Source organism: Pectobacterium aroidearum (genome assembly GCF_041228105.1).
Lineage (GTDB): Bacteria > Pseudomonadota > Gammaproteobacteria > Enterobacterales > Enterobacteriaceae > Pectobacterium > Pectobacterium aroidearum.
Genome location: NZ_CP166097.1, coordinates 2,594,461 through 2,650,712, shown reverse-complemented (window position 1 = coordinate 2,650,712; position 56,252 = coordinate 2,594,461). Strand labels below are relative to the sequence as shown.

Below are 56,252 nucleotides of genomic sequence, written 5' to 3'. Positions count from 1 at the left end.
ACCTTTTTTTCCCGATATGTGCTCATCATATTTTGAATAAAACTTCAGGCTCCAGCGACGAGAGTTCTTACCCAGATAAACAGTGCCACCTTTTCCACAGGCTCGGCCATGACGAGTTTTCGCCTTAAACTCTGCGGCATAAAGCCATGCTCTGACATTTTCTAATGTCGATAAAGAATACATATAGTTAATATCAATGCGGGAAATTTTATACTGTCCAGCTATTACCATGCGATAAGAAGGAAGATCATGAGGGATAGATAATAAGGCCAATATTCTTGCGTAAGCTGTTAATACAAGTCCCTGTAAGTCATCAGAACCGATAACAGAATGCCCTTGTAAAAACTTAGACGGATTGCCATCAATGTAGAGATGTGTTGCATGGCCTTCACCATCAGATCCTATAGATCTTACTTTCATCGTTGACTCATGGGAGCCGCGAACCGTCAACCGCTTTACTGTTTCCCACTCAATAGCGCCATCGGCATCAACGCTAACGACACTCCCAGACGGCAATGGTCGGTGTGTACAGGGTAAAACTCCAGTAAACCAGTCAATCATCAGGATTCACACTCATCAAAATACGTGTCAATAGTCACTTTTGAGCACATCTAATGACCATAATGTAATATGCTCAGATCTGACAGTCAATTCATTTGCACTGTTTACATTGTCAGAAATGAGCACCAAAACGACCTACTGAAAAACCACTGTTAAGATGGAGTAAAACTGATGGGCAACACTGAGCACGAAGTTATGGCGGATAAGCAGAGAGCAGAGCGGATCAAAAAAGCGATCCTGGAACATTCGACTTATGAAGAGCTAGCCGAAAAATCAGGGATTAGCGTGAGTACCTTGGTCAGAATAGCGTCTGGTAAAACTGAACCGAAATTCAGCGATATCATTCAGATAGCCAGAATCACAGGGGCAGATCTGAATACTCTGGCTCATGGTGATGCGCTTGCCGTTAAAGAGGATGCTACGGAAAGGAAATTAATGACTTCTGCTGATGGCTATACAGATAAAGAGACCACAAACGCCCACAACTTCATTGTCTGGAACATCAGAACGCTGGAAAAACAAGATATTCTGGCTCTCGCCAGACAAGTTTCTGCCTTAAGTTCATATACTTACAGCACAAAAATGTTTATAAAAAAGGAACTATCAGAAGAGGAATAACAAAGGCATAGTCTCAGGAATGAGACAAACGTGCAGTATTACCTACACTGCACGTTTTAGATTGTGCGAATTTTGAGCAAGAAATATGAACAAAAAAGCGATAGACAAAGAGCTTGATAAGTTGACGACCTATCATGATCAAGGTGGGGGCTTTGGTGATCCTGATGCACAGAAAGAATATGAATTAAAAATTGAGTTGTTAAAGCATCAGCAGAAACTGGTAGAAAGCAAAAAAAGTAACTACATTGCAATTGCAAGCTTGATAATTGCCATCATTAGTTTGATTATCTCATTGTTTCACAAGTAAAAGTTTATGGAAAGCATAGTAAAGATCGGGTATCGCAGAAACCTGAACCGATGCGAGTAATTTTAGCCGCTAAAATTTTGAATACGATGATTAAGGATAAATCATGAATAAAACCGTGTATGTCCCAAGTTATTTCCAACCTATCTACAAAGAAGTAACCGTCAAAGTCCCCACCGGAAACACAAAACGATTTCTTGGCATCATTGATATTGACGAGAAAATACGCCAAAAGAAGGTTGTTCAGGATGGTTGGTCAGATTGTCAGATTGACGGTGAAAAACTGAATGAAGATATAAACGATGCTATTAACAAACTCAATCAAGATAATTATGAAGTGATTTCTATATCACCGGTTACCTCAGGTACATGGGCCTATAAATATCAACAAAATGATATTAACAATGGCAACGGTAAAGGTAGTTATGGCTATGGTTATGGATACTCTTATACTGAAGGTGTAGTTATTTTAGCCAAAAAAAGCAAAGCTGGAGAGATGAAAAATGGAAAATAACGGATATGAAACAATGAGTTGTGAAGGGTTAGTGAATAGAGCATTAAATTTAATAAAGAATGATAATGGTTACAAAATAAATGGGAGGTGGTTAGCTAATCAAACTCATCTAAATGGTCAGGATTCCGCCCAAATACAACCGGCCATAAAAGCAAACTTAATTACAGCATTAAATGTTTTTAATATAAGCACTAATGAAAATGAACTACATAATGAGATAAATAGGTTGGTAGAGGCAAAAACACAAGGCGAAGTTCGACAAATATTAAGTGAAGTGATTCCCAAACTATCAGATAAATAATTTGGTTCGCATAATAGCGTTATGGTAAAGAGGCCGCTGCGGGGTTGATTTTCGCAGCGGCCTTTTCAACATAACGCGTATCACATTATGCGAACCAAAGGTGGCGCTCGCTGGAACTGGCCGTTCCACTGAGCAAATCCCCACATCCGGCAAAACGCTTTTTGCCTATACTGCGCTGAACGACACGATGAGTTTAAACCATGACGATGGCAATTCTACAAACTGAACAGGAATATCTGGCAGCACTCTCAGAAGTTGAGCCGCTGTTCGACCTCGACCTGCCTGTAGGTTCGGCTGAAGAAAACCGATTTCTATCGCTATGCACAGCTATTCATGAATACGAAAAACTACATTTTCCTGAGTGCTACAAAAACCAGCTCAGCTAATCTGCCGCGCCGCAATCAGTACACAGAATAAGCTCAGGAACTATTGCGGCTTGGCCAACGGCGGTCAGCAACAAAAGCAAGTTTTGTTACTGTCCGTCGTTACGATTAAAAAACAGAAAGCTATGTTGGTAAATCTGTACCTGCTTGCATAAAATTCAATAAAAACAGTAACTAAAAACCTCAAACAACGTTATGACAGTGTACTGACGGGGCTCCGCACCCATCAGCACACTATCATAACGCCCGAATAACATGCGCAGTCAGCAACACGTACATGATGCGCTGATTATTGCTGTCAGAGTGACTTTGGAATAACCAGCCGATGATGGGGATCTGGCTGATAAATGGCACTGAGCGTTCTCCCTCTGTCTGCGCAGTATCAATTAACCCGCCTAGCAAAAGAGTCTGGCCATCCTTAATCTGAACGGTAGTCTGTATCTGGCGTTGGTTCGTAACGATATCGGAAGCCTGTTCATCATTATTGATTGAGTCAGCTCGGGTGTCGATCGTTAGAACTAACTGACTGTTACCCATGACAACAGGTGTAACCTTTAATGAAATCCCAACGTCATGGCGTTCGATTGTCTGGAAAGGATTGTTGACCCCAGCTGCTTCCCCCGTTACGCGTCCTGTGATGAAAGGTACATTTTTACCAACGGAAATATACCCTGTCTGGCCTGACTGCGTAAGAATGCGCGGAGTTGATATCACTTTTGAATTAGCATTGCTTTGAACCGCGCGAAGCGATAATGCCAGCACATTTCCGTCAAATATACCGAAAGAGCCGCCTGCTGTAGAAAGTGCGTTACCCAGCACAGAAGTATTAAAGCCCCCCGCTACCTTATGTCCTGATGCAGATCCCGCAGCAAAAGATAAATCGACACCATCAGAAAGGCTGGTTTCAAACATCAATGACTGAATAAGCACCTGGTCACGGGCAACATCCACTGACTGAATAAATTCAGCCAACATCGGTAAGATTGATTCCGGTGCAGAAACGATGAGTGCATTATTTCCGGGATAATCAACAACATTACCGCCGCCGTTAGACTGCAAAAAAATCTTAATCAGCTCCTGAACATCGGAAGATCGGACCTGATGCAGTTTGAAGTTACGAATAGCCAGTTCAACCGTTTCTGGCATGGGTGTTGACTGATATGCATCATAACTAACTGATTCATAGCCACTATCCTCAGCGATTTGAGATGGAAGCTTAGACGGCAATGACACAATAGCGGGATCGCCGGCGATCATAATAAAGCCGTTGGCATTTAAGACGGATTTAAAAAAATTGTCGACATTATCCTGATTAACATCTGCATTGAATACGGTGACATTCCCTCTGACGTCAGGATTAATAATAACCGCCCTCCCCGTTTTTTCTGAATACCATTGAACAAAGGATCTAATCGGAGAATTATTAAGGCTAACAGGTTCAGCATACACATGAACAGAGAAAATAAGAATAAGTAAAGTGAGTAATCTACACATAGATATCATTCCTGACAGGTTATTGTCTGAACGTAATTATTTCTCTTAACGATAATTCGACATGGATTTTTTATTTCTATCACATGCCCTTTCTTTATCAGGTCGAAACTATGATATAAGTTTCCTTTTTCATCTCGAAATGTAACTGATGCATCAAGACCAAACTGAGAAAATGAGAAAACAGATAACCTAGGTAAAGCCTCATCTTTTTCTGTAGATAACGATGGGGTTGTTTTGACAGTGACTGACTCACCTGCATTTTTATACTGTTGATAATACATCCCAGAGGCAATACCGAGAGCAAGAAATGAAGCCATCATAAAAATACGATTTCCACGTCTAAACCAGATTTTAGTGATTCTCATGTAATAACTCATTCCTTTATTAACTGAAAACTGCCCATGTGTGATATAGGGTGGAAGATAACAGAATGCCCCATTTGGATAACCATCTGAGAAAGCTTGTTTTGTATTATATGCAGCATAAAGACTGGCACCTGTATAAACCCACTTATCTACAGTTATAGAATTAATATTATCTCCGTATTTTACAATACCAAAATGGACCTTTGGAAAGCTAAATCTGGAATTGGCAATAATGGATAATAACGTCCCCAAAAAGGGTATAGCTAACTTATCTGTCCGTCGACAATAAACCACATGTTCAGCCAATGCCAATCTGGCTTGCTTATCCATGATGCTAATATCCTGAATAAGAAAAATGATATCCCACCCAAATTTACGGGCGTGTAAAAACCAGTTAATAACATCCTGACGCTCTTTATCTGCCCAAGAGCGGCTATTAAACCATGTGCCGCATTCATCAAGAACCAACAGGCCATTATCTGACTCATCGTAAGATGTATTTCCATAACCTAATGATTGCAAGTCAAAAATGTTCGGTTTGTCAGGTATTCTTATTACTCTCGTTCTCTTTGCATTACGACCAACATCAGGCATGTTATGCAACTTTAAGTCTAAATTAGTGGCAACGAGACATCCTTGAACCAGTTTTTCTTGAATTTTTGACACGCTGACAAGTGTTTTTCCTGAACCTAGTTTTCCTGTAACAACATAAACAGCCATTCATATAACCTTATTAGCAATAGATATAAAGCGTTCTTTAAGGTCAAAAACAAAAATAGATATCCTTGTTATCATTAAAGTATTAACACATTTCTGAAAATGATCGGGGAGTATTGATGATATTAAATTTGAAAAATCAGGAGGCATCACCCCACCAATAACTGAGGAAAGGTGTTCTGTCAGTAGACCAACGGTTGCTGAAATCATAGCAACGAAAACGAAAGCAATAATTCCCCCTCTGGTTACAAGACGAGAAAAAAACTTGGCTATATAGCCTAAAGCCAGAGGGACAAATCCAATAAGAATACGGAATAAAACAGGAAGACCGAGAAGAACTGGCATTAGTTACTCTCCTTTCCGAAGTAAAGAGGTAAATGATATAAACACATACCAGAAAGTTAATGCATAAAACACCCAAGATAATGTTTGTTTAATAACCATCAGTTTATTACAGTCAATTTTTATCTGATATATCTCACCAGAAAACATAATAAAATCAGAGCACCCATTCCCATTAGGCAGCGTTGGAAGTAATGCACCCTGACTTAAAAAAGTCTCCCAAGTGGATCCATATGAATTTTTATCAACTCCATAAAGAGAATCAGCCAAATCTGTCGCGTGATCTAACTCAGAGTACTCTGTACCATATTGAGCTGCACGATTAGGATCAGCATAACGTGCCGCACCACGTACTAAATTATCCAGTGAAGCGCCGATTGACGTTACATAAGTCTGAGACTGTTTATCAGAATCAGCGGTGAATTTTGTAATGTCACCCTTTTCTGTCAATTGTGAAGCAATGGCGTCGGATTGCAGAACATTGTTTTCTTTCAGAGATTCACTAACCGCTGATTTAACGTCACTTTTAGTTAAAGTCGAACCAGAAGGCTCTGATGGTTCGTCAGTGGATGAGTTATCACTTATAACGGATGATGAGGGATAAGAATCATTAGTTAATTGCCCTGTAGATATCCAGCTTGCTGTACATGTTGAACCATCCGAACGACAAACGACGACCCCTCCTGCCTCATACTGACAATTATTATAGTTAATATAACGGTTATCTTTATCGGAGTAGACATTATTAAAAACACCATCAATAGCTGGCCGAGACAGACATTCTTTTTGCTGTGATGATGTTGCATTAATATCTTCATCTGTCACCGTGTAAGTAATGTTTATTTTTATATTAGCGGTGTCAGCGATTGGTTTTGATGACGGTATACCGGTAACTGCAATAGTTCCACAACGAGAAAAAACATAGGATGAATCAACTTTTTTCCCAAAAGACGATTGCAAATTTGCTATAAAATATTCTTTCTGTGCCAACGCATTATCTTGTGCCAACTGGCAAAGGCTTTGCTGGTCTTCAGGTGATGCCACATATTTCCCATTACTGTTTTTTGTTTCATATGCTGTTGTGGCTTCACCTCTAAATACCTGCGTATCTGCTGCATAACTAAAAACTGGCACAAGAAATAAAGTAAAGATCGTTTTCTTCATATAACGCCCTATAAAAAAGGGCGCACAGCGCCCCTAATAAAAGTGATAATACGTTATCAAACGGCTTTGGAAGAAAACTTCTTAAAGAGTCGAATCGCAAGACCTGCGCCAACAACAGCAACCACAACAGGCCATACTTTAGCAATAAGATCATTTGCCTGAGTCAGCAAAGAGTCCATCGCCTGCCCTGCATAATCTGTTGAGCTGTCAGCAGCAAAAGAACTTGCGGAGAAAAAAATTGCAAAAGATGCGGTGGTAATTTTTGATTTAATAGCTGTAATTAATTTCATGAAAGCACCATTTTTACGTTAAATTAAACGATCGGTTATCGACTTAAAAGAACCTATCGCATAGAAAAGGGCAAAGCCCATTACATATGCTCCGAAAAAATAAGCAATATACATTATCGGAGAACTCCTGCTGTTATTGCGCCCAGACCAAAAGAAATAACAATGCCAGACGCGATAAGAATCTGAATGATATCCCCCATGAAATAAATTTATTTAGATTGATCTTGATAAGGGACAAGTACTATTTTTCCTACCCTTAATTTCTGAAAATCTCCGACATAAATACTGGACTCGTGAAGAGAGTAGATCCCAGCAGGATATGGCGGCTGTCCATTCTCAAGATTTATCTTGAACATCTGAGGGTAATCGCCACCGAGAAAAATATATGCCGATTGCTCAGAAATAGTATAAGGTTTACCTGTTGACTTAGAAACACCACTGCGTGTATCGGCAACTGCTTGTGAGGGCTTTATTTCAATTTTAATCATTTATAATCTCTCCATTACCTTATCGCCAGTTACTGGCATGTGAAATACGGTTGTAATCAAAAATCAATCCTTTTTCATGAACCCATGCAGGAATTTGAGCTGATTTGGCTTCCAATGTTCTGACGAGCGGTACGACATTATTCGAGTCTGGCGATTCACAATAAAAATTTATATCTATTCCAAATGAAAGTAACTCTTTGCGATGACGATAGAAAGTTGGCTTAGGGAGCATTTCCCTCATATTAGCCCCCTGCTTCCATAACAAATAAGTAGATTGAATTTTTCTTGGTAATCGAGTTATTTTCTCATCATTTAAAATTGTGTTCTGATTCATTTCTATCCTCCCTATATAGTCAGAGAATAATTTATGGGGAGTCTCAATATCCCACTTAGCACCAATTGTAAGATTTAAATCAATTAACTCAGTTGTTCTGACTGTTAATTCAATACGTAGTTTATCTTTAGACCAGTCGAGTAATCCCACCTGTACAAATTCATCTGCAATTTGATGACCTTTTTTTCCCGATATGTGCTCATCATATTTTGAATAAAACTTCAGGCTCCAGCGACGAGAGTTCTTACCCAGATAAACAGTGCCACCTTTTCCACAGGCTCGGCCATGACGAGTTTTCGCCTTAAACTCTGCGGCATAAAGCCATGCTCTGACATTTTCTAATGTCGATAAAGAATACATATAGTTAATATCAATGCGGGAAATTTTATACTGTCCAGCTATTACCATGCGATAAGAAGGAAGATCATGAGGGATAGATAATAAGGCCAATATTCTTGCGTAAGCTGTTAATACAAGTCCCTGTAAGTCATCAGAACCGATAACAGAATGCCCTTGTAAAAACTTAGACGGATTGCCATCAATGTAGAGATGTGTTGCATGGCCTTCACCATCAGATCCTATAGATCTTACTTTCATCGTTGACTCATGGGAGCCGCGAACCGTCAACCGCTTTACTGTTTCCCACTCAATAGCGCCATCGGCATCAACGCTAACGACACTCCCAGACGGCAATGGTCGGTGTGTACAGGGTAAAACTCCAGTAAACCAGTCAATCATCAGGATTCACACTCATCAAAATACGTGTCAATAGTCACTTTTGAGCACATCTAATGACCATAATGTAATATGCTCAGATCTGACAGTCAATTCATTTGCACTGTTTACATTGTCAGAAATGAGCACCAAAACGACCTACTGAAAAACCACTGTTAAGATGGAGTAAAACTGATGGGCAACACTGAGCACGAAGTTATGGCGGATAAGCAGAGAGCAGAGCGGATCAAAAAAGCGATCCTGGAACATTCGACTTATGAAGAGCTAGCCGAAAAATCAGGGATTAGCGTGAGTACCTTGGTCAGAATAGCGTCTGGTAAAACTGAACCGAAATTCAGCGATATCATTCAGATAGCCAGAATCACAGGGGCAGATCTGAATACTCTGGCTCATGGTGATGCGCTTGCCGTTAAAGAGGATGCTACGGAAAGGAAATTAATGACTTCTGCTGATGGCTATACAGATAAAGAGACCACAAACGCCCACAACTTCATTGTCTGGAACATCAGAACGCTGGAAAAACAAGATATTCTGGCTCTCGCCAGACAAGTTTCTGCCTTAAGTTCATATACTTACAGCACAAAAATGTTTATAAAAAAGGAACTATCAGAAGAGGAATAACAAAGGCATAGTCTCAGGAATGAGACAAACGTGCAGTATTACCTACACTGCACGTTTTAGATTGTGCGAATTTTGAGCAAGAAATATGAACAAAAAAGCGATAGACAAAGAGCTTGATAAGTTGACGACCTATCATGATCAAGGTGGGGGCTTTGGTGATCCTGATGCACAGAAAGAATATGAATTAAAAATTGAGTTGTTAAAGCATCAGCAGAAACTGGTAGAAAGCAAAAAAAGTAACTACATTGCAATTGCAAGCTTGATAATTGCCATCATTAGTTTGATTATCTCATTGTTTCACAAGTAAAAGTTTATGGAAAGCATAGTAAAGATCGGGTATCGCAGAAACCTGAACCGATGCGAGTAATTTTAGCCGCTAAAATTTTGAATACGATGATTAAGGATAAATCATGAATAAAACCGTGTATGTCCCAAGTTATTTCCAACCTATCTACAAAGAAGTAACCGTCAAAGTCCCCACCGGAAACACAAAACGATTTCTTGGCATCATTGATATTGACGAGAAAATACGCCAAAAGAAGGTTGTTCAGGATGGTTGGTCAGATTGTCAGATTGACGGTGAAAAACTGAATGAAGATATAAACGATGCTATTAACAAACTCAATCAAGATAATTATGAAGTGATTTCTATATCACCGGTTACCTCAGGTACATGGGCCTATAAATATCAACAAAATGATATTAACAATGGCAACGGTAAAGGTAGTTATGGCTATGGTTATGGATACTCTTATACTGAAGGTGTAGTTATTTTAGCCAAAAAAAGCAAAGCTGGAGAGATGAAAAATGGAAAATAACGGATATGAAACAATGAGTTGTGAAGGGTTAGTGAATAGAGCATTAAATTTAATAAAGAATGATAATGGTTACAAAATAAATGGGAGGTGGTTAGCTAATCAAACTCATCTAAATGGTCAGGATTCCGCCCAAATACAACCGGCCATAAAAGCAAACTTAATTACAGCATTAAATGTTTTTAATATAAGCACTAATGAAAATGAACTACATAATGAGATAAATAGGTTGGTAGAGGCAAAAACACAAGGCGAAGTTCGACAAATATTAAGTGAAGTGATTCCCAAACTATCAGATAAATAATTTGGTTCGCATAATAGCGTTATGGTAAAGAGGCCGCTGCGGGGTTGATTTTCGCAGCGGCCTTTTCAACATAACGCGTATCACATTATGCGAACCTATAGATGTACTCGCAGGAACTGGCCGTTCCGTTGAGCAAATCCTCACATCCGTAAAATGCTTCATGTCCATCTATCGTCAGCCATTGGACCCTGAACTTGCTGTTGGTGTTCCCTGATGAAACCGCATTTGCCAGTCATCGGGATTTTGGCTGTCAGCATTTCTAACCCACAGCGATGTCCGCCATGTTTTACTGACGATGTTATTCTCGTCTGCCTTATAACTCAGGTATGTCAGCAGCACACTTTTTTCATCCACCACTGACAGCTCGAAGTTATCAGCCTGAATCGGCTGTTCAGCAGTTTCAGAAATCAGCGCATCGATAACCTGTTGTTTGTCGAACTGCATGCCAGAACGGCCGATTTCAAAAAAATCGTGATGCAGCAGTTTATCAATGACGACTCTCTGGCTGCGAGTTACCGGGCAATGAAGTTGCTTTTCATAATGCACAATCAGCGCCTGTAACTTTTGCATCTCTGAAATCATGAGTTCTGGGTTCATTCATTGTTTACACTACGGAAAGAAAAACCAGGCGGTTTTAATAAGGCTTTCCTCTACCTCAAAAACGGCAATGCTTTCTATTGGCGCCTCTGAAAGCCCATAAATGAGCTCATGATCGAATACTTTATTACCCAATACTGTACGAGATACCAGTTCAGCCCTCAGTTCCGGGTTATTGAATCGGTTATTCACGTAAAACGCTCTCAGCGCCTCTTTTCCTACCATCGACGGTGTTTCAGACGGCATGCGGTACGCTTTAAAATCTGGCGAAAAACAGGCCACGAATGCATCTATATCATGTTCGTTGTATGCTTTAAATTGCGCTGCTACAGGCAACTCTGGTGACATTAATTTCTCTCCGCTATACGTTTATATTCATCGGCTACTGTGTCTGAATAATCAGGCGATTTATCTGGGACTCTGCGTGTTTTCCTCTACAATGTATTTCACCGGTCGCTTATTAGGTTCATTCCCATGCAAAGACTGACTCAGAAAGACATGACAGAAAGTGAACAACGCCAACTTAAAACGTTACTCGATCAGGCAAGAAAAAAACAAGACCGTCCGCTGACCAACTCTGAAAGTAATCACATTAAAGATGATTACATCGATAAACTCATGAAGGAACGTGAAGCCGTGGCAAAGCAAGCGCGAGCCGAGAAGAAGAAAAATAAATTCAAGCCAGACGCCTCCACAACCTATGAATGGTCTGCTAATACGAATTTACGAGGCCGCCGCTAACGTATCGGCTCCAGTGATTGAAAAAGATGCCTAACGGCCGCCGCTCGCACGCTCTGGCTCAACGCCTCCAACGATGCAGAGCGGATATTCCAGCGGTGCCAGTACAGGCGGATATCAACCGGATCGCCAACCTGAAACGGTACTAATTCGCCTTTTTCCGTATGTGATGATGCCATATGTTCCGGAATCATCCCCCACCCTAGCCCTCTGAAAATGGCGCCAACAAAGGCTGCGGTTGAAGGGACAAATTGCTGTGGCGGCTCGATCACTTCTGGGACCAGTGATTCGATGAATAAGGACTGTAGTCTGTCCTTATTGTTAAATATCAGGAGCGGCGCGTTCTGCAGGCTGTCCGCATTAATGCCGTCAGCAAAGTACGTATCGTGAAATGTCTGTGAGCAATAGGCGCGATAACGCATCGTTCCTAAATACTCTACGCCACAGCCTTGAATCGGTTCCGGGCTGGCGCTAACCGCTGCCATGACCCGACCTTCACGTAGTAAAGTCGCTGAGTGATCCTGATCCTCGACAAGAATATCGAGCAATATATCGGACTGATGACAGGCATTTTCCATCGCATCCAGAAACCATCCATCGATTGAATCCGCGTTCACCGCCACTGAAATACGCTGTCTGGCCGGCATTTCAAGCGTGCTGAAAAGTTCGCTCTCCAACATATCGATCTGTTCCGCATGCCGAAGGAGCGCTTGCCCTGTTGGCGTCGCCCGGCAGGGATTGCCCCTTACGATCAATACCTGACCAAGCTGATCCTCCAATTGCTTGATTCGCTGGCTAATGGCCGACTGCGTGACATGAAGTTTACGGGCCGCAATATCAAAACTGCCGCTGCGGACAATCTCCATGAACGCTCTCAGGCAAGGATAATTCAGATGCATGGTTATTTTTTCTTAACAATATCAGGATGATTTAATCTGCCTTAATTAAGGCGGCGATACAACTTTCACAACGGTGCGGATACAACAGTCGATATTGGAGGAATGTGGGCAAGCATGGCAGGCGTGTCGAATAGATTAACCCGGCGACCTTGTGGTCACCGGGTGATAACGTGTCTTTGTTACTTTAAGAGCGCATGGGGTAACGCGTGCTGCTGCTCCAAACGGAAATGCTCGATCGTTTGCGCCAACAGCATGGACTGATCTTCCAGTGAGCTGGCCGCAGCAGACATCTGCTGTACCAGCGCGGAGTTTTGTTGCGTAACACCATCCATTTCATTGACAGCAATCGTAACCTGGCTAATGCCTTTCGCCTGTTCATCCGATGCTGTGACAATTTCACCGATGATACTTTGTACCGAACTGACGGCGTGAGTCATATCCTGCATGGTTTTACCGGCATCATTCACCAGCTTAACGCCACTTTCAACGCGCTGGCTGGATTCCTCAATCAGCGCGGCAATCTCTTTCACCGCGCTGGCGCTGCGCTGTGCCAGGTTGCGAACTTCCGATGCGACCACTGCGAACCCTCTTCCCTGCTCGCCCGCGCGCGCCGCTTCTACCGCCGCGTTAAGCGCCAGAATATTGGTCTGGAAAGCGATGCTGTTAATCATGGTGGTAATATCGCCAATCTTCTTCGCACTCTCATCAATCTGCGCCATCGTCTGGACAACCTGACCGACCAACGATTCACCGCGCTGAGCTATCTTCGTAGCGTTCTCGGTGAGCGTCGTAGCCTGATGGGCATTATTGGCGTTGTGTTTCACCGTGGCTGTGATCTCTTCCATACTTGCCGCGGTTTGCTCCAATGCGGCAGCCTGCTGCTCCGTACGTGATGCAAGGTTGAGGTTGCCGCTGGCAATTTCCCCCGCCCCCTGTCGCACGGAATCGCTGGCTTCTTTAATTTGTCCGACCACCTGACGCAGCTGTGCCTGCATGGTGTGCAGTGCGAAAAACAAGCTGCTGCGATCGTTGGGCTTCACGTCAATCACATTACTCAGGCGGCCTTCTGCTACGGCCAGCGCAATGGTGGCGGCTTCACGTGGTTCACCACCCAGCGGTTTCAGGACTTTACGGCTGAATACCCAGCCCAGCAGCGCACTCACCAACAGGATGCTGATCACCATCATGATGACGGCATTCATTAACTGACGTTGAGAAGCGGCCATCACCTGGCTCACCGGAGCGACAACGCCCAGATACCATTTCTCCGTGCTGTTGCCGATAGTAACCGGCTGCCAGGTTACCAGCGCTTGCTCGCCCAGAATCGCATCGTCGTGTTGCACCACTGAGGACGTGAAATTGTCCGTCGACCCTTGCCAGGCTTTGCTCGTCTGGGACTTATCAGGATAAGAGATGACTTTACTCGCACTGGATAGCAGCATCGCGTAGCCGCCGCCTTCCCAAGGTTTAATCTGGTTAACTTTTTGCTGCAATGACGCAAGAGAAATATCGGAAGTGACAACGCCCCATAGTTTCCCCTGGCTGACAATCGGTGCGGCGACTGACGTCAGCAGCGTTGGAACGCCGTTGTAAGCATAGGTATAGGGCTCGATTAGCGTATCTTTCTGGCTTTTTTGCGGCAGCAAGTAGTAATCACCCTGTCCAGGAGTCAGATAAGAAAGCAGAGGATGCATCTTATAATTGCCTGTCTGATCGCGGTCAACAAACCAGGCATAGCGGCCTTTTGGTGCCTGGCCCGGTTGATCGGCAAACTCGGCATCACGCCCGTCAAACGCATTTTCTTCAAAAATGACGGAGATCGAGAGGTATTCCGGGTTATCCCGCAGAGCATACTCCATCATTTTATCGACCACGGCGCGGTCTTTAATTCCTGCGGTGGGCAAGGCAACCAGCCCTTGACCAAGGTTATGCGCTACATCACGGGCGTAGTTAAGCTCCTGTTGAATTTTTAGTGCTTCGCTTTGGGCTATCTGCTGTAAATAGCGTTCGGCTAGAGATTTTTGTTCACGGCTAGACTGCCAGCTGAGCACACCGATGGTGACAGCGAAACCGAGTGCGATGGTTAATGCGCCAGTTAACAACATTTGGGCGCGGGTGCTCATTGTCTTTTTTTGTATTAATTGCTTGGCCATTATGGCTCTCCTGGTGTTGACTCTTATCGTAATCAACATTCCCTTGCAATGAGTTCCCTACTATTTGTCTATCGGCGTTTTTTTTTTGAACTTTAGCGACGCAGAAATGAACAAGGAATAAGGACTGGAGGCCAATGGCTGGCTGAGATCGTTTTTTTACGTCATAGACTTAGCCGCAGTCTGACGATGCGTCCGGCTCCAGATTTTTATGCATGTTAAAACCGGTAATCTGGAAACCACTTTTTTCATATAACGCTCTGGCAACGGGATTATGTACAGCCACTCTGAGCCCAATGTCACCAATACCTAACGCCACGAGTGCAGCATCCATCGCGGCAAGTGCTGCTTTACCAAAACCACGGCCCCGCCACGCTGGCAAGAGACAAAAATCAGATACCCAGGCGGCGTTCTTTTTCAGAATCACCCACAAGTAGCCGATGACGACGTCTTCATTCTCCGCAGAATGAATGCACCATAATTTATTGGCTGCCGTGTGAACGCTCTGCGGTAGTGCAATATCGATCGATTGCGTGGCGATCGCCCTCGCCTTTTCCGTGTCATAGCCCCGGGATTCCTGTAAATCCTGAGCATATTCAAGAATAAAAAACTGCCGATATTCAGGGTAATCCCCCTCGGCCATATCCGTTAAATTTACCATTGTGTTCACTTTCCCAGATCGACGTGACGGCCAGTCACACAATTGTGATGCATCACGTTATTTATCATCAATGTCATCAACATAGTGACACACACTGCGCGGTTCCGGTAACACGAAACGGAACCGCGCAGGAACGTCAGGATGGCGTTTCCGATGCGGCTCTGATTGAACGTTCACGGGCAGAAGATGAACAGACGAAGGCCAGAATCACCATAAAAAGAACCGGCAGCATGGCGATGCGTAGCCCTGCGACCTCGCCAAGAAAGCCCAGCGCAGGCGGGCCGACGAGAAAAGCAAAGTAACCTAGCGTTGCGGCAATGGTGACGCGAACGGCGCTATTTTCTCCACTGCCTGCGGCGGAAATGGTGAGCGGGAACCCCAGCGATGCGCCAATCCCCCAGAAGATAACCGCAGCCGCGGCCAGCATCGGCGCATCCGAGAAAATGACCAGCGTCAGCCCCAGTGCGGCAGACGCGGCGCTGAAGCGGAGCATATTGACCTTACCGAAGCGATCGACAAAATACCCGCCGGCAAAGCGGCCCAGCGTCATACCAGCGGTGAACCCGACATAAACCAGCGTTCCCGTCGTGTGGCCAAAGTTGTGACCATCGATCATCAATAATGGTAACCAGTCGTTGGCAGACCCTTCTGCCAGCGCCATCGCAAGAATCACCACACCAAGAATCAACAGTCGGCTGTCTTTAAGTTCATTGAAGACCTGAGTCTTGTAATTCCCCTTTTCTTCTTGCTCCGCGCTGGCCAGGTCACTCAGCCACGGCATCTGACGCATCAGCATGATCGCGGTGAGTATCGACAGAGCCACAACGACGACAAAATGCAGCGTCGTGTTAATGCCGAAAGCCGTCATCGCCATCCCTGTCAGGGCACCGACCAGCGTTCCCAGACTGAAAAAACCGTGCAGCGTTGTCATCAGGCTTTTATTCAAGTGCTGTTCAAACGCCGCCCCTTCGATATTGATAGCGATATCAACCAAGCCGACTCCGGCGCCGAAAATCAACAACCCCATAAAAGCACTGGGCGTGCTCTGCATCGACAGCGAAGCGGCAAGCACGAGTAGCCCAAGCAGAAGCAGCAGAAACCCGCCGGCCATGGTTTTACGAATACCGAGGACATTAATGACCTTTCCTGCTCCCAATACGCCGAGCATAGAACCACATGAAAAGCCAAACAGGATCATGCCCATGGTTTCCGTTGAGGCATTCAGTACGTCGCGCATCACAGGGGTTCGGGTTACCCAGGTTGCCCACGTAAAACCGGGGATGAACATCAGTCCAAACAGGGCAAATTTATTGATAGCAGGTTTTGTGGTCATCGTTTTCGTCGTCTTTATTTAAATGCATTCGTACATATGTACGAATAACTATCGCACGAATGCGCATCGCTTTGCACCTGTTTAATTGCGTTCTTTTTTAACGGAGAAGAAGCCTGAAGAGATCGCTCCAGGCGGGATCAGGACGTGAGTTTTATCACCGTATTGAGAATGTCTTCACGGCTAACGGCTTCATTATTGAGATAATTATGAATCGTATACCCTTCAATCATGGCATCCAGTGAGCATGCTGTCGCAATACTGAAATGGAGGTGAAGCGATTTTCTGCTGCGTGTCATCCACTCTTGCAATATTAGCCGATACTCTTCTTTCCGCGATGCCAGTGCGTACAGTTCAAAACTTAATGTCAGGTGGCGTGGCGTCGCCCAGATGTCGCCACAGATCAGGTCAACCACGGCTTCGCGCGCGCTGTCGATATCCTTTGCCTGTTTGAGGCGGACACGAAATGCGTGTGAGATACCATCCACCATATAAACGAACGCGCTATTCAACAGCAATTCAATACTGCTGTAGCGATAGGTCAGCGTCCCCGGCGATAATCCGGCTCGCTGCGCGATTTTTCGATAGGTTGCCCCTCTCACGCCATGATCCAGTATGGTTTCCAGCGCGGCCTCAAGAATTCTGCTTTGCGTATCTTTGCCATCATTCGTCGTATCGTGTGATGGTGACGTCATTCTATTCCCCCCTTAACTGGCAATCCTGACTGTCTAACCTTTATAACAAAAAAAGCCGCCAGTGGGTTCGCTCTCCACTGGCGGCTTATGGTAAACGAAAAGCGGCTTAGCCTCTCAATTTACTGTGATATTCGCCTTTCAAGGTATTGATTTCAGCTAATACTGCTTTGGCTTCGCTCAGTTTTCCGGCATCCGCCAGAGCCTGTGCGCTATCAACTTTTTTCAAAATCTTATCCAGACCTTCCACATAGGCTTTTCTGTCTGGGCCATCTGCTGGCTGCTTGGCGAAATCAGGCGGCACCTGCGTTTTGGCGTGCTCGACATGCTCACGGAATGTGCTCAGCGCGGTTTTCAGCGCGGCGGCATCATCCGCTTTTGTCGCGGCGGTATAGCTTTTTTGCATACCGCGCATGTCTTCCGACGTGGTAGCATTTGCCAAAACAGGTGTCAGCAAACTACTGGCCAACAGCACAGAAAAACAGATCTTGGTCATCTTATTCATCTTGAACTCTCGCTTGTGTTCCACAGCACGACATACTCAGAGAATCTGGCCTTCACAAATCGGCCAGCCCAATATTGCTCTTGTTATATTGCGTCCTACGCCATGACCAGATTACAACGTAATGGCTATTCTGATTTTATGGTTATTACTGTAAAGATGTTAAATTATTTTTAATCATTCCGCTTTTTTAAATTGTATAAATGTAAAAAGGCTTGCCGGTACGATTCCGGTAAGCCTTTTTATCAGCACAATTTTTAGCGTTAACACAGGGGGAACCGCCTTCATTCAACGGTTCGCCCTTAATTCTGTTGCCAGGACTTAGTTCAACTGATAGTCCAACGTGATATCGGCTTTGAGCACTTTTGACACCGGGCAACCCGCCTTCGCCTTTTGGATAATGCTATCGAACGTGGCGTCATCAATACCCGCCAATTTCACCTTACTGTGCAGTGCGATTTTGGTGATCGCAAACCCGCCATCGACTTTATCCAGCGATACATCCGCAGTGGTATCAATCGACTCAGGTTTATGGCCTTCTTCACCTAACATCAGCGATAGCGCCATAGAGAAACAGGCCGCATGCGCCGCACCAATCAGCTCTTCCGGATTCGTGCCGGGCTTACCTTCAAAACGGGTATTGAAGCCGTAAGGTTGCTGCTGCAGTGCACCGCTTTCCGTTGAGACGGTGCCTTTCCCCTGCTTGATATCACCTTCCCAATGCGCGTGCCCTTTTTTGTGAATGGTCATGCTATCTCCTCTTCATTATGGATTAGCCATTGGCAGCTATTCGCGTTGGTGCGAAATGATGCTGTCGTCATACTCTTTAAACCGTAGAACATATTGAGAAGAAACCCAAATCGATTATTTCATTTGCATAATAATTTCACCGCAAAGAAATAAACCTGCTGATATATTCACTGCTTTATTATTTTAAGAAAAAACCGATTTACCTATTTATACAAAAGCCTGATTATCAACACGCCAAAACAATGGGGTTTCAAAAATGGATTTCCGTCTTGGCATTGTTATTTTCACCACTCATCTATGTTATTAATCTTGAATCATATTGGATGTGAAACATGAATAAAATAACTTCATTAGCGTTATCTGCATTATGCGTTATCCCTCTGATTAATACCGCTCACGCCCAGTGGGAACTGGACGACATCTGTTACGGCTACGCCACTGCAACGGGCTCTGGCTATCAGGGCGGCGCGCTCTTGCTGGATCCGATTCCACAGAACATGGAGATTACGGCGTTAAACCGGAACCAGTTGGATTATCGCGGCGTGAAGGCATCACTGGCCGGAGCCTATCTGAAAGTAAACGGGCCAAAAGGCAGTACGGTGGTTTATGTCACAGACCTTTACCCTGAAGGTGGAGATTGTGCATTAGATTTATCGTTTAACGCCTTTGAAAAAATAGGCGATCTACGGGATGGGAAAATTAATATCGACTGGACGCTCATTGAAGCGCCGGTAAATGGCAACGTTATTTACCGTATAAAGGAAGGGTCAAATCCTTATTGGGCTGCGGTGCAATTCAGAAATGTAAAATATCCGGTTATTGAGATGAAATATATGCGCAATAACCAGTGGATTGCCGCCCAGAAAACCGATTACAACCACTTTATTGTTGAACACGTTGGAATGAACGATATCCCTATTGAGTTTACCGACGTAAAAGGCAACGTCCTCAGTGATACGCTGCCGCCGATGTCACAAAGCACCTCATCTGCTTACCTGATCACGGGCAACGTCCAGCTTTAATCCTCACTGCCTTGAGGGAGGCTGACATCGCGCAGCGTCCCTCGTTTCTGCTCTGCAACGCCACAGATCGGCAAAAACATGGCGGAAAACGTAAGCATCGTTTTTGTCAGCCTTTTCATCACATTATCTGGACGTTATCTGCTGCACGTGCGTACACTTCGTGTTTCCCACTTTTTCTATTGCTCAAATATTTGTTAGTTTTATCACTTCTTTAAGCGTTTGATTCGCCATCATTCGCACTACAGTATACCCTGTCGCAGATTACATTCTCTTTTCTGCTTTAGGCATCATTACAAAAGGTCTCTTTTGCGTGGCAAAATTATTTTTACGTAGTGGAAGTTTGGATGATTTTCTGGCGCTGGGCGAGAACGGGCAGCCAGTTTACGCATCGGCACTTCAATTGCGGGAAACGTTACGTCTCAGAAAACAGCAACAGATTGCCGATTGTCTGGCGATTCCCCAACCCAATGAACATGGCGACCGCATTGACTGGTATTCACCGGTTGACGGTAAAGTCACCTCCTGGATTGCCGCGAGCGAAGAAGAACGAGAAAAAGCGCTGGCATTACTGGAAACCTATCAGGCCGCCGTGGCCGACATCAGCCAGCGTGCGCAAAATGCAGAGAAAGCCGGGCAGAAACTTTTCGGTGTTCTGCTGGCAAAAGCGATACAGTTCCCTGGGGCAAACCACGTCTATCTGGTTGATGGCAAACCGGTCTTAACGTTCTGGGGCTTCGTCAATCTCGATAAGAAATCCCGTCTTGATGCGTTGGACTGCCTGCGGCCTGTCATCAAGGAAGCGGAACCGCTTTTTGTTGCTCCGGCACCCGCAGCAACATTGCCGCTTGTCGATCCTGTTCCCGAGCCCGAACCACAACCTGTTCGTCCACCGGAACCCGTCGAACCAGCGCCTGCACCTGCTGCCGCTGCGGCAGCCGTCCCTGTTCGTCCGCCGTTCTTCCGTTTGTGGTGGCTGTTACCTGCCGCCGCGCTGTTAGCGATTCTGTCATTGCAGATACGCGGCTGCGTGTCTGGGCAAGACGACAAACCAGCATCCGATTTGGCTGCAACGGTCAAACCGGAAAAACGTGCCCTGCCTTCTTCCACACCAGTTGAACCTGCGCCACAGCAAGAAAGCGCACCGGTTCCGCCTGTCGCAGAAAAAGAGGCGGTAAAAGCGGTGGAACCAGCGCCGCCTGTTGCTGCTGTGCCAGCAGCAGAAGCGACTAAACCGGAAGCCCCTGCGGCAACGGAACCGAAAGAGCCTGTTACGCCACCGGCCGAGCCCGTTGTGGAGCAAGTACCAGCGAGCCCTGCGGGTAAAGATGATTTAGTCATGCCTGCTGACGCGGTGAAGATCGGTTCCATCAAGTTCCTGAACGGCAACTGGCGCGTCATTGTGGATGGTAAAGCGCCGATTACCGGCAGGCCGCCTAGCCTGCGTTACCAGATTCAAAATGGAAAAGGTACTGCGCGAATTACTCATGGTGACGGTGTCACGTGTCGTGCCAACGTTGAAGCAGGGTTAATGAGCTCTGGCAATCTGATCATCAACAGCCGTTCTGGCGCACGCTGTTCCGATAATTCTCGTTTCCAAATGCCAGAACTGGTCTGTAAACAAGGTGCTTCCGGCACTGCGGCGGAGTGTATCGGCCGTTATGATGCAGACACCGTTTTCCCGATGACGATAAAGCGCGAGAGTAAATAATCATGCTGGCGACCATTACCGATTATAAACAACGCATTACGTTGATTCAGGACAGCGGAATTCAGTTTTTGGATTTTGCGTTAAAGCCACAGTTTTCGGCTGAACAGCCTAACTGTTATGTGCGTAAAAGCGCCAACGGCCCCCTGCTGCACCTGCTTTACGATGAACATACGGAAAAATTCCTGCTGCCTTCCGCTACTGGGATGCCGCCGGAAGTCGTGAAGCCAGAATTGAGCATTCCGCTTGAGCAATCGCTGAAGCTGCTGGAGAAAATCTGGCTGCCGCTGCCCTTTTTCCGTTTTAATCCGCCACGTACCTTTATGGGTGGACCTGATAACTGGGCGCGGATGCAGATACTGGCATTAGAGACGCCCGATCAGGACGGCAACACGCACCGCATCTGTCTGGCGTTCGATACCAAAACTTATCCAGAAGGCCACGAATACGAATCGCTGGCGCCGAATGCCAATGACATCAAGACCGGCGGAAGTTTCGCGCTGGCTTATCACAGCGACGAGCTGGGTGAATTTCTTGATGAAACCTGGGTCGACGGCTGGCTGCGCGAAGTCTTTACTCAGCGGGTTAAAGCGCTGGAAAACCGGGATAGCCACGATGTGAAAGTGGCGCTCAGAGGATTTGAATATCAGGCACATTACCTGAATGTGTTGGATATGCTGGGCAACCAGCTCGAAATACCGGAAATTCGCATCAATACCAGCACGTTGCAGGAACCGGCGGTGAACGTTGATCTGATTTTGGACGTCGGTAACTCCCATACCTGCGGTATTCTGGTTGAGGATCACGCCGACGAAAGCAACGGCCTGAAGCAGACCTATGAACTGCAATTGCGCGATCTGAGTGAGCCGCATTATCTATACAACGAACTGTTCGAGAGTCGCGTTGAGTTTTCACAGGCGAAGTTCGGTAAAGAAAACTTCTCCGTAGAAAGTGGCCGTGATGATGCCTTTATCTGGCCGTCCATCACCCGTGTCGGACGAGAAGCCAGCCATATGGCGCTGCTGCGTCAGGGAACGGAAGGTTCAAGCGGTATTTCCAGCCCGCGTCGCTACCTGTGGGATGAAGAAAGCTATGCGCCAGGCTGGCGTTTCAGCCAGACTGACGCACATTCACAGACCGAACCGCTAGCGACAGCCATGCCGTTGACCATCATGCTGAATGATGAAGGTCAGCCGCTCTACAACCAACCGCTGGAAGAACGCTTACCGGTGTTTTCCCCGCACTATAGCCGTAGTTCGATCATGACCTTTATGCTCTCCGAACTGCTGGCACAGGCGCTCATGCAGATGAACAGCGCCGCACAGCGGTTGAAGATGATCCACAGCACCGCGCCGCGCCAACTGCGAAATATCATTCTGACGTTGCCTTCCGCGATGCCGAAACCCGAGCGTGAAATCTTCCGCCGCCGGATGCATGAAGCGATCGCGCTGGTCTGGAAAGCGATGGACTGGCACCCGATGGATGAGGATTTCACCACGCCAGCCGACAAGCAGCAGAGCCGCGTTCCGGTGCCTGACGTGCAAATCGAATGGGATGAAGCTACCTGCGGGCAGATGGTTTACCTGTATAACGAAGCGCAGGTGAACTTTGGCGGCCGTGCGGAAGATTTCTTCGCCAGTATGGCGCGCCCGGATAAAGAACTCGACGAGGGTGAACCCGCGGGCAAAACGCTGCGCATCGCCTCAATCGATATCGGCGGTGGCACCACTGACCTCGCGATTACCCAATATCTGCTTGATGACGGCGTCGGCAGCAACGTTAAAATCATCCCGCGCCTGCTGTTCCGTGAAGGCTTTAAAGTCGCAGGCGACGATATTCTGCTGGATGTAATTCAGCTCTATATCCTTCCTGCGTTACAGGCCGCGCTGAAAACCGCCGGACTGGCCAGCCCGGATGCGCTGATGGCGAAGCTGTTCGGCAATGAAGGCCGTATGGACGCCCAGCTTACGCTGCGCCAACAGGTGACGTTGCAGGTCTTCATTCCGATCGGTCGCGCGATCCTAGAAGCCTATGAGCGCTTTGACCCGCTGGATACCAGCGCCGAAATCGAATCCACCTTCGGCGAATTGCTGGATCAGGCGCCGACGGAAAAAGTGCTGGAATACATCAATACGGAAGTACAGCGCGAACTGCCGGTTAGCGATAGCGTATTTGATATCTTGCAGGTTCCGCTCATCCTCAAGCTGAGCAAGCTGCATGGCGAATTCCTGTCGAACAAAATGAACATCACGCAGAATCTGCGCCTGATGTCTGAAGTGGTGTCGCTGTATTCATGCGATGTGCTGCTGCTGACCGGACGCCCTTCGCGCTTCCCTGGCATTCAGGCGCTGTTCCGCCACCTGCAACCGCTACCAATTAACCGAATGCTGTCGCTGGATGGGTACCACACCAATGACTGGTATCCGTTTAACAAACGTGGACGCATCGATAATCCGAAATCCACCGCGGCCGTCGGTGCGATGCTGTGCCTGCTCGCGCTCGATCTGCGCCTGCCGGGCTTTTACTTTAAGGTCGGTGATTTCCAACCTTATTCGACGGTACGCTACCTCGGTATGATGGATAGCAACAACGCGCTGACGCTGGATAACGTTTATTACAGCGATATCGATCTGGATGCGCCGGATTTCGTGCTTGACCCACAGCATAGCTTCCAGGTACGTGGCTCACTCTGTCTTGGCTTCCGCCAGTTGGACAACGAGCGCTGGCCAGCGTCCTCGCTTTATATGCTCTCGATTGTCGATCAGGATTTAGCCCGCAAGGTTGTCGGCGACAGTAAACTGCGCGTCCGGCTAGCAGTAACGAAGAGCGACGATCAAGACAGCCCTGAGCGCTTTGAAATTGCCGATGCGGTGTTGGAAGACGGCACCCGCGTTCCGCCACAGCATTTACGACTCAAATTGAACACATTATCCGCTAACGGTTCAGGAGCGACCCATTATTGGATCGATAGTGGGAGTGTATTTAAAAAATGAAACGATTAACGCCCAAACAGCTTTCTACCCGACTCCACGGCCAGCTACAGGCCGTCGCGCAAGGTGTTGAACAGGCTATCGACTGGGTTGAAACTACCCGTCAGAACGCCCCGCGTCTGGATATCGAAGCCGATCGTCTGATCGTCAAACTGCGTCGTAACCACAACAAAGCGCAGCACCTGTCCGATGTGGCGCAGAAAGAGATCGCCATTGGCTTTTTTGGCCTGTCTCAGGCGGGGAAATCCTATCTGATCGCGTCGCTGGCCGGGGGAGAAAACGGAAAGCTGGAAACCTCATTTGAAGGGCAACAGCTGGATTTTATCGATCATATTAACCCGTCCGACCGGGCAACGGCTCTCGTTACGCGTTTTAGCCGACAGTCGGGCATGAAGAACAAGTCGTTTCCCGTTCAGCTACAGCTGCTTAGCGAACTGGATATCGGCAAGATTATGGCCAACGCGTTTTTGAACGATCTCAACCACGAGACCACGTTTGAAGAGCTGGATGAGCGCCATATTGCCGAACACATTAAAACGCTGCTGATGCACCGTCAGCCAGAATCCGTTGAAGGCATGAGCCGCGATGAAGTGGTCGAACTCTGGGATTATCTCGCGCGTCACGATGTTAAACGGCAAAAACAGCTGGAAGCACACTTCTGGCCGGTTGCGATTGAATTAGCGCCTTACCTCACCGTTGATGACCGCGCCCAGCTCTTCTCCGTATTGTGGGGCGAACTGAATGCGCTGACCACCGCGTATCGCCATTTCAGCCACACGCTGCAACACCTGTCCGGTGCGAGTAAGCTGTTAGCACCGCTACGTACACTGGTCGATGATGAGTTAAATCCGGCAGACGGTCTGATCGACGGTTCGGCGCTGGAACGGCTACACAGCGCCGACGATCCCGGCGTGCTGGTGCGGCCGGTTCAGAATGGCCGCGCAGGGAAAACGACGGAGCTTTCTCTGGCTGAGTTAACCATGCTGACGGCAGAACTGCTTATCCCACTCCATTTGCCGCCCAAAGAAGCATTGTTTGAGCAGGTTGATGTGCTGGATTTCCCCGGTTTTGGTGAGCTCCGTGAAACGCGGGACGAGCCACCAGCAAGACGCCAAGCCACACAGCATCCACTGGCGCACACATTATTACGGGCGAAGCGCGCCTATCTGCTGGAACGCTATACCGATAATCAGGAAATGAACGTACTGATGGTATGCAGCGCCGCAGGCGATCGGGGTGACGTTAAAGTGGTCGGCAAGGCGCTGGATCACTGGGTTAAACAGACTCAGGGCGAAAACGCGCAGGTACGAAGCCACCGTAAACCGGGGCTGATTTGGGCGGTTACCCGTCACGATCGCCGTATTACGCACGGGCAAAACTACGACGCAGCGGTACAACGCTATGTAGGTAATCCGGGCGATGCCTGGGGAACGATGCTGGCGATGGACAAACGCGGCGTAGCGCGTATGGCAACATGGCTGGGGGCTGAGGTTCATCGCGAAGTCAAACTGGGACGCATCAGCGAACAGCTCAGCGAACTTCAACGTGAACTCAGCGATAACCTACTGGGTAACTGGTATCTGCCCGTCGATGTTGACGATCCGGCGGAAAAACAGCGCGTCGCAGAGACCTTACTCAAATCGCTCCAGACCCGTACCGGCGTGCATGGCGAACTGCTGGAGCGGCTTTTGCCTTCGCGTGATGAACTGCGTCGTCTGTATCTGCAACAACAAGGGGCAAGCTATGGCGGTTTCCATACCGATGCTGAGGACCTCTCTGCCCCGTTGGCCAATAGCGATCCGTTTGGTGTCGGGATCGAAATCGATCTGTTTGCTGATGAACCGATCGCGCTCGACCAGCCTGTAACGCCAGTATTGACGCTCGATCATGGCTATGAGGCCGACTACGCGCACAGCGTTTACCGTTTCTGGATTAACCACCTTCGTAGCCTGCCAGAGAATGCGCCGCTCATTGACCTGCTCAACGTGTCGAAATCCACGATCGAAATGCTGGTAGAAGAATTGATTACCGGTAGCATCCGTTTGCGGATCGAAGAAGCGCTGGTCGATATGCTGGTTGATGGTGAGCAGTTGGGCATCAACCGCGAGAATAAAGCCGACCGTCAGGTTTCACGCGTGCTGACCATTCTTGGTGACTTCGTTGCCTGGCTCGGCTTCCAGCAACTCGATGAATCCCTGCGCCCTGCCAGCCGTATCAATCGCGGTCATAAAATTTTCGCCAAGCCCGAAAAACAGGCAGTCAGCTTTGGCGCATCTCAACGCTTAACCAAACTGTCACTGACACCTACCAACAATACGGCCTTCTATATCTATGACTGGCTGGTTGGCCTGAATGAGATGATTATCCAGAATGCGGGCTATTCCGCGGCGCGAGAAGTCAGTGCGGAACAGCGTGAGCAGTTGGGCACGATTTTGGCGTTGATTAAGCCTGTGGAGAAATAGCGCTCAATTTACCGCTACCGATCTAAAAAACATGGCGTGACATTGTCACCAATTTTGCGCCATGTTTCCTTCCTTCTGCCACATTCTTCCCTCCTGCTGTGTTTATCGCCCACAACCGTTCCTCAAAATCTTATTTGACGAACGATGGATTCAATCTATACCTAAGTTGATGACTTTCAATTAATAAGCGTTGAGTTCCTCTATCTGTTAGCCATTTCCATTGTGTGGAATGGGTGACCTTAACAGGAGTGGTTATGACGATAGAAAAAACGCGCGAAGAAGCCAATATCTCGCTAGAAAACGGCGAATACGCGCCTATTTTGCTGAAAATAAGGGCTTTCTATCGAGAACTGACCGCTGAGGGGTTAACGGAACTCGGTGATATTTATCATCAGGATATTCATTTCATCGATCCCGTTTCCAGCCATCATGGGCTGAGTGCCTTGCATCGTTACTTTTCTCATTCACTCGAAAATCTGAGCTATTGTCAGTTCGATATCAGCGATATCCACACCTTTCGCGGCGGCGCAACGATGTTCTGGACAATGCACTATGCCCATCCGTCGCTAAAGCATAATGCGCCGCTGACGCTAGCGGGCTGTAGCCACCTGCTCTTTGCTGACGACAAAGTTATCTACCACCGTGATTATTACGACATGGGCGCAATGCTTTATCAGCATGTTCCCTTGCTGGGTTCGTTAATCCGTTATCTAAAATCGAGACTTCAGGCATGAAGCGCGTGTTGATTACCGGTGCCAGTTCTGGAATCGGTCAGCAATTGGCACTGGATTATGCCCGAGACGGCTGGGACGTCGTCGCCTGCGGGCGTGACGAACAGCGGCTCCATGCATTGACTGTCGCCTTTCCAACCATTCGTACAATGGCATTTGATATGACGAACCTGGCCGAGACGCAGCAGGCATTAGGCGGTGTTACCGCCGATCTGGTGATTCTCTGCGCGGGGACCTGTGAATACCTGGATAACGGCGTCGTTGAAGCAGAAAAAGTCAGTAGGGTGCTAACAACCAACGTAATCGGCCCGGTGAATTGTCTGTCGGTACTATTGCCACAGCTTGCCAGCCATAGCCATCTGGCGTTGGTGGGGTCGACCGCCAGCCTTGTTGCACTGCCAAGAGCAGAAGCCTATGGCGCGTCAAAAGCGGCACTGGCCTATTTTGCCCGCAGTCTGTCGCTGGATTTGCAAACGCGTGATATCACCGTGTCGCTGATCCTGCCCGGTTTTGTCGATACGCCACTGACTGCACGCAATGACTTCCCGATGCCGATGCTGATTTCCGTGTCACACGCTTCGGAGGCAATTCGTCGCGGACTGGCAAAGAGAAAACGCGAGATCGCCTTCCCTCTGCGCTTTGCGCTGTTGCTCAAATGCGTTTCTGTACTTCCACAATCGTGGCAACGTTTCCTCACCAGCCGGTTAGTAAGGTAAAAGGTAACCAGTATGAAGATTGCCATTATTGGCAGCGGCATTTCCGGCCTAACCTGCGCACTCAAATTATCGGATCGCTTTCAGGTCTCGGTATTTGAAGCGAACGATTATTTGGGTGGCCACACGGCAACGGTCGATGTGGTTCAGGATGGCGTGACCTATGCCATCGATACGGGATTTATTGTCTATAACGAGCGGACCTATCCCCATTTTATTGCGCTATTGGACGAACTGGGGTTAACCGGCCAACCCACAGAAATGAGCTTCTCGGTGAGTAATCCGGTTTCGGGTCTGGAATATAACGGGCATACGTTAAACACGCTGTTCGCCCAGCGCGGCAACCTATTTCGCCTCAGTTTCTATCGTTTCATTGCGGAGATTGTGCGCTTTAACCGCGTGTGCAAGCGGTATCTTGCCAACGGCGATTATCAGGGGCTGACGCTAAGCCATTTATTGCAGCAGGAAAAATTCTCACCATTTTTTGCCCAGCACTATCTTTTGCCGATGGGTGCAGCGATCTGGTCGTCGTCGCTTGAGGATATGCGACATTTTCCTCTGTCGCTTTTCCTGACCTTCTTTAACCATCATGGGCTACTGGATTTGGTCAACCGCCCTCAGTGGATGGTGGTACCTGACGGTTCACGGGAATATGTACAGCGTATCGCAGAACGTATCCACGATCGCGCGACGATCCACCTCCACACGCCAGTCATTCAGGTAACGCGGGATGACGCAGGTGTTACCGTGCATACCGCCGCGCAGGCGTATCGGTTCGATCAGGTTATTTTCGCCTGCCATTCCGATCAGACGCTAGCGTTACTGGAAACGAGTACGCCCGATGAGCAGCGCATCCTCGGCGGCATCAGCTATCAGCCTAACCACGTCATTTTGCATACCGACACTCACCTTCTTCCCCATAACCGGCGGGCATGGGCGAGTTGGAATTATCGTCTGCCAGTCGATCAGGCGTTTAGCCGTGCACGTGCCTCCGTCACCTACAATATGAACATCCTGCAAAGTATTCGCTCATCAACCACGTTCTGTGTCTCGCTGAACCCTCAGCAGGATATCGACCCGGATAAAATATTGTATCGCACGATTTATCATCACCCGGTCTTTACTCAGCAGACCACAGAGCACCAACAACAGCGTGAGCGTATTAATGGGCACAACCGCAGCTGGTTTTGTGGTGCCTATTGGTACAACGGCTTTCACGAAGATGGCGTAAAAAGCGCGCTGGATGTCGTTAGCCAGCTTCACCAGAGCATGCAATATGAATAGCGCGCTGTATGTGGGTAAGGTTCGCCATCGACGCTTCACGCCCGTTACGCATCGCTTTGACTATGCGCTATTCATGACGTTAATCGATTTAGATGAAATTCCCGCCTTGCCACACGTGGGGATCGCCCTGGAGCGTTTTGCTCCTGCGTCATTTTGTCGCGGTGATTATCTGGGCGGTGGCGATATCAAAACCAAGGCACAAGATCGGATTGCGGAACTGACTGGGGAACGCCTCACGGGGAAAGTGTTGTTGCTATGCCAACTACGCTATCTGGGCTGCTATTTCAACCCAGTCAATTTCTATTATTTGTACGATGAGCATAACGAACTACGCTGGTTATTGGCAGAGGTGCGTAATACTCCGTGGAACGAACGCCATACTTATGCCGTCGTCCCCGATGGTTCTACACCTGTCGCCAAAGCGTTTCATGTGTCGCCTTTTAACCCGATGGATATGGTGTACCACTGGCGGCTCACACCGCCCGTCGATCGTCTGAGGATCCACATCGAGAATCACAGACAAGGACGCGAGTTTGATGCCACGCTGCTGTTGCACCGTCAGCCGCTCACTCGCGCCGCCCTGCGCGCTCAGCTTTGGTCTCTGCCGTTAATGACGATGAAAACCGCCTGCACCATATATTGGCAGGCTTTGAAACTGTGGATTAAACGCTCGCCCGTTTATCCCCATCCGCAGTCTGGAAAGAAGGATACCCCATGAGCTCAACGCAAACACAAGTGGTTCGTCGCCCGAGCGATATCGCTCGCTATACCCGAGCCCGAAAAGTGCTATTTCTCCTGCTTAGCCGAATAGAAGGCGGAGGGTTACGTCTTCGTGAACCCGAAGGCCATGAAACGTTATTCGGGGATCGGCACGCGCCCCTGCAAGGCGAAATCACGATACACCATCATCGCGTTTATCGCCGGGTATTGCTGGGAGGAAGTATTGCTGCTGGAGAAAGTTATATTGATGGGGACTGGAGCGCCACGAACCTCACGCCCGTTCTCCAGCTTCTGGCGCAAAATCAGGCGCTGGTAGATACGCTTGAAACGCGTTTTGGCTGGTTGATAGCGCCACTTCATCGGTTTATCCACTGGTGTCGCCGTAATCGGCCACAACAGGCGCAGAAAAATATCGCCGCCCATTACGACCTGGGCAACCACTTTTACCGTAGCTTTCTCGATAGCGAAATGCACTACTCCAGCGCCTGGTATCAGCACCCCAACATGACGCTGGAAGAAGCACAGCAAGCCAAGTTGCGTCGCCTCTGCGAACAGCTGGCACTGCGCGAAACGGATCATTTACTGGAAATTGGCACCGGCTGGGGAGGATTAGCCGAACTGGCCGCGCGTGAGTATGGTTGCCATGTCACCACGACCACGTTGTCACAGCAGCAGTATGATTACGCCGTTGAGCGCATTCAGCAGGCAGGCCTAAGCCATAAGGTGACGGTGCTGTTGCAGGATTATCGTACTTTGACGGGTCAATACGACAAGTTGGTATCGGTCGAAATGATCGAGGCAGTAGGCAAAGCCTATTTACCCACCTTCTTCAAGCGCTGCCAACAATTGCTGCGTCCACAAGGCCGCATGGTGCTTCAGGCCATCACAATTGCCGACCAGCGTTACAGTCGCTACTGCCGCAATGTGGATTTTATCCAACGCTACATTTTCCCTGGCGGTTTTCTACCCTCAATTACCGCGATGACCACCACCATGACACGGCATACCGACTTTATCACTCGCGATCTGTTTGATATTGGTCAGGATTATGCCAGAACGCTCAGCGAATGGCGGCAGCGCTTTTATCAGCAGTGGCATACGCTGAATGCTCAGGGCTTCGATGAACCTTTCCAGCGCCTGTGGGCGTTTTACCTTTGCTATTGTGAAGCAGGTTTTCGCGCACGCACCATCAGCACGGTACAGCTCACCGCGGAAAGGCCATGAGTAAAAAGCATCGCGGTCGTCCTTTCTTTACACTCAACCCTAAGAGGCAAAAGACAATGAAACTGAAGGCACTCATCCTGACAGGCGTGTTCTTTTCCTGTTCCACCTTCGCAGCCAGCACCACAGTGACGCTGAATGAGGCGCTGCCAACGGGCGCTGGCAGCAGTATCGGTGAGGTATCCATTACGGAAACACCGTACGGCCTGCTTTTCACGCCGAACCTGAAAGGACTGAAAGCGGGTATTCACGGGTTCCACGTGCATGAAAACGCCAGCTGTGAACCTGCTGAGCAGGATGGTAAACCAGTTCCCGCGCTAGCGGCGGGCGGCCATCTTGACCCGAAAAAAACCGGTAAACACCTTGGCCCTTATGACGATCAGGGACATTTGGGTGATTTGCCCGGTCTGGTTGTGAATGCCGATGGCACAGCAACCTATCCTATTCTGGCTCCGAGGATAAAATCATTATCTGAGGTAAAAAATCACGCGTTGATGGTTCACGTAGGCGGGGATAACTATGCTGATACGCCGGCAAAACTGGGCGGCGGCGGTGCCAGAATGGCGTGTGGTGTGATTAAGTAAGGTATCGCACTCCGAGCGTGCGATGCCATACGGCATCGCACATTAACCACGGTGGCTATCGAATCGCACGTTTTAATATGCGGTTAGCGCCGTTGAGGAAGTCATCGGCCACCTTATTCACCTCTCCATTACCGTAATCCAGTTTTTGCAGACTGGTCGTCCACAGCTGAACCAGCTCCTGATTTTCCATAAACGGTGAAACAGGCACCTTAGAGGCAGGTTGTTCCGCCGCGGCGCGATAGGCATTTGCTAACAGGTTACCGGGATTGATCACGCCAATATCTTCCAGCAATTTTTGTGCTTTCGGATTAGCTGGCATCCCGTTTTGCAGTCCAAGCGCTTTCACGCCTTCAGGATTACTGAGCATAAAACTCATCAGCATCGCCGCTTCTTTAGGGTGCTTACTGTTCTTGCTGATCGCAAACAGCGAAGACGGTTTGCTCGTCAGCCCTGAATCTTTGGCGTTTGGCATGGTGATGAACGGCCCGGTTTCCAGCACCACCTCTTTCGGCATATTGCTGGAATAGGTGTAGATGGCCGAATCCCACAGGTACATACCGGCTAACTCACCGTTAATCCACGGACGAATCTCATAGACATTAGTGCGCCCGAACGACGAGAAATAGCGCTGGTCGGGGATCACATGGGAATCAACCAGCTTTTTATAAAAACCGAAGAGTTCACGCATCTGATCGCGGCTGTAGGCGATGCTCTGCTTCTTCTCATCAATGAGGTCGATACCGTATTTCTGAGCCATGTAGCTACGGCCGAGAGTGAGGATATCCAACACATCACTTGCACCCTGGGCAACGCCAAGCGGGTAATAATTGTCGCCCAGTTTTTGTTTAAATACCGGACCGGCAGCAAACAGTTCGTCCCAGGTTTTCGGGTAGGCAACACCCGCTTTGTCCCAGGTGGCTTTGTTGTAAATCATGCTGCGGGACGTCATCGAAATCGGAAGACCTTGCAGCTTCCCTTTGACATCCGAGGTTTGCAGGTAGTTAGGCGGGAAATCTCCCAGCGTCAGAATCTCTTTTTGCTTATTCAAATCATAAAAGCCGTCGCCGTTACGGGAAAACTGCGGCAGCCAGTTCCAGTCAATACGAATAACATCCGGTTCCTGCCCGCCAGCCATCTGGGTTGACAAGCGGGAAAGATAGCCGTCCCAACCGGCATATTCGGCCTTGACGGTAATAGTCGGATTGGCTTTTTGAAACGCGTTAATCGCTGCGAGTGTCGCCTCGTGCCGTTGGTTGCCGCCCCACCAGGAGATGCGGATCTCGGCAGCATCAGTAGAATGAGAAAATGTCGCGCCGAAAGGAAGCGCAGCACAGAGCAGGAGTAGGTGAGATAATGTGTTCCGTGTTTTCGCCATAATAAAACCCTTATAATAGTATTCGGAGGTTTCCACCTGTCTGCCGATATGCAGGCAGGCAGACAGGTACTACGGATGCGGAAGCGTTTTCTGCCTGCAATATTCAGGCAGATACTCTGATTAATTCCCTCTTTTCAGGTTAACGGCCAGTTCGCTTATTTTCACTGGCAGTTCGGTGCGTAATGATCGATTGGCCGCAATGCCGGTTAGAATAGACATCGCCCCATCACGATAATCTGCTGCACGATGTAATGGATCGGGTTCCGGTGTACCAAACAGATCGTTTAACATGACCTGATCGCCGCCGCCATGTCCGCCGGCTTTAAATTCAACGGGCACGACATAAGGCTCATCAAACATCGGATAGATCTTTATTTCACATTCATTCAGCGCACCTTCATCCTCTTTTTGTCCGCCTCCGTTTACGTAAGATTTTTCCACCAGTTTCATTTCCAACCGGCCCTTGCTGCCATTAAATACTACGTTCAGCCCTTCCCAGGGCAAATACGCGTTGAGTGAGTACGTCATAATGGCTTTGCTCTTATAACGCACCATTACACCCAGTACATCTTCAATATTAATTCCATCATCAAATACGCTTTTATCGCGGTAATAGCCATCTTCATGTTCGGCGTCTAAATATAATGCGGTAAGCTGCTCGCTTTGATTCATATGTAATGCAAACGGATCGTTTTCTGCCGCCGCGCTATTATGTGAACGTGAATAAAATTCTGTAACCCCGCGCGCTTCGGCATTCGCTTTGCCGTAAAAACGCAAATCACCTTGCGCATAGACCGTTTCCGGTTCGCTATTCAGCCAGAAATTCACCAGATCAAAATGGTGCGTAGATTTGTGCACCAACAGCCCACCACTGTTGCGCTTGTCACGGTGCCAACGACGGAAATAATCGGCCCCATGCTCAGTATTCAACAGCCACTCAAAATGAACCGAATAAACTTCGCCAATCACCCCTGCGGCGATCAGTTCACGGACTTTGCTGTGATGCGGAGCGTAGCGGTAATTAAAGGTCACCCGTAATTTACGGCCGGTACGGTTAATCGCATCGATAATCGCCTGACATTTCTCTTCATCGATCGTCATCGGCTTTTCACTGATGACATCACAGCCTAATTCCATTGCACGGATAATATAATGATGATGCGTCCGGTCCAGCGACGTCACAATAACCACATCGGGTTTGGTTTCCGCGATCATCTGCTCAAACTGTTCGGCGCGATATGTCGGCACATTATCGTGTCCATATTTATGGACAATCTGGTTGGCGTAATTCATTCGGGTCTGGTTTGTATCACAAAATGCAACAAACAACCCCTGATCCTGATAATCCCTGGCAATTGACTCCAAATAAAGGCCTGCGCGGCCCCCCGTTCCCACAACGGCATATTTCTTTTTCATTCTGCGCATTTCCTCCAAATAACGTCGGGCACATAGCTATTCGTACATAAAACGCCTGTGCCATAAAAAATAGAGCATACCAACATCGTTCACCTTCATATTATTGCCATGCGAGGGTGTTATCTGGCAGTAGGATAAAGATTGACATGCTCCATCTCTCATAAATACAAATTGAACATTTACTATATTACTGTTTGATTTTATTGGTAATGTTAGATGCAATTTATCCCACACACCTCACATTGCATGCGCATCGATCTTCCTAAGTGCTCATGCGCCAACAGAATTCTCCCCACATGACGTCCCCATTCATGCAAAGCCCTGCAATTCTTGCCAGGTTGAGATGCAGAAGCGACACAGGGTTACGATCGTGATGGCTTTCTCTTTTCTTACCACCCTGCGTGACATACCTCGCATTTTATTTTCAATCCACCTGAGGATGCCGGATAATCGGCACGTAACTAATGAGAGAAGCAAGAAAGCGACACGCGCGTAAGGAATCACTATGCAGACTTTTTTTCAGGACACCATGGCAACGCCGCTCGGGGAGTTATTGATTATTGCTGATGAAAATAATCATTTGCGTGCCGTCGAGTGGCGCGAGTATGAAGACGATTTATTTCGCTCGCTCAATCGTAGTTATCGAAATGATCCCTTTTCGTTGCAGGCGCGTCATAATCCCGGCGGTCTGACAGACAGTCTGCAACGCTATTTTGAGGGTGAATTAACGATTATTGATACGCTGCCTGTGGCTTCCATAGGGACTGAATTTCAACAGCAAGTCTGGCGGGAATTACGCCGCATTCCCTGCGGAGAAATTACCACGTATGGTGAACTCGCGACGCTGTTGGGACGCACTGGGGCAGCACGCGCGGTCGGCATGGCAAACGGCTCAAACCCAGTCAGCATCGTGGTTCCGTGCCATCGCGTCATCGGTACTGGCGGTGCGTTGACGGGCTATGCTGGCGGCATTCACCGTAAACAGTGGCTGTTAGCTCATGAAGGGTATTTACCTCAACAGCTATTTACACTTGACTGAATAGCTTACCGTTATAATTTTTTTTGCGCTTCCGAAACGCAGAAATGCCCTGCCGAATTGCTTATCGCCGTAAGCAATTCGGATTAATCAATGTGTTAACCGTTCGGTAACGTAATGGAAAAAAATATTATCTCCGGCGGGCCTTATATATCGGAATATTTTCCAGCAAAATCGAAAAATTATAGTTAGTTCACTATTTATTGGCCTATTCCAGTGATTGCCGCTCTTATCACAGCCGATAAAAGCTGTTAAAATTGACCAATATCAATTATTGCCTGAGCAAAGCCTATGATCCCGGAAAAGCGAATTATTCGACGCATCCAGTCTGGCGGTTGTGCAATCCACTGTCAGGATTGCAGTATCAGTCAGCTATGCATCCCTTTCACCCTGAATGAACACGAGCTCGATCAGCTCGACAACATCATTGAAAGGAAGAAGCCTATCCAGAAGGGGCAAGCGTTGTTTAAAGCAGGTGATGAACTGAGATCGCTGTATGCCATTCGCTCTGGAACAATAAAAAGCTATACCATTACGGAGCAAGGCGACGAGCAGATCACCGGTTTTCATCTCGCCGGTGATTTGGTGGGCTTTGATGCTATCGGTACCGCTCAGCATCCGAGTTTCGCTCAGGCGCTGGAAACGTCAATGGTCTGCGAAATTCCGTTCGAGACGCTGGACGATCTCTCCGGGAAAATGCCTAACCTGCGCCAACAGATGATGCGCCTGATGAGCGGCGAAATCCGTGGCGATCAAGACATGATTCTGCTGTTGTCGAAGAAGAATGCTGAAGAACGTCTGGCTGCGTTTGTCTACAACCTCTCCCGTCGTTTTGCCCAGCGTGGTTTCTCTCCACGTGAGTTCCGCCTGACTATGACGCGTGGTGATATCGGCAACTATCTGGGGCTGACCGTTGAAACCATCAGCCGTCTGCTGGGGCGTTTCCAGAAAAGCGGCACGCTGGCGGTAAAAGGGAAATACATCACGATCGAGAATCTTGATGCGCTTTCTGAATTAGCCGGCTCATCACGTAAGTAATCTTTACTGCCTAACTCGTTGACGCTGCCACTTTTTCTACCGTAGCAGCGTCAACACCTTTCCCCTTCCCGCCTCATCCGTGATATTTCCTATTTTGTTATTCTGCTGCGTATCTCTGTTGTCCAAAACGATTCCATTGCGGTACTCTTGATTAACAGGCTGTGGAGTAACAGCTGTTTGGAGGAGCTATGGCAAAGTATCAGAACTTACTGGTAGCTATTGACCCAAATCAGGATGACCAACCAGCGCTGCGTCGGGCGGTTTACCTGGTTCAGCGACTTGGCGGCCGCATCAAGGCATTTCTGCCGATTTATGATTTCTCTTATGAAATGACAACCCTGCTTTCTCCCGATGAAAGGGTGGAAATGCGTCAGGGCGTTATCCAGCAGCGGACAGAGTGGATTGCCGAACAGTGCAAATACTACGTTGAAGCAGGCGTTCCCATCGAAATCAAAGTGGTATGGCACAATAAGCCCTTTGAAGCCATCATTCGGGAAGTAATTTCCGGCCAGCACGACCTGTTGTTGAAAATGGCGCATCAGCACGATCGGCTGGAAGCCGTCATCTTTACGCCAACCGACTGGCAATTGCTGCGCAAATGCCCTTGCCCTGTGTGGATGGTAAAAGATCAACCCTGGCCAACCGAAGGTCGAGCGTTGGTTGCCGTCAATTTGGCTAGCGAAGACCCTTATCACGATCCGCTCAATATTAAACTGGTATCGGAAACGCTGGAGCTGGCGAAGCAGGTTGACCAGACCGAAGTTCATCTGGTTGGTGCTTATCCCATTACCCCCATCAATATTGCCATTGAACTGCCTGATTTCGATCCCAGCGTCTACAACGACGCGATTCGCGGGCAACACCTTATCGCGATGAAATCGCTACGGCAGAAATTCGGTCTGGATGAACGTGTGACGCACGTAGAAAAAGGCCTGCCAGAAGAAGTGATTCCCGACCTTGCCGAACATTTGCAAGCGGGCGTCGTGGTGTTGGGGTCACTGGGCAGAACTGGCCTTTCCGCTGCTTTTATCGGAAATACCGTCGAGCATGTCATCGATCACCTGAAATGTGATCTGCTTGCGATCAAGCCCGATGATTTCGTGTCACCGCTGACGTTGGAAGACGGCGATAACAGCTGATTTCTTGTTTTACTTTATTCGAACCACCTAATGCCAGCCTCTCAGCGCTGGCATTATTTTTTGCAGCGGACAAACGATAAGACGCAAAAAAAGGGGCGATATTCGCCCCTTTCGTTTTCTACGTGCTGTCACACTTACAGTGCTTTCAGAATCGCCTCAACGCTGTCTTTGGCATCGCCAAACAGCATTTGTGTGTTCTCTTTAAAGAACAGCGGGTTCTGCACGCCAGCGTAGCCGGTATTCATGGAACGCTTGAACACGATAACATTCTGCGCTTTCCACACTTCCAACACAGGCATGCCTGCGATTGGGCTATGTGGATCTTCCTGCGCTGCCGGGTTAACGGTGTCATTCGCGCCAATGACCAGCACGACATCGGTATCGGTGAAATCGTCATTAATTTCATCCATTTCCAATACGATATCGTAAGGCACTTTCGCTTCAGCCAACAGCACGTTCATATGCCCAGGCAAACGCCCTGCCACCGGGTGGATACCAAAGCGAACGTTGATACCGCGCGCGCGCAGCTTTGCGGTGATGTCATGCACAGGGTACTGCGCCTGCGCCACAGCCATACCGTATCCCGGCGTGATGATGACTGAGGTTGAGTTCTTGAGCAAATCAGCCACGTCTTCCGCTGAAGCCTCACGATATTCCCCGACCTCTTCGCTCTCACTGGAGGAAACGCCGTCCGTACCAAAACCACCGGCAATGACGCTGATGAAAGAGCGGTTCATCGCTTTACACATGATATAAGACAGAATCGCACCTGAAGAACCTACCAGAGCACCCGTCACGATCAGCAGGTCATTGCTCAGCATAAAGCCTGCTGCCGCTGCCGCCCAACCGGAGTAGGAGTTCAGCATAGAGACAACGACTGGCATGTCAGCACCGCCAATCGATGCAACCAGATGCCAACCAAACACCAGTGCAATGGCCGTCATCAGAATCAACGCCAGCACCTGCAGCGCTACACTGCCCGTATTGACGAAAACCAGAAGCAGCAGGAAGGACACAACCAACGCCGCCAGATTCATTTTATGGCGATGAGGCAGCATCAACGGCTTGGAAGAGATCTTGCCGCGCAGCTTACCGAATGCGATAACCGAACCCGTGAAGGTCACCGCACCGATGAAGATACCCAGGAAGACTTCCGTCAAATGGATATTGACCATCACCGGATCGGTGATTTCGCCGTGATCGAGGAAACTGTTAAAGCCAACCAGCACCGCAGCCAGACCCACAAAACTGTGAAGAATAGCGACCAGCTCTGGCATTTCAGTCATTTCAACTTTACGCGCCAGATAAATACCGATTGACCCACCGATCACCATCGCAACGATGATCCAGCCAACGTTGCCAGAATCCGGTCCCAGAATCGTCGCGATCAGCGCAAGTGCCATCCCGCTGATACCGAAAATGTTCCCTTGCTGCGACGTTTCGTGCTTGGACAACCCGGCCAAACTGAAAATAAAGAGAATTGCGGCAACAATGTATGCAGCAGTTACTAATCCACCAGACATGTGTTACCCCTTAGTTTTTACGGAACATTTTCAGCATGCGCTGAGTCACGGTGAAACCACCGAAAATATTGATGCTGGCGATCAGTACGGCAATGAATGAGAAGAACGACACCCATCCGCCGTGGCCGATCTGCAACAATGCTCCGACAACGATAATGCCTGATATCGCGTTAGTGACTGACATCAATGGCGTGTGCAAGGCGTGACTGACATTCCAGACCACGTAGTACCCCACCACGCAGGACAGCGCAAAAACGGTAAAGTGAGACAGGAACTCTTTCGGTGCGGCATCAGCCAGCCAGCCAAACAGCAGAATAGCAATCGCGAGGAACGCGTATTTCTTCCACGGCGATGTCGGTTTGGCTTCTTCCTTCACCACGGCAGCGGCAGGTTTTGCCTGTTGTGGCTGCGCTGATACCTGAATTGGGGGTGCCGGCCAGGTGATTTCACCTTCTTTAATGACGGTCACGCCGCGAATCACGGTATCGTCAAAATCGACGTTGATTTCGCCGTTTTTCTCTTTGCAGAGCAATTTCAGCAGATTAACCAGGTTTGTGCCGTAAAGCTGTGAGGATTGCGTCGGCAGGCGGCTAGGTAAATCGGTATAACCGATAATTTTGACGCCGTTTTCCGTCACGGTGACGCGATCGGCCACGGTCAGTTCGCAGTTTCCGCCCGTTTGCGCGGCTAAATCAACAATCACGCTGCCGGGCTTCATGCTCAGCACCATGTCTTTGGTGATCAGTCGCGGTGCCGGTTTTCCGGGAATCAGTGCCGTAGTGACGATAATGTCGACTTCTTTCGCCTGTGCAGCAAACAGTTCCATTTCGGCTTTGATAAAGGCTTCAGACATGACCTTGGCATAGCCGTCACCACTGCCCGCTTCTTCTTCAAAGTCGAGTTCGAGGAACTCGGCGCCCATGCTCTTAACCTGCTCTTTTACTTCAGGGCGAGTATCAAAAGCACGAACGATAGCACCTAAGCTACCTGCTGCGCCGATCGCGGCCAAACCGGCTACACCTGCGCCGATAATCATCACTTTGGCAGGCGGAACTTTACCTGCAGCGGTAATTTGCCCGGTAAAGAAGCGACCAAACTCGTGGGCTGCTTCAACAATAGCGCGATAGCCAGCAATGTTTGCCATCGAGCTGAGCGCATCGAGTGACTGCGCGCGTGAAATACGTGGCACGGAATCCATGGCCATTACCGTCACCTGACGGGCTGCCAGTTTTTCCAGCAGTGCCGGGTTTTGCGCGGGCCAGATAAAGCTGACAACCGTACTGCCCGCACGGGTCAGCTCGATTTCGTCATCCTGCGGCGCATTCACCTTCAGGACGATATCGGATTGCCAGACTTCCGAACTGTCAACAATCGACGCGCCAGCTTCTTCATATGCCGCATCGTCAAAACTTGCCAGTTTTCCCGCTTCACGTTCTATCGAGACCGTAAAACCCAGTTTCAACAGCTGTTCAACCGTTTTCGGCGTCGCTGCTACACGGGCTTCATTGGCCAACCGCTCTCTTGGTACACCAATACGCATACTGATACCCTTTTCGCTTATTTTTAACGAAGGTTATTATTCTCACCCTACTCTGTTATACGAATTCGCCGAGACCTGCTGCACCCTGTATCCCCGCATTCACGCGGTAGGAAGAGGGTCTTATCATCTTCTTGCCACACGCTTTTTTTGGGGCGTCTCACTGTAGGCGAACTCATTTATAACGTACTGAAAATGTGATCGATGATCCATAAATAAAATGAATTTCACAGAAAAGCCGAGTTATCACAGGTTATGCCAGCCTTTCTTGGTCGAAAATCATGCTCTTCTCTGCCTTTTGTAGCATTATTACAGAAGTATTTTTCGGTGCTGTTTCACAAAAATGGTGTGTTACAAGGTTGTTAATGCGATAAATCACATAAATATCCCTTATGATGGCAAAACAATCATTAACCGTTATTATTAGCACTTTTCTTGTTCAGAGCCGAAGCATTACGGCTTTTCAGCACCGCTGAAAATGCTAAAGCACAAGAATTTATTCCGTGCGATAATCAGCCCTATTCCGTTACAGGTTGATTGCTATACCTTAAATAATTCGAGTTGCAGGAAGGCGAAAGGATTTTTTATGAAGCTGAAGACTACTGTTATTGCATCCACGTTATTGTTATCACTCTCGGCATTTTCAGCGCAGGCGGCACAGGAACTGACTCCTGAGCAGGCAAAATCCCTGCAACCTTTTGAACGAATTACGTTCAAGGGGCGTTTTAATGCGATCAATGAAGCGGTTGCCGCAGCCTCAACACGTGCAGACAAGTTGGGTGCAGAGTCATTTTATGTTCAGTCTATGACGGATGCTAATTCAGGCGAATCCTGGAATGTGACTGTCGATCTGTACCATAAAGATGCCCCTAAAGCGAAACAGAACGTGCAATATCGCACCGTCTACGGCGTAAAAGAATTGCCGAAAGATGCGGCTTATTTGCTAGAACCTTATGACACCGTTACGGTAAGTGGTTTATTCAGCACTCAGCCCGATCTGATCGATGCGATTGCAAAAGCGGCAAAAGAGAAAAATGCCGATTCGTTCTACATTGTGCGCCAAATCGATGTGAACTCGAATAGTGCGAACCAAAGGGCTACCGCGTTTATCTATAAAGCCGATGCGCCAAAACGCCAGCTTCAGAAACCTGATGCGATCCCTGCCGATTCTGATGCGGGTCGCGCTGCGCTGGCTGCCGGTGGTGCAGAAGCCGCGAAGGTTGAAATCCCTGGCGTTGCTTACTCTGATAGCCCTAGCCGCAGCGTGGGAAACTTCTTTGAAACACAATCTTCTAAAGGTGGACGTTACACGGTAACACTATCTGATGGCACTCAGATTCAGGAACTGAATAATGCTACCGCAGCGCAGATGGTGCCTTTCGACTCTATCCAGTTCCGCGGCAACTACACTAACGGCACTCAGATATCCGAAGCCGTTGCTAAACGCGCAGGCGAGAAAGGTGCCAAGTACTACCACGTCACCAGACAGTGGGAAGGCAAAGGCAACAACATGACGATAAGCGCCGATCTCTATAAATAACAGCGATTGTGCAGCGTTGTAGAAAACGACGAACGTTTATAAACACAAAAACCCGCGATATCGCGGGTTTTTTTACGTCAGTAATCAATCTTGCGGTAAATAGAAGATTACTTACTGGTATCCAGTTCCGGGAAGTTTTTCACCAGGTCGTCAATCGCTTTGATCTGTTGCAGGAACGGTTCCAGTTTATCCAGCGGCAGCGCAGATGGGCCATCGCATTTTGCATTTGCAGGATCCGGGTGAGCTTCAATGAATAGCCCCGCCAGACCAACAGCCATACCGGCGCGCGCCAACTCCGTCACTTGTCCACGACGACCGCTGGACGCCGCACCAAACGGGTCGCGGCACTGTAGCGCATGCGTCACGTCAAAAATCACCGGTGAACCGTTAGAAACCTGCTTCATGACATTGAAGCCGAGCATATCAACAACCAGATTGTCGTAACCGAAGTTGCTGCCGCGATCGCACAGAATGACCTGATCGTTGCCGCCTTCGATGAACTTATCGACGATATTGCCCATTTGTCCAGGGCTGACGAACTGCGGTTTTTTCACGTTGATTACCGCACCCGTTTTCGCCATCGCTTCCACCAGATCGGTTTGGCGCGCCAGAAACGCAGGAAGCTGGATGACATCAACCACATCGGCAACAGGCTGCGCCTGATGTGCTTCATGCACGTCAGTGATAATTTTTACGCCAAAGGTCTGTTTCAGTTCCTGGAAGATTTTCATCCCTTCTTCCAGACCGGGACCACGGTAAGAGTGAATCGAGGAGCGGTTAGCCTTATCGAATGACGCTTTGAACACGTAAGGAATACCCAGCTTCTGCGTGATCGTGACGTAATGCTCACAAATGCGCATCGCCAGATCGCGTGATTCAAGAACATTCATGCCGCCAAACAGCACAAAAGGCAGATCATTGGCGACGGGGATATCCCCTATCTTGACCACTTTATTCGTCATACTTTTACCTTCATGTCGGGAAATAAATTAACGCTGCATTACTGCAAAACGGGTTCTTAATGTAAGACTGTTTTTTTAATGCAAGACAATCTGTTTCTGCTCTATCGAGTGAATCTGCACTTTTATCATTTCACTCACTGGATCTTCCGGACACTGTTCAACAAAATAGTTGAGATCGGAAAGCGCAATGTGGTCGCAATCCAGTTGCGCATAAATCAGGCCGCGATCGCGAATTTCATACGGATCGTCCGGGTCAAATTGCAACACCGCTTCGCTGGCTCTTAACGCCAGCTCCATCTGTTTTTCTTCCATCAGTGCAACTTTCAACGTATCGAGCATCTTACGCACAATCAGGACGTTTTCCGCTTCATCCAGATCTTCATCCAGCAGGCGGGTTGATGGACCGATGTTACCTTTCAGCCAGACTTCCAACACATGTTCGCTCAGCGTATCGCCGTTTAATGGGTTGATCAGCCACATCTCTTCGTCGAGCCAGTCGGCACGCAGAATCAGCTGTGTTGGGAAAATGACTGGCATCAGCGGCAAACCCAGTTCATTGGCGATATGCAGGAAGATAACGCCAAGTGACACGGGCATGCCCTGACGCGATTCAAGTACCTGATCGAGCCACAGTGCATCAGACAGGCGATAAACGCCGCCCGCACCGCCGAATCCCCAGGTGTGATAAAACAGCTCAATCAGCTTTTCAAGCTGAAGATCTTGCTCAAGATCTTCAGGAATAGCGGATCGAGCGCTCTCAACCATCTGTTGCAGATTTTGCCGCACATCCTGAGCGGGAAAGTCGCGGCGAATAGCCTGTGAAACCAACACGACACCATCACTTAGCAGCGACTGGTTGAATTCAAAATCAGCAATAGCACTCATAATTATTCCATCAGCAACGGTGACTGAGTCAGTGCCAACAGCACGACCACACCAAAGCACATTAAAGCAGATACAAACGCCAGCCAGCGAACTTTCTGACTACGGGGGCGTTTCCCCAAGGCGATCGCGCCAAGAAGGATATAAATAATAACGCCAAACAGTTTTTCCGTCAGCCAGCTTTGCTCGGGAGTAAACGGATAAGTATGGCTAAGCGTGATTAAACCAATACCGCTGATTAATAACAAGGTATCGTTAATGTGCGGCAGGATTTTCACCCAACGCTGTTGCAGCAGCGTTGATTGCCGGCACAGCCAGAAAAAACGAATAATAAACAGAGAAATACTGATGCCAACCGTTGCCAGATGCAGATATATCGTGGCTGGGTAAAGAGTTATCACGTCCATTGCTCCTAATGAGTTGGGGCATCCAACCAGCGTCCTAACGACACGCGGTCATTACCACCATAGTCCTGACAAGTTTCTATTTGTGTGAATCCGCGTGCTTGTAAAAGCTGGCGCACAGCATCAGCCTGTTGCCAGCCATGTTCCAATAGCAGCCAACCACCGGCCGCTAAATAATGCGGGGCAGATTCAATAATGGTGCGTAAATCCGCCAATCCGTTGTCGGCAGCAATCAGTGCGCTGGCCGGTTCAAAACGAACATCGCCCTGCGACAGATGCACATCATCCGCATCGATATAGGGTGGATTACTGGCGATGAGCGCAAAGCGTGTTTGATCAAGCGGTGAATACCAGCTTCCGGATAAGAAATGGGCGTTATCGAGGCCCAATTGCTGGGCGTTTTTTGTTGCTAACGCGACGGCATCCGGTTGAACATCAACGCCCGTCACCCGGCAATCGCGTCGCTCACTGGCCAGCGCCAGCGCGATTGCTCCGGTTCCGGTACCCAAATCCAACACGGCACACGGCATTTGAGGCAAGCGCAGCAGTGCCTGTTCAACCAGGCACTCGGTATCGGGACGGGGAATCAGCGTCGCGGGCGACACAGACAGCGGCAGTGACCAGAACTCACGCTCGCCGATCAAATAGGCAATCGGTTCGCCCTGTTCGCGGCGAGCCAACAGTTCAGCTAACCGCTGCTGTTCAGCCGCGCTTAGCGCTGTTTCACCAAATGCCAGCAGGAACGTACGGCGCTTTCCGGTCACAAAGCCCAGCAAAATTTCCGCATCTCGCTTCGGACTTTCTCCCGCCGCAAGCCGTGCCGTCGCAGAGATTAACCAATCCTGATAGGTCATTATTCCTGCTCGGACAGCGCGGCAAGCTGATCGGCCTGGTATTCCTGCACTACTGGCTGAATCAACGTATCCAATTTTCCTTCCATGACTTCGTCCAGGCGGTATAACGTCAGGTTAATTCGGTGATCGGTCACCCTTCCCTGTGGGAAGTTATAGGTGCGGATGCGGTCAGAACGATCGCCACTACCGAGCAGGTTACGGCGGGTTGAGGCTTCTTCCTGCTGACGTTTCTGCACTTCTGCGGCACGAATACGCGCGCCCAACACCGACAGCGCTTTGGCTTTGTTCTTGTGCTGTGAACGTTCGTCCTGGCATTCCACGACAATACCCGTTGGCAAGTGAGTAATACGAATGGCCGAATCGGTGGTGTTAACGTGCTGACCGCCCGCGCCAGAAGAACGGAAGGTATCGATACGCAAATCCGCAGGGTTGATGTCCGGCAGTTCCGCTTCCGGCACTTCCGCCATCACGGCGACCGTACAGGCTGAGGTATGAATACGTCCTTGAGATTCTGTGGCAGGAACGCGCTGCACGCGATGGCCGCCGGATTCAAATTTAAGCTGGCCGTACACGCCGTCGCCGGAGATTTTAGCGATAACTTCTTTATAACCGCCATGTTCGCCATCGCTGGCGCTCATCACCTCAACACGCCAGCGGCGAGACTCGGCATAACGACTGTACATACGGAACAGGTCGCCGGCAAAAATCGCGGCTTCGTCGCCGCCCGTTCCTGCACGCACTTCCAGAAAACAGCCGCGCTCATCGTCGGGATCTTTCGGCAACAGCAGCACCTGAAGCTGTTGCTCCAACGCTTCAATCGTCGCTTTACCCTCTTTCAATTCTTCCTGCGCCATATCGCGCATTTCAGGATCGTCCAGCATCATTTCTGCGGTTTGCTGATCCTCTTGCGCCTGCTGCCATTGCTGGAAACAGCGAGTAATATCAGTGAGCTGAGCATATTCTCGCGACAACGCGCGAAAACGGTCCATATCAGCGATGACGCTGGGCTCACCGAGTAACGCCTGGACTTCTTCATGGCGTTCTTGTAACGCTTCCAGTTTAGCAACAATAGAAGGCTTCATGCGGGCGGTTAAATCCTGTAATAGAGATGAATGCTAGTCCAGCCCAAGGCTGTCACGTAAAATTTGTAACCGATTTTGGTCGCCGTCACGAGCGGCTTGCTGAAGGGATTTGGTCGGCGCGTGAATCAGACGGTTGGTTAAACGGTGCGTCAGTTCCTGAATCACCGCTTCAACGTCATTGCCTTGTTGAATGGCAGCCAGCGCCTTGGCCGTCATTTCCGCACGCAGCTCATCGGCCTGAGCGCGATAATCGCGAATGGTCTCCACCGCGGACTGCGCACGCAGCCACGCCATGAAGTCGGAACTTTCCTGCTGCACGATGGATTCGGCCTGCACCGCCGCCGCTTTGCGCTGCGCGAGGTTATGCTGAATAATCGCGTGCAGATCGTCCACGCTGTAGAGATAAACGTTCGGCAATTTGCCGACTTCCGGCTCAATATCACGCGGAACCGCAATATCCACCATCAGCATTGGCTGATTCCGTCTCGCCTTCAGCGTCCGTTCCATCATCCCTTTTCCGATAATCGGCAGCGTGCTGGCCGTTGAACTGATCACAATATCAGCCTGAACGAGCTGTTCATCCAACTCTGCCAGCGTGATGACTTCTGCGCCCACTTCCGTTGCCAGCGCCTGCGCACGTTCACGGGTACGGTTTGCGATCACCATTTTCTGTACGTTGTGTTCACGAAGATAGCGAGCGACCAGTTCAATGGTTTCTCCGGCACCGACCAGCAGCACCGTGACATCCGCCAGTGACTCAAAAATCTGCCGTGCCAGCGTACAGGCAGCAAATGCCACCGACACCGCGCTGGCACCGATATCCGTTTCCGTACGAACGCGTTTGGCCACGGTAAAAGACTTTTGGAACAACCGTTCCAACTCGCTGGACAGGGAATGACCACGCTGTGATTCGGCAAACGCTTTCTTCACCTGCCCCAAAATCTGCGGTTCGCCTAATACCAGAGAATCCAGACCGCTCGCCACGCGCATCAGATGACTAACAGCGGCATTATCCTGATGCCAGTAAAGACTGCCGTTGACGTCTTCCGGGCGCAATTGATGATATTCACACAACCAGCGAATCAACTGTTCACGCTGGTTTTCCTGTTCGTCAACGCTAAGATAGAGTTCCGTACGATTGCAGGTAGACAGCACAACGCCGCCCTGCACCAGCGGTTGCTGTAGCAGACTGTCGAGGGCCACTCCGAGTTTATCTGGTGAGAACACAACGCGTTCACGCAGAGAAACCGGTGCGGTTTTGTGATTAATACCAAGCGCAAGCAGGGTCATTAGGCTGTTTCTGAGTAATACCGGTCTTAGTATGGATTTCGTTTGAATCGCATTCTACTTGATGCAGGGGTGCAAGAAAAGCGACAGCACGCGATACACCTCGTCTGAGGTAGTCACTTTTTGACAAAAAACAATAAACGCCATTAACGAATAACAATGATTGACGCTGAGCGGTAAGCCCGTTAGCGTGACGTATTTCACGAACTCCGTTCATTTACAGGATACGACCGACATGCCAACCCAAACCGTCCGATGCCTGCGTTTACTGCCTTTAGCCAGCGTATTGCTAGTCGCCTGTAGCGTTCATCAACCCACCCAAACGGGTAAAAGCCCCACCTCGCCAGAGTGGCAACAGCATCAGCAAAAAGTACAGCAACTCAGCCAATATCAAACTCGCGGCGCTTTTGCCTATATCTCCGATAGCAAAAGAGTATCAGCCAATTTTTTCTGGCAGGACACACCGCCGCAGCGTTATCGACTGCTGCTGACCAACCCGCTCGGCAGCACCGAATTAGAACTGCGCGCCCAGCCTGACGGCGTACAGATCACCGATAACCAAGGCAAACGCTACGTGGGGAAAGATGCTGAATACATGATTCAGCAGCTCACCGGCATGGCGATCCCACTGAACAATCTGCGTCAGTGGATCCTCGGTATCCCAGGCGACGCCACCGAATTCACGCTGGATGAACGCTATCTGCTGAAAACCGTCACCTACCGTCAGGGTAACCAAAACTGGAATGTCAGCTATCAAAGCTACAACACCGAGCTGACGCCGCCGCTCCCAACCAGTCTGGAGCTGGTTCAGGGCGAACAGCGTATTAAGCTGAAAATGAATAACTGGATGGTTAAATAAGCGATGCAACCGACGGTTATCGAGACATGGCCAGCACCCGCCAAACTGAATTTGTTTCTTTATATTACTGGTCAGAGACAGGACGGGTATCACCTGTTGCAAACGCTATTCCAATTTCTGGATTACGGTGACACCCTGACGATTCAGCCACGTGATGACGACCAGATTAACCTGCTTACCCCCGTGGACGGTGTAGAGAACGAGCAAAACCTGATCGTCCGCGCCGCACGCTTATTACAGCAGCACTGTAAACGTCATAATATTCACCCTGCCCAGTTCGGTGCAGATATCCGTATCGATAAATGTCTGCCCATGGGCGGCGGGCTGGGCGGTGGTTCATCCAATGCAGCTACCGTTTTGGTTGCCCTTAACCATTTGTGGCAAAGTGGGCTGAGCGTTGATACGTTGGCCGATCTGGGATTGCAATTAGGTGCAGATGTTCCCGTCTTTGTTCGTGGGCATGCAGCCTTTGCCGAAGGCATTGGTGAGCGGTTAACACCCGCGAATCCGCCAGAGAAATGGTATCTGGTGGCTCACCCTGGCGTGAGTATCGCCACCCCGTTGATTTTCGGCGATCCGGAGTTGACGCGTAATTCGCCAGTTCGTGATTTAGAAACTTTATTAAACCAGACCTTCGTCAATGATTGTGAAGCTATCGCAAGAAAACGTTTTCGTGAGGTTGAACAGCTACTTTCATGGCTGCTAGAATATGCCCCGGCGCGCCTGACTGGAACGGGAGCTTGTGTGTTTGCAGAGTTTGACACCGAGTTCGCAGCCCGTCAGGTGCTTGACCAGGCCCCGGAATGGCTAAACGGTTTCGTCGCGCGAGGCGTTAACGTCTCTCCGCTACAACGTACGCTTTCCGGGCAACTTTAGGTTTTGCCACACACCGGCTGCCATGCGGCCAGTCTGTAGCAAACTTAATTCATACACCCGTATGCATATTGTGCCTGTTGCTCTCCCTGCCTGGCAGGCGCAATATTTCTCTGGACGCAAGCCTGAGGTTCTTCTCGTGCCTGATATGAAGCTTTTTGCTGGTAACGCCATCCCGGAACTAGCACAACGTATTGCCAACCGTTTGTACACTAGCCTTGGCGACGCCGCTGTCGGTCGTTTTAGCGATGGCGAAGTCAGCGTGCAAATCAATGAAAATGTACGCGGTGGTGATATTTTCATCATCCAGTCCACCTGTGCACCCACCAATGACAACCTGATGGAACTGGTTGTGATGGTCGATGCTCTGCGTCGCGCTTCCGCGGGACGTATTACCGCCGTTATCCCCTACTTCGGCTATGCCCGTCAGGACCGCCGTGTGCGTTCCGCACGTGTGCCAATCACCGCGAAAGTCGTTGCTGACTTCCTGTCCAGCGTCGGTGTTGACCGTGTTCTGACCGTCGATTTGCACGCTGAGCAGATTCAAGGTTTCTTCGATGTACCAGTAGATAACGTATTCGGTAGCCCGATCCTGCTGGAAGATATGCTGCAACAGAATCTGGAAAACCCAATCGTGGTTTCTCCTGATATCGGTGGCGTTGTGCGTGCCCGCGCAATCGCTAAACTGCTGAACGATACCGACATGGCAATCATCGACAAGCGCCGTCCGCGCGCCAACGTTTCTCAGGTGATGCACATCATCGGTGACGTCGCTGGCCGTGACTGTGTGCTGGTTGACGATATGATCGACACTGGCGGTACGCTGTGCAAAGCAGCTGAAGCGCTGAAGGAACGTGGGGCTAAACGTGTATTCGCTTATGCCACACACCCGATCTTCTCAGGCAATGCTTACGAGAACATCAAGAACTCTGTAATTGATGAAGTGATTGTCTGCGATACCATTCCGCTGGCGGAAAACATTCGTTCACTGCCGAATGTTCGTACGTTGACGCTGTCCGGTATGTTGGCCGAAGCGATTCGTCGTATCAGCAACGAAGAATCTATTTCTGCGATGTTTGAGCATTAATCGTTGCTGATCGGGTAACCGCTCGCAAACGATAATGAGGGAGCCACCTGTAACAAGGTGGCTTTCTTATTTTTATCACTGTAAAAAACGCTATCACTATAAAAAACAAAAAACCGCCATAGCAAAGCTACAGCGGCTCTCATGTTCAATTTTCATTAGCGCCGATGGCGCCTTAACGGTTATGGGTGACGTTGGCGGCGGCAACGCTTATCAAAGTGTTTAACCCACCAATAACGATCTGCGACTTCCTCACGCCCGCTAATACGTGCTCCCACTAACCAAAATATTGCACCAGAAAAAATACCGACCAGATCAATATAAGTCATATATTCAGGGACATTCAGTTTAGGGAACTGGCTGGCGATGGAAAAACCAATACCGCCAATCATCAGAATCATACCGAGCCCCATCAACATGTTACCCAATACTGTCACGTTTTTACGTTTCATCTGCCACCTCCAGATTAATTCTGTGGATGAATCGGAGTGCCATTACCGCTGACTTTCTTATTATTGATGTAATTATAGACAATAGTATGCTTGGATGATTGCGGGAGGGATCACAGATAAAAGGAATGATTAATATTTTTTTACGTTTAAACAAATAAATAGACGAAACTCGGAATAGTCACATCGCTAAACAAATAACATTGTATTTACATTCCAACACCGAGATTTTGCTATCCACCACACGGTGTGTAAACTAGCGCTTTCGTTTATCACGCTACCCTGCGTAAGTTTAAGCACGTAATCTGGAATATACCGTGAGCAGTATTAAATTAATTGTCGGCCTGGCGAATCCCGGCGCTGAATATGCCGCCACCCGCCATAATGCGGGCGCCTGGTTTGTTGATCGTCTGGCGGACGCGTACCGTCAACCGCTGAAAGAAGAAAGCAAATTTTTTGGTTACACATCCCGCCTGAATCTGGCTGGGCAAGATGTACGCCTGCTGGTTCCCACCACGTTCATGAACCTGAGTGGTAAGGCCGTCGCGGCAATGGCGACCTTCTATCGCATCCAGCCCGATGAAATTCTGGTTGCACACGATGAACTGGATTTATTACCGGGGATTGCCAAACTTAAACTGGGTGGCGGACACGGCGGTCACAACGGGCTGAAAGACATCATTAGTAAATTGGGTAATAACCCGAACTTTCATCGTTTACGCATTGGTATCGGCCATCCGGGTGATAAAAGCAAAGTTACTGGCTTTGTGTTGGGAAAACCACCGACAAGCGAGCAGACGTTGATCGACGATGCTATTGACGAAGCAGTACGCTGCACAGAAATTCTGATGAAAGAAGACATGATCAAAGCGATGAACCGCTTGCATGCCTTCAAACCGGCATAAACTGGTCAGAATGCGGATGGGAGATCGAGATAAATCGCCATTCCGTGTATAATCGGCCGAAATGTTTCCATTCTGACAGGCAAAATATAGCAATTGCCTGATTAATAAGTTATTTAAGGTGATATAAACATGGGATTCAAATGCGGTATCGTTGGGCTGCCTAACGTCGGTAAATCCACTCTGTTCAATGCGTTGACCAAAGCCGGCATCGAAGCGGCCAACTTCCCGTTTTGTACCATCGAGCCAAATACTGGCGTCGTGCCGATGCCCGATCCACGTCTGGACAAACTGGCCGAAATTGTTAAGCCACAGCGTATCCTCCCTACCACCATGGAATTTGTTGATATCGCCGGTCTGGTAAAAGGCGCGTCTAAAGGTGAAGGTTTGGGTAACCAGTTCCTGACCAACATCCGTGAAACGGAAGCTATTGGCCACGTTGTGCGCTGCTTCGAAAATGACAATATCATCCACGTAAACAACAAAGTTGACCCAGCGGATGACATCGACGTGATCAACACTGAGCTGGCGTTGTCTGACCTCGATACCTGTGAACGCGCCATTCATCGCGTGCAGAAAAGAGCCAAAGGCGGCGATAAAGATGCTAAAGCTGAACTGGCCGCGCTGGAGAAATGTTTACCGCAGTTGGAGAACGCCGGTATGCTGCGTTCGCTGGATTTAAGCGATGAAGATAAAGCAGCGATCAAATACCTGAGCTTCCTGACGCTGAAACCAACCATGTACATCGCCAACGTCAACGAAGACGGTTTCGAAAATAACCCGTACCTCGATAAAGTGCGCGAAATCGCTGCCGCTGAAGGTTCTGTCGTCGTGGCCGTCTGTGCCGCCGTTGAATCAGATATCGCGGAACTGGATGACGCTGACCGCGAAGAGTTTATGGCTGAGTTAGGCCTAGAAGAACCGGGACTGAACCGTGTTATCCGTGCGGGCTATGAACTGCTGAACCTGCAAACCTACTTCACCGCGGGCGTGAAAGAGGTTCGTGCATGGACCATCCCTGTCGGCGCTACCGCCCCGCAGGCCGCTGGTAAGATTCACACCGACTTCGAGAAAGGCTTCATCCGCGCGCAAACTATCGCCTATGAAGATTTCATTACCTACAAAGGTGAGCAAGGCGCGAAAGAAGCCGGAAAAATGCGTTCAGAAGGCAAGGACTACATCGTAAAAGATGGCGACGTCATGAACTTCCTGTTCAACGTCTAAATAAAATTTGTTGTCTCATGCGATATCACTGCATCGCATAAAGACCAATAAACCCTTTGAAATCCACGCAGTTGCGTGGATTTTTTCTTTCATAGCGTCTCATGTTATCTCATGGCAGCGCAGTCAAAAATGAGTACAGGCATGAGTACAATCAGTTTCCATCTTCATTTTAGGTGAGTACAATAGCGGTATAAGAAATAGACAAGGACTCGCTATGCTCACTGATACGCAATGCCGCACTGCTAAGCCGAAAGAAAAACTCTATCGACTCAATGACTTCAACGGTCTCTACCTCGAAGTGAAACCCAACGGCAAAAAGGCATGGCGCTATCGGTTTAAACTCAACGGCAAATCCAGCATGTTTGCGTTGGGCGAGTATCCAGCAGTAAAACTTGCCGAGGCGCGGGAGAAATGCGAGCAAGCACGTAAGCAAGTTGCAGAGGGAGTCAACCCGGCACAGGCTAAGCAACTAGATAAAATCCGCAAGGTCAACGATGCCTCCAACACCTTTGAGCTTATCGCCAAAGAGTGGTTGCAGATGAAAGACTGGGCCGACATCACCAAAACGCGCCGCCTCGATATGCTGGAGCGTGTGGTTTTCCCCGCCATCGGCAAACTTCCTATCAGGGAAATCACCCCGCACCACATTCTTAAAATTCTTCAGGAAACGGCTAAGCGCGGCGCTCCGACCGTTGCCGCTGAAGCCCGCCGCACTATTTCATCGGTTTTTGAGCTGGCGGTGGCGACGCTCAGAGCAGACAGCGATCCTGTATGGCCGGTGCGTAAGGCGATTCCGGCAAATAAAACGCAGCACAAACAGGCCTTGATCCCACAGCAAATCGGGAAACTATTAAGCTGTTTTGACAACAGTCGTGGCTCATACCAGGTTAACTATTGCATGTGGCTCATGTGGTGGACGCTGGCGCGCCCTGCCGAAGCTACCGAAGCGGAATGGGCAGAGTTCGATCTCGATAATGCGCTGTGGACCATTCCGGCAACGCGAATGAAAGCCCGCAGAGAACACGTCATTCCCCTTCCCTCACAAGCCATCAGCATGCTCAGAACGCTACAGGGATTAACCGGGCATCGACAGCACCTTTTTCCGGGCCGAGATAACCCGCGTGGTCCGATGACATCGCACTCGCTACGCCAGCTACTGAAAAGCCTCGGCTGGAGCGGAACGTATAGCCCGCATGCCACCCGAACCACCGGCAGCACACGTTTAAACGAGATGGGCTATCGGCCTGATGCTATCGAGGCTCAGCTTGCCCATGCTGATACCAATAATGTTCGCCGCACGTATAACCACGCGACTTATCTTGATGAACGCAAAGTGATGATGCAGGATTGGGCAGATAAGCTTGATAGATGGGTTCAGGCCACTGTCGAGGTATAATTTCAGAAGCGCGGGTACTGACTCGGCGTTATAATTTTTCTATTCCTCCTATCCCACCAATTCAGGGTTTTTACATGAGCCGATACCATGTTTCCAGTAGTGAAGGCCAATATGAGAAAGACTCTAGTGAACAGGTTTTAGCCAATAAATTGGGCATCTCCGATCCTGATGAGATTAACGGCGCTGAACTGGTACTTCTGGAACAACTTTATCATTCTGTTTTTGAAGAGCAGTTTCCTCTGGAGCAGATTACCGTCAATACGTTGAAAGGCTGGCATCGCCGTTGGTTAGGCAACATCTACGAATGGGCGGGACATGAAAGGACGGTAAATATCAGCAAAGGCGGCTTTATGTTCGCCCCGTCGGCACAATTGCCAAAATTACTGCACGAATTTGACACCCAATATCTGGCCCGTTATACGCCCTGTGCCAGCATGAGCAGAGAACAGCTCATCGAAGCGATTGCCATAATCCACGTAGAGCTGATCCTCATTCATCCCTTCAGAGAGGGGAACGGTCGCTTATCACGACTTTTAGCCGATGTGATGGCGGTTCAGGGGGGATACAAGCCCTTAGATTACCAAAGCTGGGAGCAGAATAAGACGGAGTATATTGCTGCTATCCATGCTGGTATGGCAATGGATTATGAACGTAGCGCCCTTGCAGGGCGAGCGTCACGGCTCTGCCGTTCCGATGGTGTTCATGCCCTGAGCTCCGTTTTATACTCTGCGGCATGTATATTCCGCGTCCCACAAAGTTGCTCTTCACCGTCGATGACGCCTGGAACCTGTTCCTCGTCAGGTTCCGCGACAACGTCACTCCCTGGACCCGCCTCTGTGTCGAGCACATGCTCGCCTGCGGTAGGGGCGCTACGTTCTGCAGGAGTCCGATGACAGTCGCCGGCCGACGGCGCGCTGACGCATTCGGCGGACGGGATTAAGAAGTGGCTGGCCCGCTCCATACCCAAAAAGTTTCGGCGGGAGGCTGGAAACAGTGTTATTAATCATCTCGGTGGGTTTAACAGATAAAGCAGGCCACAGGGTTTATCAATGAATGCAGGTAAAAATGGAGTTTTTATGTCAGAAAGTAACGAGTGCAAAAACGACAGTGCTGATGAGTTTGCGAATAAGAATATTCTTTTATCGCATAAAGAATATTACGGTAAGCCCGGTTCTGCAGATGAAATACTCAAGAATAAGGTCAGTAAAGAAACTCTTTCACAGCTTTCAATATTGTCATTTTTGAGCAATGAGGAAAAAAAGTTCAGGCGCTTTTTCTTAGGGAATTTA

Annotated in this window: 61 protein-coding genes and 1 pseudogene (2 of these 62 only partly in view); 32 read left to right on the top strand and 30 right to left on the bottom strand. The window is 48.9% G+C overall.

Annotated elements, in window-relative coordinates; all coding sequences use genetic code 11:
- Window positions 1-561, bottom strand: the 5' portion of a protein-coding gene (locus AB8809_RS12175; RefSeq protein WP_349855932.1) for a phage/plasmid replication protein, II/X family. 492 nt of this gene lie to the left of the window's left edge; only the first 561 of its 1,053 coding nucleotides appear in the window; the start codon lies at window positions 559-561; its stop codon lies off the left edge, out of view.
- Between the two features lie 171 nt (window positions 562-732).
- On the opposite strand from AB8809_RS12175, the gene AB8809_RS12170 reads away from it, so the two are divergent.
- The 5 genes from AB8809_RS12170 (at window position 733) to AB8809_RS12150 (ending at window position 2,684) form a co-directional block, all read left to right on the top strand.
- Window positions 733-1,179 carry a helix-turn-helix transcriptional regulator gene (locus tag AB8809_RS12170; RefSeq protein WP_181063645.1) on the top strand — a complete coding sequence of 149 codons (447 nt, stop codon included), beginning with the start codon at window positions 733-735 and terminating at the stop codon, window positions 1,177-1,179.
- 85 nt (window positions 1,180-1,264) lie between these two features.
- On the top strand, window positions 1,265-1,486 hold the full coding sequence (locus tag AB8809_RS12165; RefSeq protein WP_349855931.1) for a hypothetical protein: 222 nt from the start codon (window positions 1,265-1,267) through the stop codon (window positions 1,484-1,486).
- 103 nt (window positions 1,487-1,589) lie between these two features.
- Entirely contained in the window at window positions 1,590-1,997 is a 408-nt protein-coding gene (locus tag AB8809_RS12160) for a hypothetical protein (protein WP_349855930.1), read from the top strand.
- Window positions 1,987-2,298, top strand: a complete 312-nt coding sequence (locus AB8809_RS12155; RefSeq protein WP_349855929.1) for a hypothetical protein — start codon at window positions 1,987-1,989, stop codon at window positions 2,296-2,298. Before AB8809_RS12160 ends, AB8809_RS12155 begins: the two co-directional genes overlap by 11 nt.
- Before the next feature lie 200 nt (window positions 2,299-2,498).
- A complete protein-coding gene (locus AB8809_RS12150) occupies window positions 2,499-2,684 on the top strand; it encodes a hypothetical protein (protein WP_349855937.1) in 186 nt (61 codons plus the stop codon).
- Window positions 2,685-2,918: 234 nt separating this feature from the next.
- On the opposite strand, the gene AB8809_RS12145 is transcribed toward AB8809_RS12150, so the two are convergent.
- The 8 genes from AB8809_RS12145 to AB8809_RS12110 form a co-directional block, all read right to left on the bottom strand.
- The gene (locus tag AB8809_RS12145) at window positions 2,919-4,175 is read right to left on the bottom strand and encodes a secretin N-terminal domain-containing protein (protein ID WP_349855936.1); all 1,257 of its coding nucleotides are present in this window, start codon (window positions 4,173-4,175) and stop codon (window positions 2,919-2,921) included.
- Window positions 4,176-4,180: 5 nt separating this feature from the next.
- On the bottom strand, window positions 4,181-5,260 hold the full coding sequence (locus AB8809_RS12140; protein WP_349855935.1) for a zonular occludens toxin domain-containing protein: 1,080 nt from the start codon (window positions 5,258-5,260) through the stop codon (window positions 4,181-4,183).
- Window positions 5,261-5,602 (bottom strand): DUF5455 family protein, encoded by a 342-nt coding sequence (locus AB8809_RS12135; RefSeq protein WP_104209363.1) that lies wholly within the window; start codon window positions 5,600-5,602, stop codon window positions 5,261-5,263.
- 3 nt (window positions 5,603-5,605) lie between these two features.
- The gene (locus tag AB8809_RS12130; protein WP_349855934.1) at window positions 5,606-6,763 is read right to left on the bottom strand and encodes a hypothetical protein; all 1,158 of its coding nucleotides are present in this window, start codon (window positions 6,761-6,763) and stop codon (window positions 5,606-5,608) included.
- Window positions 6,764-6,819: 56 nt separating this feature from the next.
- Window positions 6,820-7,053: a major coat protein gene (locus tag AB8809_RS12125; RefSeq protein WP_104209361.1), complete on the bottom strand. Its 234-nt coding sequence runs from the start codon at window positions 7,051-7,053 to the stop codon at window positions 6,820-6,822.
- A 113-nt stretch (window positions 7,054-7,166) separates the two neighbouring features.
- Complete coding sequence (locus tag AB8809_RS12120; RefSeq protein ID WP_349855954.1) at window positions 7,167-7,253, bottom strand: tail virion protein G7P-2; 87 nt, start codon at window positions 7,251-7,253, stop codon at window positions 7,167-7,169.
- Window positions 7,254-7,262: 9 nt separating this feature from the next.
- On the bottom strand, window positions 7,263-7,541 hold the full coding sequence (locus AB8809_RS12115; RefSeq protein WP_349855933.1) for a single-stranded DNA-binding protein: 279 nt from the start codon (window positions 7,539-7,541) through the stop codon (window positions 7,263-7,265).
- Between the two features lie 19 nt (window positions 7,542-7,560).
- Window positions 7,561-8,613 (bottom strand): phage/plasmid replication protein, II/X family, encoded by a 1,053-nt coding sequence (locus AB8809_RS12110; RefSeq protein ID WP_349855932.1) that lies wholly within the window; start codon window positions 8,611-8,613, stop codon window positions 7,561-7,563.
- A 171-nt stretch (window positions 8,614-8,784) separates the two neighbouring features.
- On the opposite strand from AB8809_RS12110, the gene AB8809_RS12105 reads away from it, so the two are divergent.
- From AB8809_RS12105 to AB8809_RS12090, 4 genes are all read left to right on the top strand, one after another.
- Window positions 8,785-9,231, top strand: coding sequence for a helix-turn-helix transcriptional regulator (locus AB8809_RS12105; protein WP_181063645.1), 447 nt, complete (start codon window positions 8,785-8,787; stop codon window positions 9,229-9,231).
- 85 nt (window positions 9,232-9,316) lie between these two features.
- The gene (locus AB8809_RS12100) at window positions 9,317-9,538 is read left to right on the top strand and encodes a hypothetical protein (protein ID WP_349855931.1); all 222 of its coding nucleotides are present in this window, start codon (window positions 9,317-9,319) and stop codon (window positions 9,536-9,538) included.
- A 103-nt stretch (window positions 9,539-9,641) separates the two neighbouring features.
- Window positions 9,642-10,049, top strand: a complete 408-nt coding sequence (locus AB8809_RS12095) for a hypothetical protein (RefSeq protein WP_349855930.1) — start codon at window positions 9,642-9,644, stop codon at window positions 10,047-10,049.
- The gene (locus AB8809_RS12090) at window positions 10,039-10,350 is read left to right on the top strand and encodes a hypothetical protein (RefSeq protein WP_349855929.1); all 312 of its coding nucleotides are present in this window, start codon (window positions 10,039-10,041) and stop codon (window positions 10,348-10,350) included. Before AB8809_RS12095 ends, AB8809_RS12090 begins: the two co-directional genes overlap by 11 nt.
- Before the next feature lie 174 nt (window positions 10,351-10,524).
- On the opposite strand, the gene AB8809_RS12085 is transcribed toward AB8809_RS12090, so the two are convergent.
- The gene (locus AB8809_RS12085; protein ID WP_320702223.1) at window positions 10,525-10,920 is read right to left on the bottom strand and encodes a nuclear transport factor 2 family protein; all 396 of its coding nucleotides are present in this window, start codon (window positions 10,918-10,920) and stop codon (window positions 10,525-10,527) included.
- Window positions 10,921-10,959: 39 nt separating this feature from the next.
- Window positions 10,960-11,295, bottom strand: coding sequence for a nuclear transport factor 2 family protein (locus AB8809_RS12080; protein ID WP_180778960.1), 336 nt, complete (start codon window positions 11,293-11,295; stop codon window positions 10,960-10,962).
- 126 nt (window positions 11,296-11,421) lie between these two features.
- Between AB8809_RS12080 and AB8809_RS12075 the strand changes: the two genes are divergently transcribed.
- On the top strand, window positions 11,422-11,688 hold the full coding sequence (locus AB8809_RS12075) for a DUF3811 domain-containing protein (protein ID WP_015840317.1): 267 nt from the start codon (window positions 11,422-11,424) through the stop codon (window positions 11,686-11,688).
- Here AB8809_RS12075 and AB8809_RS12070 read toward each other — a convergent pair.
- The 7 genes from AB8809_RS12070 to AB8809_RS12040 all read right to left on the bottom strand — a co-directional run bounded on the left by AB8809_RS12070 (window position 11,685) and on the right by AB8809_RS12040 (window position 18,669).
- On the bottom strand, window positions 11,685-12,584 hold the full coding sequence (locus AB8809_RS12070; protein WP_349855928.1) for an HTH-type transcriptional regulator ArgP: 900 nt from the start codon (window positions 12,582-12,584) through the stop codon (window positions 11,685-11,687). The genes AB8809_RS12075 and AB8809_RS12070 overlap by 4 nt on opposite strands.
- 179 nt (window positions 12,585-12,763) lie before the next feature.
- Entirely contained in the window at window positions 12,764-14,737 is a 1,974-nt protein-coding gene (locus AB8809_RS12065) for a methyl-accepting chemotaxis protein (protein WP_349855927.1), read from the bottom strand.
- Between the two features lie 169 nt (window positions 14,738-14,906).
- On the bottom strand, window positions 14,907-15,395 hold the full coding sequence (locus tag AB8809_RS12060) for a GNAT family N-acetyltransferase (RefSeq protein WP_349855926.1): 489 nt from the start codon (window positions 15,393-15,395) through the stop codon (window positions 14,907-14,909).
- Window positions 15,396-15,531: 136 nt separating this feature from the next.
- Entirely contained in the window at window positions 15,532-16,728 is a 1,197-nt protein-coding gene (locus tag AB8809_RS12055; RefSeq protein ID WP_349855925.1) for an MFS transporter, read from the bottom strand.
- 137 nt (window positions 16,729-16,865) lie between these two features.
- Entirely contained in the window at window positions 16,866-17,420 is a 555-nt protein-coding gene (locus tag AB8809_RS12050; RefSeq protein WP_015840322.1) for a TetR/AcrR family transcriptional regulator, read from the bottom strand.
- A 106-nt stretch (window positions 17,421-17,526) separates the two neighbouring features.
- Window positions 17,527-17,922 (bottom strand): cytochrome b562, encoded by a 396-nt coding sequence (locus tag AB8809_RS12045; protein ID WP_349855924.1) that lies wholly within the window; start codon window positions 17,920-17,922, stop codon window positions 17,527-17,529.
- 318 nt (window positions 17,923-18,240) lie between these two features.
- Window positions 18,241-18,669, bottom strand: a complete 429-nt coding sequence (locus AB8809_RS12040) for an OsmC family protein (RefSeq protein WP_015840323.1) — start codon at window positions 18,667-18,669, stop codon at window positions 18,241-18,243.
- 332 nt (window positions 18,670-19,001) lie between these two features.
- Between AB8809_RS12040 and AB8809_RS12035 the strand changes: the two genes are divergently transcribed.
- Window positions 19,002-19,691: an expansin EXLX1 family cellulose-binding protein gene (locus tag AB8809_RS12035; protein ID WP_010275007.1), complete on the top strand. Its 690-nt coding sequence runs from the start codon at window positions 19,002-19,004 to the stop codon at window positions 19,689-19,691.
- Here AB8809_RS12035 and AB8809_RS12030 read toward each other — a convergent pair.
- On the bottom strand, window positions 19,688-19,810 hold the full coding sequence (locus AB8809_RS12030; protein ID WP_369987548.1) for a hypothetical protein: 123 nt from the start codon (window positions 19,808-19,810) through the stop codon (window positions 19,688-19,690). The genes AB8809_RS12035 and AB8809_RS12030 overlap by 4 nt on opposite strands.
- Before the next feature lie 191 nt (window positions 19,811-20,001).
- Between AB8809_RS12030 and AB8809_RS12025 the strand changes: the two genes are divergently transcribed.
- From AB8809_RS12025 to sodC, 9 genes are all read left to right on the top strand, one after another.
- Window positions 20,002-21,399: an SrfA family protein gene (locus AB8809_RS12025; RefSeq protein WP_181828551.1), complete on the top strand. Its 1,398-nt coding sequence runs from the start codon at window positions 20,002-20,004 to the stop codon at window positions 21,397-21,399.
- A 2-nt stretch (window positions 21,400-21,401) separates the two neighbouring features.
- Window positions 21,402-24,389 (top strand): virulence factor SrfB, encoded by a 2,988-nt coding sequence (locus AB8809_RS12020; RefSeq protein ID WP_015840326.1) that lies wholly within the window; start codon window positions 21,402-21,404, stop codon window positions 24,387-24,389.
- Window positions 24,386-26,848, top strand: a complete 2,463-nt coding sequence (locus AB8809_RS12015; RefSeq protein WP_181844961.1) for a putative virulence factor — start codon at window positions 24,386-24,388, stop codon at window positions 26,846-26,848. Before AB8809_RS12020 ends, AB8809_RS12015 begins: the two co-directional genes overlap by 4 nt.
- A 254-nt stretch (window positions 26,849-27,102) precedes the next feature.
- Window positions 27,103-27,582, top strand: a complete 480-nt coding sequence (locus AB8809_RS12010; RefSeq protein ID WP_015840328.1) for a nuclear transport factor 2 family protein — start codon at window positions 27,103-27,105, stop codon at window positions 27,580-27,582.
- A complete protein-coding gene (locus AB8809_RS12005) occupies window positions 27,579-28,295 on the top strand; it encodes an SDR family NAD(P)-dependent oxidoreductase (RefSeq protein WP_349855923.1) in 717 nt (238 codons plus the stop codon). The genes AB8809_RS12010 and AB8809_RS12005 overlap by 4 nt, the downstream gene beginning before the upstream one ends.
- Window positions 28,296-28,307: 12 nt before the next feature.
- On the top strand, window positions 28,308-29,576 hold the full coding sequence (locus AB8809_RS12000; RefSeq protein ID WP_349855922.1) for an FAD-dependent oxidoreductase: 1,269 nt from the start codon (window positions 28,308-28,310) through the stop codon (window positions 29,574-29,576).
- Window positions 29,569-30,294 (top strand): DUF1365 domain-containing protein, encoded by a 726-nt coding sequence (locus AB8809_RS11995; protein ID WP_015840331.1) that lies wholly within the window; start codon window positions 29,569-29,571, stop codon window positions 30,292-30,294. The genes AB8809_RS12000 and AB8809_RS11995 overlap by 8 nt, the downstream gene beginning before the upstream one ends.
- The gene (locus tag AB8809_RS11990; protein ID WP_349855921.1) at window positions 30,291-31,520 is read left to right on the top strand and encodes a cyclopropane-fatty-acyl-phospholipid synthase family protein; all 1,230 of its coding nucleotides are present in this window, start codon (window positions 30,291-30,293) and stop codon (window positions 31,518-31,520) included. The genes AB8809_RS11995 and AB8809_RS11990 overlap by 4 nt, the downstream gene beginning before the upstream one ends.
- A 56-nt stretch (window positions 31,521-31,576) precedes the next feature.
- The gene (gene sodC / locus AB8809_RS11985; RefSeq protein WP_349855920.1) at window positions 31,577-32,101 is read left to right on the top strand and encodes a superoxide dismutase [Cu-Zn] SodC; all 525 of its coding nucleotides are present in this window, start codon (window positions 31,577-31,579) and stop codon (window positions 32,099-32,101) included.
- A gap of 55 nt (window positions 32,102-32,156) precedes the next feature.
- Here sodC and AB8809_RS11980 read toward each other — a convergent pair whose 3' ends face one another.
- Window positions 32,157-33,476, bottom strand: a complete 1,320-nt coding sequence (locus AB8809_RS11980; protein ID WP_349855919.1) for an ABC transporter substrate-binding protein — start codon at window positions 33,474-33,476, stop codon at window positions 32,157-32,159.
- Window positions 33,477-33,596: 120 nt separating this feature from the next.
- On the bottom strand, window positions 33,597-34,892 hold the full coding sequence (locus AB8809_RS11975; protein WP_015840335.1) for a Gfo/Idh/MocA family oxidoreductase: 1,296 nt from the start codon (window positions 34,890-34,892) through the stop codon (window positions 33,597-33,599).
- A gap of 505 nt (window positions 34,893-35,397) precedes the next feature.
- Here AB8809_RS11975 and ogt point away from each other — a divergent pair.
- From ogt to uspE, 3 genes are all read left to right on the top strand, one after another.
- Window positions 35,398-35,931 carry a methylated-DNA--[protein]-cysteine S-methyltransferase gene (gene ogt / locus AB8809_RS11970; RefSeq protein WP_181828561.1) on the top strand — a complete coding sequence of 178 codons (534 nt, stop codon included), beginning with the start codon at window positions 35,398-35,400 and terminating at the stop codon, window positions 35,929-35,931.
- A gap of 288 nt (window positions 35,932-36,219) precedes the next feature.
- On the top strand, window positions 36,220-36,966 hold the full coding sequence (fnr, locus tag AB8809_RS11965) for a fumarate/nitrate reduction transcriptional regulator Fnr (protein WP_010274971.1): 747 nt from the start codon (window positions 36,220-36,222) through the stop codon (window positions 36,964-36,966).
- Between the two features lie 188 nt (window positions 36,967-37,154).
- Window positions 37,155-38,105: a universal stress protein UspE gene (gene uspE, locus AB8809_RS11960; protein WP_336710439.1), complete on the top strand. Its 951-nt coding sequence runs from the start codon at window positions 37,155-37,157 to the stop codon at window positions 38,103-38,105.
- A gap of 134 nt (window positions 38,106-38,239) precedes the next feature.
- On the opposite strand, the gene pntB is transcribed toward uspE, so the two are convergent.
- Both pntB and pntA read right to left on the bottom strand, forming a co-directional pair.
- Complete coding sequence (pntB, locus tag AB8809_RS11955; protein ID WP_180778974.1) at window positions 38,240-39,628, bottom strand: Re/Si-specific NAD(P)(+) transhydrogenase subunit beta; 1,389 nt, start codon at window positions 39,626-39,628, stop codon at window positions 38,240-38,242.
- 10 nt (window positions 39,629-39,638) lie between these two features.
- Window positions 39,639-41,168 carry a Re/Si-specific NAD(P)(+) transhydrogenase subunit alpha gene (gene pntA, locus AB8809_RS11950; RefSeq protein WP_182100255.1) on the bottom strand — a complete coding sequence of 510 codons (1,530 nt, stop codon included), beginning with the start codon at window positions 41,166-41,168 and terminating at the stop codon, window positions 39,639-39,641.
- A 583-nt stretch (window positions 41,169-41,751) separates the two neighbouring features.
- On the opposite strand from pntA, the gene ydgH reads away from it, so the two are divergent.
- On the top strand, window positions 41,752-42,705 hold the full coding sequence (gene ydgH, locus AB8809_RS11945; protein ID WP_349855918.1) for a DUF1471 family protein YdgH: 954 nt from the start codon (window positions 41,752-41,754) through the stop codon (window positions 42,703-42,705).
- 107 nt (window positions 42,706-42,812) lie between these two features.
- On the opposite strand, the gene kdsA is transcribed toward ydgH, so the two are convergent.
- From kdsA to hemA, 6 genes are all read right to left on the bottom strand, one after another.
- A complete protein-coding gene (gene kdsA / locus AB8809_RS11940; protein WP_349855917.1) occupies window positions 42,813-43,667 on the bottom strand; it encodes a 3-deoxy-8-phosphooctulonate synthase in 855 nt (284 codons plus the stop codon).
- Between the two features lie 75 nt (window positions 43,668-43,742).
- Window positions 43,743-44,552, bottom strand: a complete 810-nt coding sequence (sirB1, locus tag AB8809_RS11935) for an invasion regulator SirB1 (protein ID WP_015840342.1) — start codon at window positions 44,550-44,552, stop codon at window positions 43,743-43,745.
- 2 nt (window positions 44,553-44,554) lie between these two features.
- A complete protein-coding gene (locus AB8809_RS11930; RefSeq protein ID WP_181844951.1) occupies window positions 44,555-44,956 on the bottom strand; it encodes a SirB2 family protein in 402 nt (133 codons plus the stop codon).
- 5 nt (window positions 44,957-44,961) lie between these two features.
- Window positions 44,962-45,807, bottom strand: a complete 846-nt coding sequence (gene prmC, locus AB8809_RS11925) for a peptide chain release factor N(5)-glutamine methyltransferase (RefSeq protein WP_256553343.1) — start codon at window positions 45,805-45,807, stop codon at window positions 44,962-44,964.
- Complete coding sequence (prfA, locus tag AB8809_RS11920; RefSeq protein ID WP_015840345.1) at window positions 45,807-46,889, bottom strand: peptide chain release factor 1; 1,083 nt, start codon at window positions 46,887-46,889, stop codon at window positions 45,807-45,809. Before prfA ends, prmC begins: the two co-directional genes overlap by 1 nt.
- 33 nt (window positions 46,890-46,922) lie before the next feature.
- Window positions 46,923-48,179: a glutamyl-tRNA reductase gene (gene hemA, locus AB8809_RS11915; protein WP_015840346.1), complete on the bottom strand. Its 1,257-nt coding sequence runs from the start codon at window positions 48,177-48,179 to the stop codon at window positions 46,923-46,925.
- Between the two features lie 232 nt (window positions 48,180-48,411).
- Here hemA and lolB point away from each other — a divergent pair, with 232 nt between their 5' ends.
- The 3 genes from lolB to prs all read left to right on the top strand — a co-directional run bounded on the left by lolB (window position 48,412) and on the right by prs (window position 50,995).
- Window positions 48,412-49,035, top strand: coding sequence for a lipoprotein insertase outer membrane protein LolB (gene lolB / locus AB8809_RS11910; protein WP_349855916.1), 624 nt, complete (start codon window positions 48,412-48,414; stop codon window positions 49,033-49,035).
- Window positions 49,036-49,038: 3 nt separating this feature from the next.
- Window positions 49,039-49,911 carry a 4-(cytidine 5'-diphospho)-2-C-methyl-D-erythritol kinase gene (gene ispE / locus AB8809_RS11905; protein WP_182100250.1) on the top strand — a complete coding sequence of 291 codons (873 nt, stop codon included), beginning with the start codon at window positions 49,039-49,041 and terminating at the stop codon, window positions 49,909-49,911.
- 136 nt (window positions 49,912-50,047) lie between these two features.
- Window positions 50,048-50,995 (top strand): ribose-phosphate diphosphokinase, encoded by a 948-nt coding sequence (prs, locus tag AB8809_RS11900; RefSeq protein ID WP_010274915.1) that lies wholly within the window; start codon window positions 50,048-50,050, stop codon window positions 50,993-50,995.
- A 179-nt stretch (window positions 50,996-51,174) separates the two neighbouring features.
- On the opposite strand, the gene ychH is transcribed toward prs, so the two are convergent.
- On the bottom strand, window positions 51,175-51,444 hold the full coding sequence (gene ychH / locus AB8809_RS11895) for a stress-induced protein YchH (RefSeq protein WP_205946528.1): 270 nt from the start codon (window positions 51,442-51,444) through the stop codon (window positions 51,175-51,177).
- A 314-nt stretch (window positions 51,445-51,758) separates the two neighbouring features.
- Between ychH and pth the strand changes: the two genes are divergently transcribed.
- The 5 genes and pseudogenes from pth to AB8809_RS11870 form a co-directional block, all read left to right on the top strand.
- Window positions 51,759-52,346, top strand: a complete 588-nt coding sequence (pth, locus tag AB8809_RS11890; RefSeq protein WP_015840350.1) for an aminoacyl-tRNA hydrolase — start codon at window positions 51,759-51,761, stop codon at window positions 52,344-52,346.
- Between the two features lie 129 nt (window positions 52,347-52,475).
- The gene (gene ychF, locus AB8809_RS11885) at window positions 52,476-53,567 is read left to right on the top strand and encodes a redox-regulated ATPase YchF (RefSeq protein WP_015840351.1); all 1,092 of its coding nucleotides are present in this window, start codon (window positions 52,476-52,478) and stop codon (window positions 53,565-53,567) included.
- Window positions 53,568-53,781: 214 nt separating this feature from the next.
- Window positions 53,782-54,963, top strand: coding sequence for an integrase arm-type DNA-binding domain-containing protein (locus AB8809_RS11880; protein ID WP_349855915.1), 1,182 nt, complete (start codon window positions 53,782-53,784; stop codon window positions 54,961-54,963).
- A gap of 74 nt (window positions 54,964-55,037) precedes the next feature.
- Window positions 55,038-55,613, top strand: a pseudogene (locus AB8809_RS11875) (Fic/DOC family protein); the annotation flags it as partial.
- A gap of 399 nt (window positions 55,614-56,012) precedes the next feature.
- On the top strand, window positions 56,013-56,252 hold the 5' portion of the coding sequence (locus AB8809_RS11870; protein WP_349855914.1) for a hypothetical protein. The gene runs 1,392 nt beyond the window's last position; only the first 240 of its 1,632 coding nucleotides appear in the window; it begins with the start codon at window positions 56,013-56,015; the stop codon falls past the right edge of the window.

What these genes read in the sequence shown, in the direction of transcription:
- AB8809_RS12170 (WP_181063645.1), top strand. Translation starts at nt 733, where the DNA reads ATGGGCAACACTGAGCACGAAGTTATGGCGGATAAGCAGAGAGCAGAG.
- AB8809_RS12165 (WP_349855931.1), top strand. Translation starts at nt 1,265, where the DNA reads ATGAACAAAAAAGCGATAGACAAAGAGCTTGATAAGTTGACGACCTAT.
- AB8809_RS12160 (WP_349855930.1), top strand. Translation starts at nt 1,590, where the DNA reads ATGAATAAAACCGTGTATGTCCCAAGTTATTTCCAACCTATCTACAAA.
- AB8809_RS12155 (WP_349855929.1), top strand. Translation starts at nt 1,987, where the DNA reads ATGGAAAATAACGGATATGAAACAATGAGTTGTGAAGGGTTAGTGAAT.
- AB8809_RS12150 (WP_349855937.1), top strand. Translation starts at nt 2,499, where the DNA reads ATGACGATGGCAATTCTACAAACTGAACAGGAATATCTGGCAGCACTC.
- AB8809_RS12145 (WP_349855936.1), bottom strand. Translation starts at nt 4,175, where the DNA reads ATGTGTAGATTACTCACTTTACTTATTCTTATTTTCTCTGTTCATGTG.
- AB8809_RS12140 (WP_349855935.1), bottom strand. Translation starts at nt 5,260, where the DNA reads ATGGCTGTTTATGTTGTTACAGGAAAACTAGGTTCAGGAAAAACACTT.
- AB8809_RS12135 (WP_104209363.1), bottom strand. Translation starts at nt 5,602, where the DNA reads ATGCCAGTTCTTCTCGGTCTTCCTGTTTTATTCCGTATTCTTATTGGA.
- AB8809_RS12130 (WP_349855934.1), bottom strand. Translation starts at nt 6,763, where the DNA reads ATGAAGAAAACGATCTTTACTTTATTTCTTGTGCCAGTTTTTAGTTAT.
- AB8809_RS12125 (WP_104209361.1), bottom strand. Translation starts at nt 7,053, where the DNA reads ATGAAATTAATTACAGCTATTAAATCAAAAATTACCACCGCATCTTTT.
- AB8809_RS12120 (WP_349855954.1), bottom strand. Translation starts at nt 7,253, where the DNA reads ATGGGGGATATCATTCAGATTCTTATCGCGTCTGGCATTGTTATTTCT.
- AB8809_RS12115 (WP_349855933.1), bottom strand. Translation starts at nt 7,541, where the DNA reads ATGATTAAAATTGAAATAAAGCCCTCACAAGCAGTTGCCGATACACGC.
- AB8809_RS12110 (WP_349855932.1), bottom strand. Translation starts at nt 8,613, where the DNA reads ATGATTGACTGGTTTACTGGAGTTTTACCCTGTACACACCGACCATTG.
- AB8809_RS12105 (WP_181063645.1), top strand. Translation starts at nt 8,785, where the DNA reads ATGGGCAACACTGAGCACGAAGTTATGGCGGATAAGCAGAGAGCAGAG.
- AB8809_RS12100 (WP_349855931.1), top strand. Translation starts at nt 9,317, where the DNA reads ATGAACAAAAAAGCGATAGACAAAGAGCTTGATAAGTTGACGACCTAT.
- AB8809_RS12095 (WP_349855930.1), top strand. Translation starts at nt 9,642, where the DNA reads ATGAATAAAACCGTGTATGTCCCAAGTTATTTCCAACCTATCTACAAA.
- AB8809_RS12090 (WP_349855929.1), top strand. Translation starts at nt 10,039, where the DNA reads ATGGAAAATAACGGATATGAAACAATGAGTTGTGAAGGGTTAGTGAAT.
- AB8809_RS12085 (WP_320702223.1), bottom strand. Translation starts at nt 10,920, where the DNA reads ATGCAAAAGTTACAGGCGCTGATTGTGCATTATGAAAAGCAACTTCAT.
- AB8809_RS12080 (WP_180778960.1), bottom strand. Translation starts at nt 11,295, where the DNA reads ATGTCACCAGAGTTGCCTGTAGCAGCGCAATTTAAAGCATACAACGAA.
- AB8809_RS12075 (WP_015840317.1), top strand. Translation starts at nt 11,422, where the DNA reads ATGCAAAGACTGACTCAGAAAGACATGACAGAAAGTGAACAACGCCAA.
- AB8809_RS12070 (WP_349855928.1), bottom strand. Translation starts at nt 12,584, where the DNA reads ATGCATCTGAATTATCCTTGCCTGAGAGCGTTCATGGAGATTGTCCGC.
- AB8809_RS12065 (WP_349855927.1), bottom strand. Translation starts at nt 14,737, where the DNA reads ATGGCCAAGCAATTAATACAAAAAAAGACAATGAGCACCCGCGCCCAA.
- AB8809_RS12060 (WP_349855926.1), bottom strand. Translation starts at nt 15,395, where the DNA reads ATGGTAAATTTAACGGATATGGCCGAGGGGGATTACCCTGAATATCGG.
- AB8809_RS12055 (WP_349855925.1), bottom strand. Translation starts at nt 16,728, where the DNA reads ATGACCACAAAACCTGCTATCAATAAATTTGCCCTGTTTGGACTGATG.
- AB8809_RS12050 (WP_015840322.1), bottom strand. Translation starts at nt 17,420, where the DNA reads ATGACGTCACCATCACACGATACGACGAATGATGGCAAAGATACGCAA.
- AB8809_RS12045 (WP_349855924.1), bottom strand. Translation starts at nt 17,922, where the DNA reads ATGAATAAGATGACCAAGATCTGTTTTTCTGTGCTGTTGGCCAGTAGT.
- AB8809_RS12040 (WP_015840323.1), bottom strand. Translation starts at nt 18,669, where the DNA reads ATGACCATTCACAAAAAAGGGCACGCGCATTGGGAAGGTGATATCAAG.
- AB8809_RS12035 (WP_010275007.1), top strand. Translation starts at nt 19,002, where the DNA reads ATGAATAAAATAACTTCATTAGCGTTATCTGCATTATGCGTTATCCCT.
- AB8809_RS12030 (WP_369987548.1), bottom strand. Translation starts at nt 19,810, where the DNA reads ATGAAAAGGCTGACAAAAACGATGCTTACGTTTTCCGCCATGTTTTTG.
- AB8809_RS12020 (WP_015840326.1), top strand. Translation starts at nt 21,402, where the DNA reads ATGCTGGCGACCATTACCGATTATAAACAACGCATTACGTTGATTCAG.
- AB8809_RS12015 (WP_181844961.1), top strand. Translation starts at nt 24,386, where the DNA reads ATGAAACGATTAACGCCCAAACAGCTTTCTACCCGACTCCACGGCCAG.
- AB8809_RS12010 (WP_015840328.1), top strand. Translation starts at nt 27,103, where the DNA reads ATGACGATAGAAAAAACGCGCGAAGAAGCCAATATCTCGCTAGAAAAC.
- AB8809_RS12005 (WP_349855923.1), top strand. Translation starts at nt 27,579, where the DNA reads ATGAAGCGCGTGTTGATTACCGGTGCCAGTTCTGGAATCGGTCAGCAA.
- AB8809_RS12000 (WP_349855922.1), top strand. Translation starts at nt 28,308, where the DNA reads ATGAAGATTGCCATTATTGGCAGCGGCATTTCCGGCCTAACCTGCGCA.
- AB8809_RS11995 (WP_015840331.1), top strand. Translation starts at nt 29,569, where the DNA reads ATGAATAGCGCGCTGTATGTGGGTAAGGTTCGCCATCGACGCTTCACG.
- AB8809_RS11990 (WP_349855921.1), top strand. Translation starts at nt 30,291, where the DNA reads ATGAGCTCAACGCAAACACAAGTGGTTCGTCGCCCGAGCGATATCGCT.
- sodC (WP_349855920.1), top strand. Translation starts at nt 31,577, where the DNA reads ATGAAACTGAAGGCACTCATCCTGACAGGCGTGTTCTTTTCCTGTTCC.
- AB8809_RS11980 (WP_349855919.1), bottom strand. Translation starts at nt 33,476, where the DNA reads ATGGCGAAAACACGGAACACATTATCTCACCTACTCCTGCTCTGTGCT.
- AB8809_RS11975 (WP_015840335.1), bottom strand. Translation starts at nt 34,892, where the DNA reads ATGAAAAAGAAATATGCCGTTGTGGGAACGGGGGGCCGCGCAGGCCTT.
- ogt (WP_181828561.1), top strand. Translation starts at nt 35,398, where the DNA reads ATGCAGACTTTTTTTCAGGACACCATGGCAACGCCGCTCGGGGAGTTA.
- fnr (WP_010274971.1), top strand. Translation starts at nt 36,220, where the DNA reads ATGATCCCGGAAAAGCGAATTATTCGACGCATCCAGTCTGGCGGTTGT.
- uspE (WP_336710439.1), top strand. Translation starts at nt 37,155, where the DNA reads ATGGCAAAGTATCAGAACTTACTGGTAGCTATTGACCCAAATCAGGAT.
- pntB (WP_180778974.1), bottom strand. Translation starts at nt 39,628, where the DNA reads ATGTCTGGTGGATTAGTAACTGCTGCATACATTGTTGCCGCAATTCTC.
- pntA (WP_182100255.1), bottom strand. Translation starts at nt 41,168, where the DNA reads ATGCGTATTGGTGTACCAAGAGAGCGGTTGGCCAATGAAGCCCGTGTA.
- ydgH (WP_349855918.1), top strand. Translation starts at nt 41,752, where the DNA reads ATGAAGCTGAAGACTACTGTTATTGCATCCACGTTATTGTTATCACTC.
- kdsA (WP_349855917.1), bottom strand. Translation starts at nt 43,667, where the DNA reads ATGACGAATAAAGTGGTCAAGATAGGGGATATCCCCGTCGCCAATGAT.
- sirB1 (WP_015840342.1), bottom strand. Translation starts at nt 44,552, where the DNA reads ATGAGTGCTATTGCTGATTTTGAATTCAACCAGTCGCTGCTAAGTGAT.
- AB8809_RS11930 (WP_181844951.1), bottom strand. Translation starts at nt 44,956, where the DNA reads ATGGACGTGATAACTCTTTACCCAGCCACGATATATCTGCATCTGGCA.
- prmC (WP_256553343.1), bottom strand. Translation starts at nt 45,807, where the DNA reads ATGACCTATCAGGATTGGTTAATCTCTGCGACGGCACGGCTTGCGGCG.
- prfA (WP_015840345.1), bottom strand. Translation starts at nt 46,889, where the DNA reads ATGAAGCCTTCTATTGTTGCTAAACTGGAAGCGTTACAAGAACGCCAT.
- hemA (WP_015840346.1), bottom strand. Translation starts at nt 48,179, where the DNA reads ATGACCCTGCTTGCGCTTGGTATTAATCACAAAACCGCACCGGTTTCT.
- lolB (WP_349855916.1), top strand. Translation starts at nt 48,412, where the DNA reads ATGCCAACCCAAACCGTCCGATGCCTGCGTTTACTGCCTTTAGCCAGC.
- ispE (WP_182100250.1), top strand. Translation starts at nt 49,039, where the DNA reads ATGCAACCGACGGTTATCGAGACATGGCCAGCACCCGCCAAACTGAAT.
- ychH (WP_205946528.1), bottom strand. Translation starts at nt 51,444, where the DNA reads ATGAAACGTAAAAACGTGACAGTATTGGGTAACATGTTGATGGGGCTC.
- ychF (WP_015840351.1), top strand. Translation starts at nt 52,476, where the DNA reads ATGGGATTCAAATGCGGTATCGTTGGGCTGCCTAACGTCGGTAAATCC.
- AB8809_RS11880 (WP_349855915.1), top strand. Translation starts at nt 53,782, where the DNA reads ATGCTCACTGATACGCAATGCCGCACTGCTAAGCCGAAAGAAAAACTC.